At 64.9% G+C, this 56,741-nt stretch carries 60 protein-coding genes and 2 riboswitches (2 of these 62 only partly in view); of the genes, 21 read left to right on the top strand and 39 right to left on the bottom strand.

What is annotated here, in order from left to right:
- Positions 1-354, bottom strand: the 5' portion of a protein-coding gene (locus tag CH285_RS17640; RefSeq protein WP_255032285.1) for a LytR C-terminal domain-containing protein. The gene continues 183 nt to the left of window position 1, outside the view; only the first 354 of its 537 coding nucleotides appear in the window; it begins with the start codon at positions 352-354; its stop codon lies beyond the left edge, outside the window.
- A 103-nt stretch (positions 355-457) separates the two neighbouring features.
- Positions 458-793, bottom strand: a complete 336-nt coding sequence (locus CH285_RS17635; protein WP_032389011.1) for a DUF3263 domain-containing protein — start codon at positions 791-793, stop codon at positions 458-460.
- 295 nt (positions 794-1,088) lie between these two features.
- Here CH285_RS17635 and CH285_RS17630 point away from each other — a divergent pair, with 295 nt between their 5' ends.
- Genes CH285_RS17630 through CH285_RS17620 form a run of 3 tightly spaced genes read left to right on the top strand, consistent with a single transcriptional unit; the run spans position 1,089 to position 3,483 of the window.
- Complete coding sequence (locus CH285_RS17630) at positions 1,089-1,691, top strand: peptide deformylase (protein ID WP_027498476.1); 603 nt, start codon at positions 1,089-1,091, stop codon at positions 1,689-1,691.
- 8 nt (positions 1,692-1,699) lie between these two features.
- On the top strand, positions 1,700-2,671 hold the full coding sequence (locus CH285_RS17625; protein ID WP_441347013.1) for an N-acetylglutamate synthase, CG3035 family: 972 nt from the start codon (positions 1,700-1,702) through the stop codon (positions 2,669-2,671).
- 11 nt (positions 2,672-2,682) lie between these two features.
- Positions 2,683-3,483 (top strand): exodeoxyribonuclease III, encoded by an 801-nt coding sequence (locus tag CH285_RS17620; protein ID WP_052066474.1) that lies wholly within the window; start codon positions 2,683-2,685, stop codon positions 3,481-3,483.
- Here the strand turns inward: CH285_RS17620 and CH285_RS17615 are convergent.
- The 3 genes from CH285_RS17615 to CH285_RS17605 form a co-directional block, all read right to left on the bottom strand.
- The gene (locus CH285_RS17615; protein WP_032389009.1) at positions 3,453-4,049 is read right to left on the bottom strand and encodes a hypothetical protein; all 597 of its coding nucleotides are present in this window, start codon (positions 4,047-4,049) and stop codon (positions 3,453-3,455) included. The genes CH285_RS17620 and CH285_RS17615 overlap by 31 nt on opposite strands.
- Before the next feature lie 85 nt (positions 4,050-4,134).
- A complete protein-coding gene (locus CH285_RS17610; RefSeq protein ID WP_052066471.1) occupies positions 4,135-4,491 on the bottom strand; it encodes a GNAT family N-acetyltransferase in 357 nt (118 codons plus the stop codon).
- Positions 4,492-4,605: 114 nt separating this feature from the next.
- Positions 4,606-4,932 (bottom strand): GNAT family N-acetyltransferase, encoded by a 327-nt coding sequence (locus CH285_RS17605; protein ID WP_027498479.1) that lies wholly within the window; start codon positions 4,930-4,932, stop codon positions 4,606-4,608.
- A 301-nt stretch (positions 4,933-5,233) separates the two neighbouring features.
- Between CH285_RS17605 and thiD the strand changes: the two genes are divergently transcribed.
- Complete coding sequence (thiD, locus tag CH285_RS17600) at positions 5,234-6,088, top strand: bifunctional hydroxymethylpyrimidine kinase/phosphomethylpyrimidine kinase (protein ID WP_032389008.1); 855 nt, start codon at positions 5,234-5,236, stop codon at positions 6,086-6,088.
- Here thiD and CH285_RS17595 read toward each other — a convergent pair.
- The 7 genes from CH285_RS17595 to thiO all read right to left on the bottom strand — a co-directional run bounded on the left by CH285_RS17595 (position 6,050) and on the right by thiO (position 12,408).
- Entirely contained in the window at positions 6,050-6,871 is an 822-nt protein-coding gene (locus CH285_RS17595; protein WP_027498481.1) for an adenylate/guanylate cyclase domain-containing protein, read from the bottom strand. The genes thiD and CH285_RS17595 overlap by 39 nt on opposite strands.
- A gap of 36 nt (positions 6,872-6,907) precedes the next feature.
- Positions 6,908-8,374, bottom strand: coding sequence for a M28 family peptidase (locus tag CH285_RS17590; RefSeq protein ID WP_032389007.1), 1,467 nt, complete (start codon positions 8,372-8,374; stop codon positions 6,908-6,910).
- Positions 8,375-8,399: 25 nt separating this feature from the next.
- Positions 8,400-9,170, bottom strand: coding sequence for an ABC transporter permease (locus tag CH285_RS17585; protein WP_032386137.1), 771 nt, complete (start codon positions 9,168-9,170; stop codon positions 8,400-8,402).
- The gene (locus CH285_RS17580; protein ID WP_027498484.1) at positions 9,170-10,132 is read right to left on the bottom strand and encodes an ABC transporter ATP-binding protein; all 963 of its coding nucleotides are present in this window, start codon (positions 10,130-10,132) and stop codon (positions 9,170-9,172) included. Before CH285_RS17580 ends, CH285_RS17585 begins: the two co-directional genes overlap by 1 nt.
- 266 nt (positions 10,133-10,398) lie before the next feature.
- Entirely contained in the window at positions 10,399-11,151 is a 753-nt protein-coding gene (locus tag CH285_RS17575) for a thiazole synthase (RefSeq protein WP_094643883.1), read from the bottom strand.
- A complete protein-coding gene (gene thiS / locus CH285_RS17570; RefSeq protein WP_027498486.1) occupies positions 11,144-11,359 on the bottom strand; it encodes a sulfur carrier protein ThiS in 216 nt (71 codons plus the stop codon). Before thiS ends, CH285_RS17575 begins: the two co-directional genes overlap by 8 nt.
- On the bottom strand, positions 11,356-12,408 hold the full coding sequence (gene thiO / locus CH285_RS17565) for a glycine oxidase ThiO (RefSeq protein ID WP_094644041.1): 1,053 nt from the start codon (positions 12,406-12,408) through the stop codon (positions 11,356-11,358). The genes thiS and thiO overlap by 4 nt, the downstream gene beginning before the upstream one ends.
- A gap of 158 nt (positions 12,409-12,566) precedes the next feature.
- Between thiO and thiE the strand changes: the two genes are divergently transcribed.
- Positions 12,567-13,259, top strand: coding sequence for a thiamine phosphate synthase (gene thiE / locus CH285_RS17560; protein ID WP_027498488.1), 693 nt, complete (start codon positions 12,567-12,569; stop codon positions 13,257-13,259).
- 2 nt (positions 13,260-13,261) lie between these two features.
- On the opposite strand, the gene CH285_RS17555 is transcribed toward thiE, so the two are convergent.
- Positions 13,262-14,098, bottom strand: coding sequence for an NUDIX hydrolase (locus tag CH285_RS17555; protein WP_027498489.1), 837 nt, complete (start codon positions 14,096-14,098; stop codon positions 13,262-13,264).
- A gap of 85 nt (positions 14,099-14,183) precedes the next feature.
- On the opposite strand from CH285_RS17555, the gene CH285_RS17550 reads away from it, so the two are divergent.
- Genes CH285_RS17550 through CH285_RS17540 form a run of 3 tightly spaced genes read left to right on the top strand, consistent with a single transcriptional unit; the run spans position 14,184 to position 18,951 of the window.
- Entirely contained in the window at positions 14,184-15,488 is a 1,305-nt protein-coding gene (locus CH285_RS17550; protein WP_032389004.1) for a hypothetical protein, read from the top strand.
- Complete coding sequence (locus tag CH285_RS17545; RefSeq protein WP_032382242.1) at positions 15,485-16,456, top strand: glutamate ABC transporter substrate-binding protein; 972 nt, start codon at positions 15,485-15,487, stop codon at positions 16,454-16,456. Before CH285_RS17550 ends, CH285_RS17545 begins: the two co-directional genes overlap by 4 nt.
- An 11-nt stretch (positions 16,457-16,467) precedes the next feature.
- Positions 16,468-18,951, top strand: a complete 2,484-nt coding sequence (locus tag CH285_RS17540) for a serine/threonine-protein kinase (RefSeq protein WP_094643882.1) — start codon at positions 16,468-16,470, stop codon at positions 18,949-18,951.
- A gap of 7 nt (positions 18,952-18,958) precedes the next feature.
- Here the strand turns inward: CH285_RS17540 and CH285_RS17535 are convergent, their stop codons facing one another.
- Together CH285_RS17535 and pta are read right to left on the bottom strand one after the other, a co-directional pair.
- Complete coding sequence (locus tag CH285_RS17535) at positions 18,959-20,143, bottom strand: acetate kinase (protein ID WP_094643881.1); 1,185 nt, start codon at positions 20,141-20,143, stop codon at positions 18,959-18,961.
- Positions 20,140-22,257, bottom strand: coding sequence for a phosphate acetyltransferase (gene pta / locus CH285_RS17530; RefSeq protein ID WP_176457994.1), 2,118 nt, complete (start codon positions 22,255-22,257; stop codon positions 20,140-20,142). Before pta ends, CH285_RS17535 begins: the two co-directional genes overlap by 4 nt.
- Positions 22,258-22,317: 60 nt before the next feature.
- Here pta and CH285_RS17525 point away from each other — a divergent pair, with 60 nt between their 5' ends.
- Entirely contained in the window at positions 22,318-22,842 is a 525-nt protein-coding gene (locus CH285_RS17525) for a nitroreductase/quinone reductase family protein (protein ID WP_094643880.1), read from the top strand.
- Here the strand turns inward: CH285_RS17525 and fgd are convergent, their stop codons facing one another.
- From fgd to CH285_RS17510, 3 genes are all read right to left on the bottom strand, one after another.
- Complete coding sequence (gene fgd, locus CH285_RS17520; protein WP_027498496.1) at positions 22,843-23,856, bottom strand: glucose-6-phosphate dehydrogenase (coenzyme-F420); 1,014 nt, start codon at positions 23,854-23,856, stop codon at positions 22,843-22,845.
- Between the two features lie 63 nt (positions 23,857-23,919).
- Positions 23,920-24,252 (bottom strand): YidH family protein, encoded by a 333-nt coding sequence (locus CH285_RS17515; protein ID WP_027498497.1) that lies wholly within the window; start codon positions 24,250-24,252, stop codon positions 23,920-23,922.
- Positions 24,249-24,587, bottom strand: coding sequence for a hypothetical protein (locus CH285_RS17510; RefSeq protein WP_032389001.1), 339 nt, complete (start codon positions 24,585-24,587; stop codon positions 24,249-24,251). Before CH285_RS17510 ends, CH285_RS17515 begins: the two co-directional genes overlap by 4 nt.
- A gap of 116 nt (positions 24,588-24,703) precedes the next feature.
- Here CH285_RS17510 and CH285_RS17505 point away from each other — a divergent pair, with 116 nt between their 5' ends.
- Complete coding sequence (locus CH285_RS17505; RefSeq protein WP_094698409.1) at positions 24,704-25,357, top strand: HNH endonuclease signature motif containing protein; 654 nt, start codon at positions 24,704-24,706, stop codon at positions 25,355-25,357.
- Between the two features lie 2 nt (positions 25,358-25,359).
- On the opposite strand, the gene CH285_RS17500 is transcribed toward CH285_RS17505, so the two are convergent.
- Positions 25,360-26,055, bottom strand: coding sequence for a GNAT family N-acetyltransferase (locus CH285_RS17500; protein WP_094643879.1), 696 nt, complete (start codon positions 26,053-26,055; stop codon positions 25,360-25,362).
- Between the two features lie 103 nt (positions 26,056-26,158).
- Between CH285_RS17500 and map the strand changes: the two genes are divergently transcribed.
- Positions 26,159-26,929: a type I methionyl aminopeptidase gene (gene map / locus CH285_RS17495; RefSeq protein ID WP_032369846.1), complete on the top strand. Its 771-nt coding sequence runs from the start codon at positions 26,159-26,161 to the stop codon at positions 26,927-26,929.
- An 18-nt stretch (positions 26,930-26,947) separates the two neighbouring features.
- Here the strand turns inward: map and CH285_RS17490 are convergent, their stop codons facing one another.
- On the bottom strand, positions 26,948-27,361 hold the full coding sequence (locus CH285_RS17490; protein ID WP_080731075.1) for a GNAT family N-acetyltransferase: 414 nt from the start codon (positions 27,359-27,361) through the stop codon (positions 26,948-26,950).
- 279 nt (positions 27,362-27,640) lie between these two features.
- On the opposite strand from CH285_RS17490, the gene CH285_RS17485 reads away from it, so the two are divergent.
- Complete coding sequence (locus CH285_RS17485) at positions 27,641-28,120, top strand: winged helix-turn-helix domain-containing protein (RefSeq protein ID WP_032366689.1); 480 nt, start codon at positions 27,641-27,643, stop codon at positions 28,118-28,120.
- A gap of 14 nt (positions 28,121-28,134) precedes the next feature.
- On the opposite strand, the gene CH285_RS17480 is transcribed toward CH285_RS17485, so the two are convergent.
- The 4 genes from CH285_RS17480 to CH285_RS17465 all read right to left on the bottom strand — a co-directional run bounded on the left by CH285_RS17480 (position 28,135) and on the right by CH285_RS17465 (position 31,704).
- Complete coding sequence (locus CH285_RS17480) at positions 28,135-28,659, bottom strand: hypothetical protein (protein WP_027494251.1); 525 nt, start codon at positions 28,657-28,659, stop codon at positions 28,135-28,137.
- 78 nt (positions 28,660-28,737) lie between these two features.
- Entirely contained in the window at positions 28,738-30,084 is a 1,347-nt protein-coding gene (locus CH285_RS17475; protein WP_094643878.1) for an LLM class flavin-dependent oxidoreductase, read from the bottom strand.
- Between the two features lie 12 nt (positions 30,085-30,096).
- Entirely contained in the window at positions 30,097-30,969 is an 873-nt protein-coding gene (locus CH285_RS17470; protein ID WP_032366691.1) for an LLM class flavin-dependent oxidoreductase, read from the bottom strand.
- Between the two features lie 324 nt (positions 30,970-31,293).
- Complete coding sequence (locus CH285_RS17465) at positions 31,294-31,704, bottom strand: nuclear transport factor 2 family protein (protein ID WP_094643877.1); 411 nt, start codon at positions 31,702-31,704, stop codon at positions 31,294-31,296.
- Between the two features lie 126 nt (positions 31,705-31,830).
- Here CH285_RS17465 and CH285_RS17460 point away from each other — a divergent pair, with 126 nt between their 5' ends.
- Entirely contained in the window at positions 31,831-33,645 is a 1,815-nt protein-coding gene (locus CH285_RS17460) for an FAD/NAD(P)-binding protein (RefSeq protein ID WP_094643876.1), read from the top strand.
- A gap of 29 nt (positions 33,646-33,674) precedes the next feature.
- On the opposite strand, the gene CH285_RS17455 is transcribed toward CH285_RS17460, so the two are convergent.
- Positions 33,675-34,265 carry a TetR/AcrR family transcriptional regulator gene (locus CH285_RS17455; RefSeq protein ID WP_032386123.1) on the bottom strand — a complete coding sequence of 197 codons (591 nt, stop codon included), beginning with the start codon at positions 34,263-34,265 and terminating at the stop codon, positions 33,675-33,677.
- A gap of 93 nt (positions 34,266-34,358) precedes the next feature.
- On the opposite strand from CH285_RS17455, the gene CH285_RS17450 reads away from it, so the two are divergent.
- Positions 34,359-35,378 (top strand): aldo/keto reductase, encoded by a 1,020-nt coding sequence (locus CH285_RS17450; RefSeq protein WP_094643875.1) that lies wholly within the window; start codon positions 34,359-34,361, stop codon positions 35,376-35,378.
- A 1-nt stretch (position 35,379) separates the two neighbouring features.
- A complete protein-coding gene (locus CH285_RS17445; protein WP_094643874.1) occupies positions 35,380-36,246 on the top strand; it encodes an LLM class flavin-dependent oxidoreductase in 867 nt (288 codons plus the stop codon).
- A 24-nt stretch (positions 36,247-36,270) separates the two neighbouring features.
- Here the strand turns inward: CH285_RS17445 and CH285_RS17440 are convergent, their stop codons facing one another.
- From CH285_RS17440 to CH285_RS17395, 10 genes are all read right to left on the bottom strand, one after another.
- Positions 36,271-37,206 (bottom strand): NADP-dependent oxidoreductase, encoded by a 936-nt coding sequence (locus CH285_RS17440; protein WP_094643873.1) that lies wholly within the window; start codon positions 37,204-37,206, stop codon positions 36,271-36,273.
- A gap of 37 nt (positions 37,207-37,243) precedes the next feature.
- Positions 37,244-38,365 (bottom strand): LLM class flavin-dependent oxidoreductase, encoded by a 1,122-nt coding sequence (locus CH285_RS17435; protein WP_094643872.1) that lies wholly within the window; start codon positions 38,363-38,365, stop codon positions 37,244-37,246.
- Positions 38,362-39,102, bottom strand: a complete 741-nt coding sequence (locus CH285_RS17430; protein ID WP_255032284.1) for a DUF1684 domain-containing protein — start codon at positions 39,100-39,102, stop codon at positions 38,362-38,364. The genes CH285_RS17435 and CH285_RS17430 overlap by 4 nt, the downstream gene beginning before the upstream one ends.
- The gene (locus CH285_RS17425; RefSeq protein ID WP_094644038.1) at positions 39,099-40,463 is read right to left on the bottom strand and encodes an NtaA/DmoA family FMN-dependent monooxygenase; all 1,365 of its coding nucleotides are present in this window, start codon (positions 40,461-40,463) and stop codon (positions 39,099-39,101) included. Before CH285_RS17425 ends, CH285_RS17430 begins: the two co-directional genes overlap by 4 nt.
- Before the next feature lie 2 nt (positions 40,464-40,465).
- On the bottom strand, positions 40,466-41,545 hold the full coding sequence (locus CH285_RS17420; RefSeq protein ID WP_094643871.1) for an LLM class flavin-dependent oxidoreductase: 1,080 nt from the start codon (positions 41,543-41,545) through the stop codon (positions 40,466-40,468).
- On the bottom strand, positions 41,538-43,136 hold the full coding sequence (locus CH285_RS17415) for a dipeptide ABC transporter ATP-binding protein (RefSeq protein WP_094643870.1): 1,599 nt from the start codon (positions 43,134-43,136) through the stop codon (positions 41,538-41,540). The genes CH285_RS17420 and CH285_RS17415 overlap by 8 nt, the downstream gene beginning before the upstream one ends.
- Positions 43,133-44,029, bottom strand: coding sequence for an ABC transporter permease (locus CH285_RS17410; protein ID WP_094643869.1), 897 nt, complete (start codon positions 44,027-44,029; stop codon positions 43,133-43,135). The genes CH285_RS17415 and CH285_RS17410 overlap by 4 nt, the downstream gene beginning before the upstream one ends.
- A complete protein-coding gene (locus CH285_RS17405; protein ID WP_032366702.1) occupies positions 44,022-45,002 on the bottom strand; it encodes an ABC transporter permease in 981 nt (326 codons plus the stop codon). Before CH285_RS17405 ends, CH285_RS17410 begins: the two co-directional genes overlap by 8 nt.
- Positions 44,999-46,609, bottom strand: coding sequence for an ABC transporter substrate-binding protein (locus CH285_RS17400; protein WP_373454741.1), 1,611 nt, complete (start codon positions 46,607-46,609; stop codon positions 44,999-45,001). The genes CH285_RS17405 and CH285_RS17400 overlap by 4 nt, the downstream gene beginning before the upstream one ends.
- Positions 46,610-46,829: 220 nt before the next feature.
- A riboswitch (SAM riboswitch) is annotated at positions 46,830-46,923 on the bottom strand.
- Positions 46,924-47,026: 103 nt separating this feature from the next.
- Positions 47,027-47,533: a hypothetical protein gene (locus CH285_RS17395; protein WP_141214515.1), complete on the bottom strand. Its 507-nt coding sequence runs from the start codon at positions 47,531-47,533 to the stop codon at positions 47,027-47,029.
- A gap of 371 nt (positions 47,534-47,904) precedes the next feature.
- Between CH285_RS17395 and CH285_RS17390 the strand changes: the two genes are divergently transcribed.
- Positions 47,905-49,773 (top strand): HNH endonuclease signature motif containing protein, encoded by a 1,869-nt coding sequence (locus CH285_RS17390; protein WP_094643867.1) that lies wholly within the window; start codon positions 47,905-47,907, stop codon positions 49,771-49,773.
- 181 nt (positions 49,774-49,954) lie between these two features.
- Positions 49,955-50,293, top strand: coding sequence for a TfoX/Sxy family protein (locus CH285_RS17385; protein ID WP_032364963.1), 339 nt, complete (start codon positions 49,955-49,957; stop codon positions 50,291-50,293).
- Positions 50,294-50,355: 62 nt separating this feature from the next.
- Here CH285_RS17385 and CH285_RS17380 read toward each other — a convergent pair whose 3' ends face one another.
- The 4 genes from CH285_RS17380 to CH285_RS17365 form a co-directional block, all read right to left on the bottom strand.
- Positions 50,356-50,880, bottom strand: a complete 525-nt coding sequence (locus CH285_RS17380; RefSeq protein ID WP_048316460.1) for a GNAT family N-acetyltransferase — start codon at positions 50,878-50,880, stop codon at positions 50,356-50,358.
- A gap of 68 nt (positions 50,881-50,948) precedes the next feature.
- Positions 50,949-51,923 (bottom strand): ABC transporter substrate-binding protein, encoded by a 975-nt coding sequence (locus CH285_RS17375; protein ID WP_027494270.1) that lies wholly within the window; start codon positions 51,921-51,923, stop codon positions 50,949-50,951.
- 42 nt (positions 51,924-51,965) lie between these two features.
- Positions 51,966-52,763, bottom strand: coding sequence for an amino acid ABC transporter ATP-binding protein (locus CH285_RS17370; protein ID WP_027494271.1), 798 nt, complete (start codon positions 52,761-52,763; stop codon positions 51,966-51,968).
- Positions 52,760-53,620: an amino acid ABC transporter permease gene (locus CH285_RS17365; RefSeq protein ID WP_371827907.1), complete on the bottom strand. Its 861-nt coding sequence runs from the start codon at positions 53,618-53,620 to the stop codon at positions 52,760-52,762. Before CH285_RS17365 ends, CH285_RS17370 begins: the two co-directional genes overlap by 4 nt.
- Positions 53,621-53,833: 213 nt before the next feature.
- Positions 53,834-53,927: riboswitch (SAM riboswitch) on the bottom strand.
- Between the two features lie 235 nt (positions 53,928-54,162).
- Between CH285_RS17365 and CH285_RS17360 the strand changes: the two genes are divergently transcribed.
- The 4 genes from CH285_RS17360 to CH285_RS17345 all read left to right on the top strand — a co-directional run.
- On the top strand, positions 54,163-55,362 hold the full coding sequence (locus tag CH285_RS17360) for a hypothetical protein (RefSeq protein ID WP_141214977.1): 1,200 nt from the start codon (positions 54,163-54,165) through the stop codon (positions 55,360-55,362).
- 42 nt (positions 55,363-55,404) lie between these two features.
- Positions 55,405-55,806 carry a hypothetical protein gene (locus CH285_RS17355; protein WP_032371473.1) on the top strand — a complete coding sequence of 134 codons (402 nt, stop codon included), beginning with the start codon at positions 55,405-55,407 and terminating at the stop codon, positions 55,804-55,806.
- A 100-nt stretch (positions 55,807-55,906) separates the two neighbouring features.
- Positions 55,907-56,248 (top strand): WhiB family transcriptional regulator, encoded by a 342-nt coding sequence (locus tag CH285_RS17350; RefSeq protein WP_371828853.1) that lies wholly within the window; start codon positions 55,907-55,909, stop codon positions 56,246-56,248.
- A 90-nt stretch (positions 56,249-56,338) separates the two neighbouring features.
- On the top strand, positions 56,339-56,741 hold the 5' portion of the coding sequence (locus CH285_RS17345; RefSeq protein WP_068053998.1) for an HAD-IIA family hydrolase. It continues 356 nt past the right edge of the window; 403 of the gene's 759 nt are visible here — the first part of the coding sequence; the start codon lies at positions 56,339-56,341; its stop codon lies off the right edge, out of view.

Below are 56,741 nucleotides of genomic sequence, written 5' to 3'. Positions count from 1 at the left end.
CCAGCCCTCGGCGGTGAGTGTGCTCGCAGTGCCGGCGGCGAGCCCGGAGACGTTGGAGTTGTTGAGCACGCGCACCTCGACATCGGCGGCGGCGCGGGAAGCGGTTGCTGCGGAGGACGTGGTCGACGACGCGGCAGGAGCCTGCGCGGCGGGAGCTTGGGTACCGGGAGCTTGCGCCACCGGAGCGGCAGCCGTCGTCGTCGCGGCAGCGGGCGCCTCTGCGGCGGCATCCTCGGAATCGGAGCCGGTCAGAGACAGGGCACCGATCGCTGCGAACAGGATCGCGAGCGAGATCAGCACCATGGCCAGGGCACGGAGGGGTGGCCCGGTCTGTTCCGGGTTGGGGCTGCTCACGTACTCGACCCTAGCCGACCGTCGATCGAGACCTTTTCAACGGAGCTTGCACCTTCCCCGCGGAGCAACATCCCTCGGCAGAGTCGAAACCCGACGCGGCGGATCAGACGTCGAAACCCAGCCGACGTGCGGCGCGGGCCTTCTGCCTGCTCGCACGCAAGCGGCGCAGTCGCTTGACCAGCATCGGGTCTGCAGCAAGAGCTTCGGGACGATCCACCAACGCGTTGAGGATCTGGTAGTAGCGGGTTGCCGACATGGAGAAGAGTTCCTTGATCGCCTCTTCCTTGGCCCCGGCGTACTTCCACCACTGGCGCTCGAAGGACAGGATGTCGTGCTCTCGTCGGCTCAAGCCGTCCGCACCGACTTCGTTCGGATCCTGAGAGCCGTCCGATCCCGGTTGCTGAGACTGGTTCGAGTCACGCGCTGCTGCGCCGTCCATCCCACTCCTCGACTTCTCGACTCCCCCGGGCCCGTGCGACAACCGACCCCGGGGAAATCTGCTTCCCCCAGTGCTGCCGGCACCCGTACGAGTACCGACCGAACTTCGAGCGAATTACACAGTTGTACTTCGGGGATCATTCAACCACGTTCGACCCCCCGGACCCGGCTCCCGCGAGGTACTCGCGCGTGGCGTGTTCGTCGACGACCGAACCGTCGGTGCGACACTCGTCCACCGGCTCCGCTCCCGACGGGCCGGTGGGTGGGCCGGGCGTCACCCACTATCCTTGTCGACCATGGCAATTCTTCCCATCCGGATCGTCGGCGATCCGGTGCTCCACACTGCGACCGATCCCGTCACCGAGTCGCCGGCCGAGCTCGCCGAGCTGATCGCCGACATGTACGAGACGTTGGCGGCTGCCAACGGCGTCGGACTGGCGGCGAACCAGGTGGGCGTCGGTAAGCGTCTGTTCATCTACGACTGCCCCGACCAGGGCGCGGACGGCAAGGTGTTCCGCCGCCGCGGAGAGGTCGTCAACCCGGTGCTCGAGACGTCCGAAATTCCCGAGACGATGCCCGACCCCGACGATGACGACGAGGGGTGCCTCTCGGTCCCCGGTGAGCAGTACCCCACCGGTCGGGCCGACTGGGCGCGAGTGACCGGTACCGACGCCAACGGCGATCCGGTGGACATCGAGGGCCGCGGGTTCTTCGCCCGGATGTTGCAGCACGAGGTGGGTCACCTCGACGGCTTCCTCTACACCGATGTGCTCATCGGTCGCCACGCGCGAGCGGCGAAGAAGGCGATCAAGCGCTCCGGGTGGGGCGTCCCCGGCCTCAGCTGGGTGCCGGGCACCGTCGACGACCCCTTCGGCCACGACGACGAGGACGAGGACTGATCGCTGCCGTGACCGTTCCGCCGGGGACGCGGGTGATGCTGCGGTACCGACTGCCACCCGGCCACACCCATCCGATGACGGACGTCATCGGGGAATTGGTGTCGGCCGACGCGGTCGCGGTGTCGGTCCGCGCCAAGGACGGCGCTCTGGTGCAGGTGGCCGCCGATCGCATAGTGGCCTTGAAGCCGTTGGGCCCCAGACCTGTTCGTACCTCGGAGATTCGGGCTCTGGAGGCGGCCGCGGCCGACGGGTGGCCGGGTGCCGAACAGGAGTGGATCACCGGCTGGCAGGTGCGTTTCGGGCACGGCTTCACCGGGCGCGCCAATTCGGCGGTGCCTCTCGAGCCCGGCGCAGCAGCAGATTCCGAGACGGTGGCCGCGATCTCCGCCCGATACGACGCACGAGGACTGACGCCGATCCTCGCCCTCCCCGACCGTCTCGCGACCGCACCGGCCGGTTGGTCGACGTTCAACGAGACCGTCGTCATGGCGGCGGATATCTCGAATCTTGTTCTACGCGAGGGCGACTCGCCTGTCACCGTCACTCCCGAACCGACCGCCGACTGGTTGAGTTCTCTGCGCTACCAAGGCCGAGAGGCGACGACGGGTGCTGCCGAGGTGGTCTCGGCGGTGCGCAACGGAACCCTCGGTTTCGGCGCGATCGGGAACGCAGGAGTCGGATCGATCGCAGTGGGCCGAGCGGCCGTCACCGCGGCCCCGGACGGTCGGTCGTGGGTGGGCTTGACCTCGCTCTGGGTGTCCCCCGAGCATCGCCGCAACGGTCTCGGCACGCTGATGTGCGGTGAGTTGGTGCGGTGGGGACGCGAGAACGGCGCCACGCACGCATACCTTCAGGTGGCCGTCGACAACACCGATGCCCAGTCGCTCTACCGCGATCTGGGATTCGGCGAGCATCACCGCTATCGCTACGCGCGCCCGGACGACGCGATCGGCCGCGAGCCTGTCGGACGCGTTCTATAGGGTTCCTTCCCGTGCGCTTTGCTACCTGGAATGTGAACTCCGTCCGCTCTCGGCAGGATCGAATCGTCGATTGGTTGCAGCGATCCGACGTCGACGTGCTGGCGATGCAGGAAACCAAGTGCAAGGACGCACAGTTTCCGTACGAGCGGTTCACCGAGATCGGCTACGAGGTTGCCCACGTCGGGCTCAGTCAGTGGAACGGCGTGGCGATCGCGTCGCGCGTCGGCTTGGACGACGTGCAGGTCGGCTTCGAGGACCAGCCCGGGTTCAGCAAGGATCCCGAGGTCGAGGCCGCAGACGAGGCCCGCGCCATCGGAGCGACCTGCAACGGGGTGCGTATCTGGAGCCTGTACGTGCCGAACGGCCGCGAGCTTGCCGACCCGCACTACACCTACAAGCTCGAGTGGCTCGCGGCACTGAAGGCCGACGCGCAGGCGTGGGTGGCGGCGGACCCACAGGCGCAGATCGCGCTCGTCGGCGACTGGAACATCGCTCCCACCGACGACGACGTGTGGGATCCCGCCCTGTTCGAGGGCAAGACTCACACCTCGCAGCCGGAGCGTGATGCCTTCGCGGCATTCTCCGATGCCGGTTTCACCGAGGTGACGCGGCAGTTCACTCCCGAGCCCAGGACGTTCACGTACTGGGACTACACCCAGCTGAGATTTCCGAAGAAACAAGGTCTGCGCATCGACATGGCGTTGACCTCACCTGCTCTGACGGCTCGCGTGACCGGCGCATCGATCGATCGCGAGGAGCGTAAGGGCAAGGGTGCCAGCGATCATGCTCCGGTGATCGTGGAGATCGGCTGAGTAGGGCGGACCGAACTGCCGGCCACCGCTCGCGCAGCGATGATCGCTCCCACGACAATCAAGATTCCGTGGGCGATCCGCACGGCCGGTGGGGTGTAGAACTGCGGGAGATACAACACGAATCCGGCGGCCAGCACCATCGCATAGCGGTTCCGTAGAGCGAACATCACCAGCCCGACGGCGATCGACACCAGCCCGAGGCCGAACATGACCGTTTGCACGATCGAGTAGCGAATCGGATCGACAAGGTCGAGCAGCCCGGGGTTCGAGTTCGCGGCGGCGTCGACGCCCAGCGCGTGCAGCGCGAACGTCTCCGCACCGTAGTACGGCAGAAGCAGTCCGACGCCGATCCAGGTAGTGACCACTGCCGGATCGGACCGTCGACCGCCGTAAAGCACAACCAGTCCGAGTGCGATGAAGCCGAGCATCGCGAAGGTATGGGCCGTCACCCAACTCGAGGATGCGAAGGCGTCCGCTCCCGCACTGCCCATCTCGTCCGAGTAGGGGCGCAATACAGGGTATAGACCGAACATGAGGCCGACGAAGACATACAGAGCTGCACGCATCGGGAGTACCCAACCTTTCGAGAGCGGCGCTCTCTACAGGGAGCAGTATTCACCCTCGACACACTGCAGGCAAGAGCAGTGCTCTCTATTCGACGACCAGGTCCAAGAACTCCGGGTGCTGCGCCAGGTAGCGACGGACGTAGGTGCAGATCGGCACGATGCGCCAGTCACGGTCGCGCGCGGTGTTCAGCGATGCGCGCACCAGCACTCCTGCCCAGCCGCGGTCGCCGTATTCCTCTTTGACGACCGTGTGCATCAGCGCGACGACTGATTCGTTGCCGGCTGCGTCGTCGCCATCGCCGAACCGATAGCCGAGGATGCCGACGAGATCGTCGTCGACGAACAGATCGAATCTGTTGTGATCGGCGTTGTCCTCGATGCGGACCGAGGGGCGCTCGACCGGAATCGCCGCGTCGGATCGGCGGTGACTGATGTGACTCATGTCACTTATGAGACCAGAGTTGCTCGAGTGTCGCGGGGAAAGTGCACCGATCGACGCCGAGTCGAGTCCTTTACGTAACCAGCCGTGGCGTGACCGGCCGGGCATTGCAAGTACTCAGAGAGCGACGAGCATGTCGTTGTACTCGGGGTTGGCTGCCGCGAAGCGCTGGACGTAGGTGCAGACCGGCTTGACCTTCCAGCCATAGGACCGCGCGCTGTCGAGGGCGCGGCGAACCAGAATGCCGGCCAAGCCTTGATGACCGAAGTCCTCGGTGACGACGGTGTGCATGAAGGAGACGACATGCGTCCGTGTCGCACGGGCTCCGTTTCCTTCGACTTCGAAGAATCCGACGATGCCGACGAGGTCGCCGTTCAGTCGAAGCTCGAAGCGATTCTGGTCTTTGTTGATCGAGACATCAGCACTGGGAGAACTCGCAAGCATGGACGCCTCCTTTGCTGGGTGTGGAGTGGTGGAGGAACTTCGGAACCGAGACGGTATGTGACGTGCACCACTATTAAACATGCGCGAGGTGGGTCTGTCACCTTTTCTACCAACAAACCTTCGGATGCGTAGGTTTGTCCATCGATCCCGAACCGGATGCTGGTACAGCTCATGAGCGTCCCCGTGCGGCGTTGTGATACAACAACATTCAAAGTGTCACCATGTTTTCACCAACATTCACCTCCGGCGTCTCGCCTGCCGAGACCCTGCCGATCGCGGCCCGCCGGTACTGTCGTCTCTCGTGAAGTTCCTACCGCTCACGCCCAACGGCGAGACTCCCGTCCGCGCGCTGACGATCGCCGGAACCGACTCCGGCGGCGGTGCCGGAATCCAGGCGGACAGTCGCACGATGGCCATGTTGGGCGTGCACGCATGTGTTGCCGTCGCGGCGGTGACGGTCCAGAACACCGTCGGCGTGACGGGCTTCCACGAGATCCCGCCGGAGATCGTCGCGGCTCAGGTTCGCTCGGTGGTATCGGACATCGGCGTCGGCGCAGCGAAGACCGGGATGCTGGCGTCCACCGCGATCATCGAGGCGGTCACGGCCGTGTGCACCGAGGTCGGTATCGGCCGCGACCACCCGGTTCCGCTCGTCGTCGACCCGGTGTGCGCGTCCATGCACGGTGACCCCCTACTGCACGCCGAGGCGCTCGACGCCATTCGGCACACGCTGTTTCCCATCGCCTCGCTGGTGACTCCCAACCTCGACGAGGTTCGGTTGATCACCGGCATCGATGTCGTCGACGACGCCGGCGCGCATCGCGCTGCCGAGGCGCTGCACGGACTGGGCGCGCAATGGGCCCTGGTCAAGGGCGGTCACCTCCGCACCTCGACCCACAGCACCGATCTACTGTTCGACGGCGACACCTTCCTCGAATTCACCAGCCAACGCATCGACACCGGCAACGATCACGGCGGCGGCGACACCCTCGCGGCATCGATCGCGTCGGCGCTGGCCCACGGATACTCGATGCCCGACGCGGTGGCGTTCGGCAAGGAATGGGTCACCCGTTGCCTGGCCGCGTCCTACGACCTCGGTGCGGGCCACGGCCCGGTGTCACCGCTGTGGCGACTGCACGAGTCGGAGAATGCGTAGGTCGTCGGGAGCGCCCTTGATCTTCGGAGCGAAGAAACTGCGCCGATAGGGCTTGGCGACCACGTGCAACGCGTCGAGCACCTCTGGTGACACGGCGTCGAGTGCGGCGGCCGAGATCATGATGTTGCCGTTTCCGCCGGTCTGCATGACCCGCGCTGCGACGGTGACGTCGACACCGAGCCAGTCGGAACCGACCTGACGCGGGCTTCCGGTGTGGATTCCGACGCGCATCGTCGGGGTGTAGCCGTCGACGTTCACGCTGGTGAGGGCCTCGCGCGCCGCGAACACGGCGTCGACGGCTTTGCCCGCATCGGCGAACACGGCCATGATGCCGTCGCCCAGCCTTTTCACGACGTGCCCGCCGCGGAACACGACCTCGGGTTCGACGGCTTTGGAGACTTTACGGAGCAACGTCAATGTGGCGGTATCGCCGGCGCGCAGTGACCACGACGAGAATCCGACGAGATCGGTGAAGACGATCGTGACGTCCTCGTCGCCGCGGCCCCGGCCGGCTCGCTCGAGGATGGCCTGCCACACCTGCAGGGCACCGAGGCCGAGTTCGCGGGAGGCACCCGGTTCGTCGTCGAGTCCGTTCGCTGCCAGGAACCGATCCGCCACGCGCGCGACGGCCAGTGCGCGTCCCGGACCGTCGATCGACAGCGGATCACCGAACGTGGGGTCACCGGGTAATGCGCGACGCACACGCCGAACCGCCCCGACGACGGTGGGCGCTCGGTTGGTGGTGCGGACCCACTCCACCACCGAGGAGACGACTGCGTTCACAGGATCGAGCGTAACTCACGGTTACACATACTTCCCTTACCCTTCGGCGCGTGCGGCCTCGCGCGCAGCCCCGACCGGTACTCCATTGGGGCCTTCCACCGACTGCGCGTAGACACCGATGCCGTACGCCACGGCGGCACCGTTCTTCGCCAGCGCCGCGCGGTCGACGTTCGCCAGGGTGTCCTGATCGGTGTGGTAATTCTCGTCGAACGTCTGATCGGCCGTGCCACCCCACTTCGCGGCCTGCTCGGCGGTCTTGTTCTCGTCCGCGCCGCTGAAGACACCGCCTGCGGGGATGCCGACCTCGATGAACGGCCCGTAGTCGGATCGACCGTCGAAATCCGTACCGTCGACGGCGATACCGTCGGCCGCCAAGTGCTCGACGAACGTGCGCTCGATGGCGTCGGATCCGGCCGGTCCCGCGGGCTCACCGACCTGGTCGGAGTCGTCGCCGTCGTAGGCGAGGTAGCCGGGGTTGTGCGAGCCGATCATGTCGAAGTTCAAGTACAGCGCGATGTTTCGCTTGCCCTCGTCGGACAGGCCCTCGACGTACTTGGTCGAACCGACGAGCCCGTTCTCCTCGGCACCCCAGAATGCGAACCGGACCGCGTTGGTCACCTCGGGCGCACTGCCCATCTGCAGAGCAGTCTCGAGCACGGCGGAGGTGCCGGTGCCGTTGTCGTTGATGCCCGGGCCCTCGGGGACGCTGTCGAGGTGGGCACCCGCGACCACCACGTTCTCGGTCGAGCCGGTCGTGGTCTGCGCGATGATGTTGCGGCTCGTGGTCGACTCGGTCGTCGTGACGAGAGTCAACGTGACCTCGGGGGCCGCGAGGACCGCTGCCCCGTCCTCCTGGCTGACACCGCCGGTCGGAATCTTCGCGGTCTCGGAATCACCGAGCGTTCCCGAATCCAGTGGTCCGGGTTCGTTGTTGACGATGATCACTGCTGCCGCACCCAATTCGGCGGCGACGGTCTGCTTCGCACCGAACGGGCACACCCCTCGCGGCACGACTGCCACCGCTCCCGTCAGGTCGAGACCGGCGTAATCGGTTGCCTCGCACCCGTCTGCCCCGTCGGGAGCGCCGACGACGCGTGCGGTGATTCCCTCGGCGGATGTGGTGGGCGAGTAGCTGAGCGCGAACACCGGAATGTCGGTGCCCGCAAGCGACAGGGTTTGCGTCTGCGCCTCGAAGGTGTCGAAATCGAATTCGGGAGTGGTGACGTCGAATCCGGCCGATTCGAGTTGGGAGACAACGTAATCGACACTCGCGTCGTACCCGGCAGTCCCGGCCGCGCGGTTACCGTCGTGCGCGGCGGCGATGTTCTCCAGTTCCTGCAGGTGCCCGACGAGGGCATCCTCGGTGACCGCTTCCGACAGGCCGGCCCCGTCGGGTGTCGCGAAAACTCTGGCCGGTTCCTCGTCCCCCGTACCGGAGGAGGACGAGCAACCGGCCAGAATCAGGACAGTGACGGCGCTACCTGCAAGCAAGGAAATCCGCATAGCGGACACCCTACCCAGGCAGGTGTCAGGCGTCCCGGCGATTGACGACGAACACTGCCACTCCGAAGATCACCGCGGTGAAGACGACGAAGTAGATCAGGCTGCCGATCGGTCCCCAGTGGAAGTCCGTTCCCGCACTTCCGCCGAGGAAATGGTCGGCGTTCTTGAACGGCAGGAAGGGCTGGATCTTCTCACCGACCTTCGGGATGATCCCGACGAGGCTCTCGATGAGCAACGGCCACAACAACAACACGGCGATGGCTCCGGCGGACTGACGAATCAGCGCACCCACGGCGACGGCCAGAACGATCTGCACGAACGCCAGAACTGCGGTGCCGTAGACGACGCGCCAGGTGCCGTCGACGTCGAAGCTCAGCAAAGCGCCGGCTTCCTCACCGGCGATGGATTTGGCCAGGAACAACGCGCCGAAGGCGAGAACCAACGACAGCACGGCCCCGTACACGCCGACGATCAGTGCCTTCGCACCGAGTACCGAGGCCCGGTTGGTGATCGCCTGGAACGTGGTCCGGATCAGGCCGAAGCGGTATTCGCTGGTGACGGTGAGTGCACCGAGGATCATCAGCACCATGATGCCGAGTCCGCCGACGCCGCTGCCGACGACGTCGTATGCGGTGGTCGGTGGCAGACCTTCCGGCGCATCCGGGCCGACGGCGGTCTTTGCGGCCCAACCCAGGATGGCTCCGAACCCGAGGCCGAAGACCACCACGATCGCGCTGCACCACCACGGCGACTTGGTCGAGGTGAACTTGATTCTCTCTGCTGCCAAGACGCCCATCAGAGTGCACCGCCCATTGCTTGCTGAGTGTTCTGGTCTTCGGCTCCCGAGCCGTGATATTGCACTGTGTCTCCGGTGAGTTTCATGAATGCTTCCTCGAGCGAGCCGCGCTGAGAGGCCAACTCGTGCAATGTGATTCCGGCCCGGCCGGCGAGGTCGCCGATCGCGTCGGTGGTGGAGTTCAGCACCACCAGCGAGGGCTGCAATTCGTCGGACTTGTCCGGCTCACGCACCGTGAGGCCGGCGGTGGTCAGCACCTGACGCAGGCCGTCGAGCTGTGGGCTGCGCACGCGTACCGAGGCCTCGGAGGCATGGTCGATGAATTCCTGCACCGAGGAATCCGAGATCAGCTTGCCGCGTCCGATGACGATGAGGTGTTCGGCCGTCTGCGCCATCTCCGAGAGCAGGTGGCTCGACACCAGGACCGTGCGGCCCTCGGCTGCCAAGCGCTGCATGAACTTTCGGATCCAGACGATGCCCTCGGGATCGAGTCCGTTGACCGGCTCGTCGAACAACAACACCTTGGGATCGCCCAGTAGAGCGCCGGCGAGACCGAGCCGCTGCGACATGCCGAGCGAGAACCCGCCCGCATTCTTCTTCGCGACCTCGGACAGGCCCACCAGCCGCAGCACCTCGTCGACGCGGGACTTGGGGATGCCGTTGGACGCGGCCATCCATTCCAGGTGCGCACGCGCAGATCGGTTGGGGTGCACCCACTTGGCGTCGAGCAGGGCGCCGACGGTACGCAGTGGCTGCTTCAGGTGGCTGTAGCTCTTGCCCTCGATGGTCGCCGTCCCCGAGGTGGGGCGGTCGAGCCCGAGAATCATTCGCATCGTGGTGGACTTACCCGCACCGTTCGGTCCGAGAAAGCCGGTCACGATGCCGGGTTTGATGGTGAAGGTGAGGTTGTCGACCGCCGTCACCGCTCCGTATTGCTTGGTCAGTCCTGTCACTTCGATCATGGGACAACTGTCCCCGATCGACGGCGTGTCCACATCGCCCCACAGTCGCGACTTGCATCATCCTTTTGGATGACACAGACCCTGAGACAGCCGAGGCCTGGCTGGGGCACGCGGTCGCCTGAGCGCGGCCGCAAATGCGCGCGCGTTTGCCAGATGCGCGGGGATTCGCCCTCATTTTCGCCACTATTCCGCGCGCGTTTCGCAAACGCGCGCGCGTTTGCGAAATACGCAGCACCGAACAAAGGGCTGCGCCGCCGACGCAGCCGCTACATCGGTGAGCTTGCCTGCGCCCAGAATCGTTTCGGGATGCGGCCTGCATGTCGGGCCTGGTAACCCGCGGCCACCGCATGTCTCATCGCCGACGCCATCAGCGCCGGGTCCTTCGCGCGGGTCACCGCGGTGGCGAGCAGCACTGCGTCGCAGCCGAGTTCCATCGCGAGGGTGGCGTCGCTGGCGGTGCCGATGCCCGCGTCGAGGATCACCGGTACCCCTGCGGCCTCGACGATCATCTCGATGTTGTGCGGGTTGGCGATGCCGAGGCCGGTGCCGATGGGTGAGCCGAGCGGCATGACGGCAACGCAGCCGATGTCTTCGAGACGCTTGGCCAGCACCGGGTCGTCGGTGGTGTACGGCAGCACCCGGAAGCCGTCGTCGACGAGTTGCTCTGCAGCCTTGACCAATTCGATGGCGTCGGGCAGCAGGGTTCGCTCGTCGGCGATCACTTCGAGTTTCACCCAGTCGGTCTCGAGCGCCTCGCGGCCCAGCTGCGCGGTGAGCACGGCCTCGGCCGATCCTCGACAACCCGCGGTGTTCGGCAGCGGGGCGATGTTCAACCGCCGCAGCAGATCGAGCACTCCCGTTCCACCCGCGGCGTCGACGCGGCGCATCGCGACGGTGGTCAGTTCGGTTCCCGATGCGACGAGGGCTTCCTCGAGGACGGCGAGGTTGGCCGCTCCCCCGGTGCCGGTGATGAGCCGGGACGTGAAGGTGCGATCGGCGATGGTGAGTGCGCTAGCCACCCTGAACCGCCGTGAGAACGTCGATGGTCCAACCCTTTTGGACGTCGGTGGTGTCCCATCGACTCTTGGGCAGCACGGCACCGTCGACGGCGACGGCAATACCCTTCTCGGGCAGGCCCAGGAATTCGAGCAGCCGACGCATGGTCATGTCCTCGGTGAGCAGGTGATCCTCGCCGTTGACGGTGATCCCGATGGCAACCTGGGTCATGGTGTCCTTTCGATCTGTGAGAAGCGTTCGGGTGTGGCTGCTTTCGCCTCGGGCAGCGTCTCGCCCGATATCAGCGCGGCGACGGCGTCGGCGGTGATCGGCGCGAGCAGAATGCCGTTGCGGCCGTGCCCGGTAGCGACGATCACGTTGTCGGCGAGTCTGCCGATCAACGGCAGTCCGTCGGGGCTCATCGGCCGTAGTCCTGCAGCGGTTTCGTACAGCTCGTACTCGCCGATACTCGGCATGAGTCGTTCGGCGTCGGCAATCAGGTCTCGTACCCCCGCCACGGTGACCTGGGTGTCCTCACCGGATTCGTATTGTGTTGCGCCGACGACCAATCCGTCGCCGCGTGGCACCAGGTACACGGGTCGGCCGTGCACGGTTCCGCGGATCGTGTGGTGCGGTGGCGGTGCGGCGCTGGGTCGGCGACGCAGCCGCAGGATCTCGCCTTTCACCGGCCTGACCGGCAGTGTCGGCCACAGTGCGGCGCAGCGAGAACCGGCGGCCAGGACCACCTGATCGACGTCGGGAATTGCGTCGACCGAGGTTGCCACGAACTCCACTCCGGCGTCGAGACATCCCTGTTGGAGCGCGGTAACCAGGGCCCGATTGTCGACGGACAGCTCGGTCGGTGCCAACAACCCGAGCCGAATGTTCTGCGCCAATGCAGGTTCGAGTTCACGCACCTGCGCGCGGCCGAGAATTTCGAGCTCGTGTCCCTGCTCGCCCACCCATTCGGCGATCGTGCGCAGGTCGGTGGCGTCGGCGGAGTCGAGGGCAACCGTCATCGATCCGGTGGCCGAGAACACCGACGGGCCGGGAAGGCGTCCGGCGAAGTCCGGCCACCGTGCGAGCGACGCGGCACCGAGCCGTAGAAGTTCGTGTTCACCGGGCCACCCCTCGGACAGCGGGGCCAGCATGCCGCCGGCGACCCACGACGCGCCTCGACCCAGCGCAGGATCGTGCACCACCACCCGGTGGCCGTCCTCCGCCAGTCGTAGCGCCGTCGACAGCCCGATGACGCCTCCGCCGATAACGACGATATGCACGCGATTCACGTCCTCACTCCCTGCGCCCGCATGATCGGGTTCAGGTATTGACGGTAAGGGCGGCGAACCCACTCTCAGCCCCACGATCCTCGGGACTCCCGCGATATGTCGGCCACTCCGTCGTCGGTCGCGGCTGCCATGAGAATACAGTTCGTTTCGTGCACCCAACTCAGACCGTCCGCAACCAGACTCCTCGCGAGCGTCTTGCGTCCGCTCGCCTCTACCTGTGTACCGATGCCCGACGCGACAAGGGCGATCTCGCGCAGTTCGCCGAGGCCGCGTTGTCCGGTGGCGTCGACATCATCCAGCTGCGCGACAAGAACTCCGCCGGCGAGCGCCAGTTCGGGCCGCTCGAGGCCAAGGACGAGCTCGCTGCGCTGGCGATTCTGCTCGCGGCCACCAAACGCCACGGTGCCTTGCTGGCCGTCAACGACCGCGCGGATCTGGCGCTGGCATCCGGTGCCGACGTCCTGCATCTGGGCCAGGGCGACCTGCCCGTGCACTACGCGCGCCAGATCCTCGGCCCGGATGTGGTGATCGGACGCTCGACGCAGAACCGCGCTCAGTCCTCGCTCGCCGCGATCGAGGACGGCGTCGACTACTTCGCCGTCGGGCCGGTGTGGCCGACGCCCACCAAGCCCAACCGCTCGGCCGCCGGCCTGGAAACTCTGCGGGCCACCGCGGATGCGTTGCCAGAGCGGCCGTGGTTCGCCATCGGCGGCGTCGACGCGACCAATGTGGATCAGGTTCGAGCGGCGGGAGCCGAGCGCATCGTGGTCGTTCGGGCGATCACGGAGGCACGTGATCCGCAGGCAGCTGCGCGCGCGCTGGTACAGGCGCTACAGAACTGACGTCACAGCCAGGCGAGCACGGCAGACGGCGAGAGCACGTGCACCGCACCGGGCAGTCGATTCTGGAGTCCGCGGTCGGCGGTGACCAACGCGGTCAGGTCTGTCGATCGGTGGGCCTGATCGGTGAGGGTGTCGTCGCCGGTGCCGTCCGCGAGGATCACCGGGATGCGCGGATCGTCGACAACGGCGTCGCGCGCTTGCCCCTCGAGCACGGCCTCGATGCGGGTGAGCCAGCCGTACTGGCCGCTGGGTAGTTCCACCGTGCGCGGCAGTGTCGCGGCCAGCGACGTCAACAGTGCGCCGGTCGAGCCGGCGCGGTCCTTCCACCAGCCGTCGGGCCGGGAGCCGAGGACGTTGGCGGTGTCGAGCAGCACGCGCAGCGGCTCGGTACGTAGCGACGGCCAGCTCGACGCGAAACCCGGGTGCAGTGGCAGCTCGCCGACGATGGACTCCGGCACCCACCGCAGTTCCGTGCTCTCGCCGTTCGGGACGGTGGCCAGCGGGTGATCGGTGTCGGCGATGACCGTGGTGTACGACCAACCGCTCGGGACTGCGGCGGTGACACGCTCGCTGCGCACGCTCAACTGTTCGGCCGAGATACCGGCTTCCTCGTGCGCCTCGCGGACCGCCGCATGCTCGGTGCTCTCGTGCGAATCGCGAGCACCGCCCGGCAGGGCCCACGTTCCGCCCTGATGACTCCACAACGCGCGGTGCTGCAGCAACACCATCGGTTCGCCCGCATCGGAGGGCGCACGGAGCAGCAGACCGGCGGCACCGTGCTTGCCCCAGTGCCGAGAACCGTTCTCACCGATCACCCAACCGTCCCCGTCACCGCGCATGCTCCCCACCCTAGGTGAACCGCCTCGCCGCAGTGACTGTCCTGTAGTGGCTGCAGTGCGGTCCGCCTGCTTATATGCTCGATGCGTGATCGCGGCCGGCATTACTCCCTCTGCTGCCGTCCCCCCGACAACGGCACCCCACGTCGGTGCCGCTGCAGGCAAGCCACCGGTTCGATACACGATGCGTTCGACGCCTGCGCGGTTGGTCGCGATGGGTACCGCGCTGGTCGTGTTGGCGCTGACGGTCGGAAATCTCGCGTCCACGGCGGTGACCGATCGAGTCGACACTCTCGGGACACTGCTGGTGCGCACCGAGCCGTTCGCCAACTCGGCTCAGAATCTCTACGGTGCCCTGTCGGTGGCCGACGCGGCGGCCGCGTCGGCATTCATCGCCGGTGGGCTCGAGCAACCCGAAGTACGTGACCGGTACTCGCAGGCTTTGGGTGAGGCGTCGTCGGAATTGATCGCCGCGTCCGCCGGGGTCACCGACAAGGACGAGGCCACCAGCGCAGTGCTGACGCAGATCGCTACCGGGTTGCCGGTGTACAGCGGGCTGGTCGAGACGGCGCGAGCGAACAATCGCAGCGGGAACCCGGTGGGTGCGGCATATCTCGGCGAGGCGTCGACGATGATGCAGTCCAGCCTGTTGCCGCTGGCCGAGAAGTTGTACACCGAGCAGGCCTCCCGCGTCTCGGCGGATCAGGAGAGGTTCACCAGTCCCCCGTACTTCGCGATCGGGTCGGTGGTGTTCCTGTTGCTGATGACCGGTCTCGCCCAGTGGTATCTGTCCCGGACGACGCGTCGCACACTGAATGTCGGTTTTCTCGGTGCCACGGCCGCGCTGGCCGGCTTGCTCGGGTGGATGTTGGTGGTGGGGTTGATCTCGTCGATCGCCACCGACCGCGCTATCGACCGCGGGGTGGCGCCGCTGAAGTCCTACACGACGGGTTTCATTCTGGCCCAGCAGGCCAGGGCGGACGAGACACTCGACCTGGCCCGCCGCGGTGGCAGTCAGGATTACGGACAGTCGTTCGCCGGCAACGTCTCTCGGCTCGCGGACATGTTCGAGGGCGACCCCGAGGTGACCGAGGCCCTGAACAACTGGTCGGCCTCGCATGCGCGCATCGATTCGGCGCTCGAGGTCGGCGACTTCAACGGTGCGGTGTCGATAGCGACCGGATCGGGTGATTCGGATTCGGCGGCCGCGTTCAATGCTCTCGACAGTGTGCTGGTCGACGGGATCGACAGTGCCCGAAGCGAACTGCGCTCCAACATCGACCGATCGGTCTGGGTCCTGTCGGGTTTGTCGAACGGCGCGTACGTGCTGACGGTCCTGGCGTCGGTGGCGTTCGGTGTCGGCCTGTTCCCGAGGTTGCGTGAGTACCTGTGAAGCGCCTGCTGGCCGCCGGCCTCGTTGCGACCGCCCTGCTCGTCGGGTGCTCGCCGCCGGAAAGAATTGCGGCACAGACCGATACGACGTTCACCGAACCCCCTCTCCCCGACGGTGCCACCGTCGCAGCTCGGCCCACCGAAACACCGGCGGACGACGAGTGCGCCCGCCCCACGGCCAGTCTGCGGCCGCTACCGACCGGCACCGACGTGCCACTGCCTCCGCAGCCGACCATCGATGCACTCCGCGCCAAGGGTCGCCTCGTCGTCGGCCTCGACACGGGCAGCAACCTTTTCAGCTTTCGCGACCCCATGACCGGGCAGCTGGTCGGGTTCGACGTCGACATCGCTCGGGAGATCTCACGCGACCTGTTCGGAGACCCGAACCGGTTGGACTTCCGAATTCTCACGTCCGCACAGCGCCTCGAAGCTTTGCAGGACTCGACGGTGGACATCGTGGTGAAAACCATGACGATCACGTGCGCCCGGCGTAAGGACGTCCAGTTCTCCACCGTGTACTTCCAAGCGCAGCACCGAGTTCTGGTGGTACAGGGCTCGGGTATCCGTGGGGTCGGGGATCTGGCGGGCAAGCGGGTGTGCGCGGTGGAGGGCACCACGTCGCTGCGTCGCCTGCAGCGGGTGCAACCGGCGGCAACCGTGGTGACGGTGCCCATGTGGTCGGATTGCCTGGTGGTACTGCAACAACGACAGGTCGACGCCATCAGCACCGACGACGCCATCCTGGCCGGACTTGCCGCACAGGACCCGTACCTCGAGATCGTCGGCGACAGTCTGAGCCCGGAACCGTACGGCGTGGGCATCAACAAGAAGAACGAGGATCTCGTGCGCTTCGTCAACGGAACGTTGGCACGCATCAGGTCCGACGGCACCTGGAACCGCATCTACAACAAATGGCTGACGGTGCTCGGCCCCTCCCCCGGTCCACCCACCGCGTCGTACAGCGATTAGAGGCGCACGTCATGGACGAGGACGAACAGCAACCCACCGCTCCCGCGCAACGCACGCAGGCGGTGTCACGGGATCAGCTCACATCGACGGACGGCGTCGAACGCACACAGGCGGTAGCGCGACCGGAAGCAACGTCGACCGACGGCTTCGAACGCACGCAGGCGGTCTCGCGATCGCCGATCGACGACCGGACCGCACCGACTCCGGGGCCGAATTCGCCGGTAGGTGAAGACAACTCGAAAGCTGCGGTTGCCAAATCCTCAGCGTCCAAATCCGGCATGTCGCAAAGCGCGTCCACTCGGGCCAGAACCGGTCGATCTCGGTCCGGTCGCTCCCGCAGCACCGGTATTCGGCGCCGTCTCGGCGGCGGCCTGGTGGAGGTTCCGCGGGTGGAGCCGATCGATCCGGCGACCGCGGTGATGTCGGATCCTACGGTGCCGCAGCACAAACGGTTCTGTTGGAAGTGCAACGCCAAGGTCGGGCGCAGCGAACCGGGAGAGCCCGACATCTCGGTGGGCGTGTGCCCGCACTGCGGCACCACCTTCGATTTCACCCCGCTGCTCGAGCCGGGTGATCGAGTGGTGGGCCAGTACGACGTGCAGGGGTGCATCGCGCACGGCGGTCTGGGGTGGATCTACCTCGCCATCGACCGTAACGTCAGCGACCGCTGGGTAGTACTCAAAGGCCTACTGCATTTCGGCGACGAGGAAGCACATGCGGTCGCGGTCGCGGAGCGTCAATTCCTGGCCGAGGTAGCGCATCCCGGCGTCGTCAAGATTTACAACTTCGTCGAACAACCCCGCGGCGACGGCACTTCCGTCGGCTTCATCGTCATGGAGTACGTGGGTGGTCGTTCGCTGCGCGACATCCTGACCGCGTGCGGTGACGACGCCCGCATGCCGGTCGAGCAGGCGCTGGCCTACGTACTCGAAGTGCTTCCGGCACTGGGTTATCTGCATTCGATCGGGCTGGTCTACAACGATCTCAAGCCCGAGAACATCATGGTCTCCGAGGACCAGATCAAGTTGATCGACCTCGGCGCGGTCGCGGGCATCGAGGATTACGGCTACCTGTACGGCACGGTGGGGTACCAGGCACCGGAGATCGTGAAGACCGGGCCGACGGTGGCGTCGGACATCTACACCGTCGGCCGCACCCTCGCGGTGCTGACGCTGGACATGCCGTCGAAGAACGGCAAGTACCTCGACGGCCTGCCCTCCGTCGCAGAATCGGACGTGCTGCAGCAGTTCCCGTCGCTGCATCGCCTGCTGCTACGAGCCACCAATGCAGACCCGACGCGGCGGTTCCGGTCCGCGGACGAGTTCGCGGGGCAGGCAACCGGCGTGCTGCGCGAGATCCTGGCTATCCGGACGGGCGTCGAGCGACCCGGCCTGTCCGCGGTGTTCAGCCCGCCGCGTACGACGTTCGGTACGGAGCAGTCGGTGGGTCGTACCGATACCTACGTCGACGGCAAAGTACGCCACGAGCGCATGACGGCAGCCGAAGTGGTTGCCGCACTGCCGGTTCCCCTGGTCGATCCCAACGATCCGAGTGCTCCCCTGCTGGCCGCCGCCGTGCACGTCGAAGCTCAGCAGACTCTGGACTCGCTCCAGCACGCCAAGCGGAACGGCATCGAGCGGGTGTCGGCCGGCACGACAGGTGCCACCGGTTCCGCGCCCGCGGGAGCGAGCCTGGAGATCACCCTCGCGGAGGTCAAGGCGCACCTCGATCTGGGCCACGTCGTGGAGGCCACCGACATCCTGTCGAAGGTGCAATCCGAGGATCACGCCGCCGATCCGTGGCGGGTGCAGTGGTACGCCGGATTGATCGCCTTGCTGCACCACGAATACGATTCTGCGTTCACGAGTTTCGACAACGTGCTCGGAGCGATGCCCGGCGAGCTCGCGCCCAAACTGGCGCTCGGTGCCACGTCCGAATTGTTGGGGCATGTCGCGCTCGGCAACGACGAGGACGCCGAGAAGTGGCGAGCCAGGGCCGAGGGCCTGTATCGGGCGGTGTGGCGCACCAACAGGGGCATCGTCAGCTCGGCGTTCGGTCTGGCCCGGCAGCTGCAGCGCCGCGGTGATCAGACCGGTGCCATCGCGGCACTGGACCAGGTTCCGATCAGCTCGCGGCACTACTCGATGGCACGGATGACCAGTGTGCTGACCTTGCTGATGGATCGCTCGCGCGCCGAGCTGTCGGAAGCCGATTTCCGCTCTGCCGCACGGCGAGTGGCGCTGCTCCCCAAGGCGGAGAGCCGAGCGCTGCAGATGCGCACGTTGGTCCTGGCGATGGCCCTGGACTGGATCGTCTCCGGTCACGCGTCCACTGCAGAACGCGAACCGATACTCAGCGTACCGTTCACCGAGGACGGTTTGCGGCGCGGCACCGAGAAGGGTCTGCGGGCCCTGGCCCGCAGCGCAACCGATCGCGCGCACCGGTTTTCGTTGGTGGACCTGGCGAATGCGATCCGTCCGCGTTCGCTGTTCTAGCGGTACGTCAGGAGCGAACCAGATCGTCCGTCGATCGGGCGATCGCCAGCTCCTCGTTCGTCGGCACCACCAACACCGTGACGGCCGAGGAGTCGGCCGAGATCACGCGAGCCTGCTTGCTACGCACGGCATTACGTTCGGGGTCGATCCGAATTCCGAAGTGTTCCAGGTTCGCCAGCGCGTCGGCGCGCACGGCAGCAGCGTTCTCGCCGACGCCTGCGGTGAACGTGATGACGTCGAGCCGCCCGAGCCCGATCATGTACGCGCCGATGTACTTACGCAGCCGATGGATGTACACGTCGTAGGCCAACCGGGCCGATGCGTCGCCGTCGTCGATGCTTTGTTGCAGTTCCCGGAAGTCGTTGACCCCGGACAGTCCGATCAGACCCGACCGGCGGTTGAGGAGAGTGTCGATATCGTCGACACTCATCGCAGCACTACGACGCAGATGCATGATCACACCGGGGTCGATATCCCCACTGCGGGTGCCCATCACCAGTCCCTCGAGTGGGGTCAGACCCATCGACGTATCGACCGCGCGGCCCCCGTCGACCGCCGATGCCGACGCACCGTTGCCCAGATGCAGCACGATCTGCTTGAGGTCCCCGAGATCGCGTTCCAAGAACTGCGCAACCTGCTCGGACACGTAGCGGTGCGAGGTGCCGTGAAAGCCGTAGCGCCTGATGTCGTGTTCGGCTGCGACGGCGGCGTCGATCGCGTACGTCGCAGCAGCGTCGGGCAGAGAATGGAAGAACGCCGTGTCGAACACGGCTACATGCGGCACGTTCGGCAGTTGCTTGCGCGCCACCTCGATACCGAGGACGTTGGGCGGATTGTGCAGCGGCGCAAGACTGCTCAGGTCCGAGATCTGCTGAACGACAGCGTCGTCGATGATCGTGGGGCGATAGAACACCGTGCCACCGTGCACGACGCGATGCCCGACGGCGGTGACGTCGGACCCCAGTTCGATGCCGGCGTCGGCAAGCATCTCGAATGCCAGAGCCAACCCGTCCCCGTGGTCCTCGATGTGCTGTGTTCGCTCGGCGCTCTCGCCGCGGTAGTCCAGTTCGACGCGACCGTCGGATTCGCCGATACGCTCGACGAGACCACTGGCGAGCGATTCGCCCGAATCGGGATCGACCAGTTGGAATTTGACCGAGGACGAGCCCGAGTTGACGACGAGGATGCTCACGCCTGTGCCTCCTGCTGGGAGATACCCTGCGCCTGAATGGCGGTGATGGCGACGGTGTTGACGATGTCCTCGACCAGTGCCCCGCGCGAGAGGTCGTTGACGGGCTTGCGCAGGCCCTGCAGTACCGGCCCGACAGCGACGGCACCGGCGCTGCGCTGAACGGCCTTGTAGGTGTTGTTGCCGGTGTTGAGGTCGGGGAAGATGAACACCGTTGCGCGGCCTGCCACGTCGGAATCCGGCAGCTTCGATTTCGCGACCGACGGTTCGATGGCCGCGTCGTACTGAATGGGGCCCTCCACCAACAGTTCCGGGTTACGTTCGCGCACGATGGCCGTCGCTTGCCGCACCTTGTCGACGTCGGCTCCCGAGCCGGATTCGCCGGTGGAGTACGACAGCATCGCCACTCGCGGTTCGATACCGAACTGGGCCGAGGTCTGCGCCGAGGAGATGGCGATGTCGGCCAATTGCTCGGCCGTCGGGTCCGGCACGACGGCGCAGTCGCCGTAGGCCAGTACACGGTCGGACAGACACATCAGGAAGATCGACGACACCGTCGACACGCCCTCGGTGGTCTTGATGATCTCGAACGACGGCTTGATGGTGTGCGCAGTCGTGTGCGCCGCTCCCGACACCATGCCGTCGGCAATGCCCTTGTGCACCATCATGGTTCCGAAGTAGGAGATGTCGGCCATGATCTCGCGGGCACGCTCGATCGTCATCCCCTTGTGCTTGCGCAGTTCGGTGTACTCCTGCGCGAATTCCTCGGCGTAGTCGCAGTTCTTGGGGTCGAGGATAGTTGCCGAGTCCAGATCGACTCCCAGTTCCGATGCACGACGTCGAATCGGGCCTTCTTCGCCGAGGATCGTGAGGTCCGCGACCTGGCGTTGCAGCAGCCTTCCGGCGGCCCGCAGAATTCGGTCGTCGCCGCCCTCGGGGAGCACGATGTGCTTGCGATCGGCACGCGCTCGATGAATGAGCTGGTATTCGAACATCTGCGGCGTCGTGATGGTCGGGATGGCGATATCGAGCCGTCCCAGAAGGGTTTTGGCGTCCACCCGCTGCTCCATCAGGCCCAGCGCGGTGTCCACCTTGCGCTGAGATCCGACGGCAACACGGCCGCGGGTCTGCGCCGCAGCCGATGCGGTGTCGAAGGTTCCGAGCTCGGTGGTCAGAATCGGCAGTCTCGGACCGAGACCGGCGACCAGTCGTGCGATTGCCGGGTGCGGTTCGATGCCGCCGTTCATGATGATGCCGGCGAGGGACGGAAAACCCTCCGCCTCATGAGCATTGACGAGTGCGAGCAGTACGTCGGACCGGTCTGCCGGCGCGATGACGACGACACCTTCGGTGAGCCGCTCCAGAATGTGCTCGGCCGTCATACCGCCGACCATCACCCGCATCGCTTCTCGCTGCAGCAACGACGAGTCGCCGCTGTAGAGCGTTCCGTCCACCGCGTCGAGCAACTCCGCCATGGTCGGCGCGACGAGCAACGGGATCTCGGGAAGGCTCCACGCAGGAACGTCGACCGACGCCAATGCGTCGGTGACGGCGTCCAACTGATCCGGATCGCACCGGTTCGCCACGATCGCGGCGAGATGGGCGTGGTGCTGCCGCAGTTCGGCCTGGCACAGCGCCGCCAACTGAGCGATCTCGTCGGGGGTTCGATCGGAGCCACGCAGCGCGAGGAGCACGGGGGCACCGAGATTGACCGCGATGCGCGCGTTGAACCCCAGTTCACTGGGGCTGCCGACGTCGGTGTAATCGCTACCCACGATCACCACGGCGTCGCACTGCGCAGCCACCTCGTGATAGCGACTGACGATCTCGCTCAGCGCCGCATCCTGATCGGAATGCACCTGCTCGTAAGTGACCCCGAGAGACTGCTCGTAACTCAGATCGGCGGTCGTGTGCTCGACGAGCAATTCGAGAATGTAATCCGGCTCGTCCGTCGAACGAGCGATAGGCCGAAACACACCGACCCGGGCCGTCGTCGCGGCGAGCATCTGCAGCACACCCAACGCAATCGTGGACTTGCCGGAGTCGCCTTCCGGTGACGCGACATAAATACTCGAGGGATACATGTCAGCCGTCTCGGCACCGGTGGACTCAGCCATGCCCGCCAGCTTAATGGTTGGGGTGTTGACACCGAGCACAGTCGGGTTGTCCCATGAGCCGTGGCCGAATCACCGTTTCCGGATGTTCGTTGGGGCAGCGAGACATCGTTCATCCGCAAGCCCGCCGTCAAGTTCGCGTCGACCAAGCCCGGTTCGTGGGTGATCAGGAACCTCGCAGGCGTCGACCGCTGGTTGTTGACCAAGTCGAACGGCCGATTCACCGTCCTCGGACCGATCGCCGCTCCGGTGGTGCTGTTGACCACCACCGGACGCAAATCCGGTAAGCCGAGGACGAGTCCGCTGTTGTACTACCGGGAGGGTGATCGCATTTTCGTCGTCGGATCCAATTTCGGCCAACAACACCATCCGGCATGGACGTCGAATCTTCTGGCCGATCCGAAGGCCGTCGTCACGATCGGGGGCAGGAAGATACCGGTCACCGCCACCCGAATCACCGGCGACGAGAAGGCGCGCATCTACCGACAGTTCGACACGATGGTCGAGGTCTACGGCGAGTACGAAACAAGGACCGACCGAGACATGCGATTGTTCGCACTCTCGGCCGATCCCCGCACTTCGACGTAACTAGCCGAGCTTGCGCAGTCGCGGTGCCAGGTCCTTCTCGAACAGCTCGAGGAAGCGCTTCTGGTCGTGTCCGGGCGCGTGGAACACCAGGTGGTTCAGGCCGGCGTCGGTGTACTGCTTGACCTTCTCGACGGCCTCGTCCGGGTCCGAAGCCACGATCCAACGCTTGGCGACCTGCTCGATCGGCAGCTCGTCGGCGGCTTTCTCCATCTCCATCGGGTCGTCGATGGAGTGCTTCTGCTCCGGCGTCAGAGACAGCGGAGCCCAGAAACGGCAATTCTCCAGTGCCAGTTCGGGATCGGTGTCGTAGCTGATCTTGATCTCGATCATCTTGTCGATCTCGCCGGCGTCACGTTCTGCCTTGCCTGCACCCTCTTCGACAGCCGGGAGGAGCTTGTCGGTGTAGAGCTCCATGCCCTTGCCCGACGTGCAGATGAAGCCGTCGCCCGCGCGTCCTGCATATCGCGCGACGACGGGTCCGCCGGCCGCGATGTAGACGGGGATGCCGCCCTCGGGGACGTCGTAGATCGACGCGCCCTTGGTCGTGTAGTACTCGCCCTCGAAGTCGACGCGATCTCCCAGCCACAGCTCGCGCATCAAGCGCACCGACTCCCGCAGTCGTGCGAAACGCTCCTTGAACTCCGGCCATTCGCCGGTGAACCCGGTGGCGATCTCGTTGAGCGCCTCACCGGTTCCCACTCCGAGCATGATGCGCCCGGGGTAGAGGCAGCCCATCGTGGCGAACGCCTGCGCGATGACCGACGGGTTGTAGCGGAACGTCGGCGTCAGAACGGATGTCCCGAGCTGGATCGTCTTCGTGCGCTCGCCGACGGCCGTCATCCAGGCCAGCGAGAACGGGGCATGACCGCCCTCGTGACGCCACGGTTGAAAGTGGTCACTGACAGTCGCGGAGTCCATACCGTGTTGCTCGGCGAGAACACCGAGTTCGACGAGCTCCCGCGGCCCGAACTGCTCCGCCGATGCTTTGTACCCGAGCTTGAGACCCTGCGCCACGCCGAACTCCTGTCGTTGGTCGTCTAGTACTTCGATTGTGCACCTGCGGCGATCAGCGGTGTGCTACTGGATCCCCAGAACAGTGACCACCGCAGCCAATACTGCTACTGCGCCGATGCCGACCGCGAAGATCCACAGGTCCCGGGACTCGGGCATGGGCGCTCCGCTCTCGAGGGCGGCGCGTACTCGCATCCACCTTCGCAGTCCGATGACGGGTGCGGCGGCCGCGAGGCCGATGAGAATCAGGCCGAGTGCAGTGCGAACCCAGCCGGTGCTGAATCCGGGAACCAGGTGAACGATTGCGATCCCGCCGGCGAGCAACCCGAGCGAGGTTCTCAGCCAGGCAAGAAAGGTGCGTTCACTGGCGAGGGTGAACCGCTCGTCGGGGCGCGTCACGCTGGAGCGGTGATGCGTTCGCGGATGAGTCGGGCAACGAGTTCAGGATCGTCGGGGGTGAAGACCGGCGAGATGCGGCGGATAGTCAGCACCACTGCAGTGTCCTTCTTCGGACGCATGACGTCCAGCGGGAGCCACTGGTCGGTTGTCGACGCGCCCCACAGTCGCCAACGTCCGTTCCAGTTGCCCAGCACGGCGGTGTCGACGGCACGAATGTCGCCGTAGGGGACGAACTTCTCGATCGCGAACGGAAAGTAGTAGTGCCGCAACGTGACCCCGCTGTCGTCCACGCGCACGAGACCGTCGTCGTAGTGGACCGTGGATGTTGTTCGCATAGTTAACGGTAGGCCTGCTCGGGACGCTCTCGCAACCGTGATCTCGAAACCTGTCGGTGGGTCGAGATACTCTTTCTTCGGTTCGAACGCACGTTCTGAACTGGGGGTCACCGGGGGTGAAAAATGGCTGCACCAGTGCCGCGCGGGAAGAGAATCGGCATGCGGCCCGAAAGATCGCTGCCTGCTACGACTTCCACCTCACCTGCATCGCGGAGGATGCAGGTCCGAGCCCGCAGCTGCGTTCGGATACGGGTTCGGTTGCACTACAACCTCATTCGACCACCACAGACGTCCCACCCGACCCGACTGTCGATCCCGACACCCGGCAACGGCGTCGGAATTCCCTTGCCTCCGCAGCGGCCCGACTACGCGATCGCCACTGCCGCTTCCCCGGCTGCCACCGACCCGCCGCACGCTGCCAACTCGACCACGTCAACCCGTTCGACCACGCCAATCCCCTCGGCGGCGGCTGGACCACCGTCAACAACCTCCAATGCCTCTGCGAATACCACCACAGCGTCAAAACCGCAGGCTACTGGACCGCCGTCATGCTCCCAGGCGGTGCCATCCTGTGGACCTCCACCTCGAAGACCACCCGAATCACCCTGCCCGCCAACGAAACAGCCGTACCCATCATCGGCAACGACCTCCGGCCACACATCCCCACCCAACCCAGACGATCCGGCATCATCGCCTACCCCGACCCACCGGACAACCCGACCTCCGAACCAGAATCGACCAACGAAGAAGACGAGGAGCCGCCCTTCTGACCTCAGACGTCGGCCGCTCGTTCCGGTGTTCTCACCAGCGTCAGCTGCGAGGTTTGGCGCAGCGAGAATCCGATGGAGAGGTACAGCTCGATAGCGCGGATGTTCGTCGCGGCGGCATGCAGGAACGGCTCGTCGCCTCGGGCCCTGATGCCGTGACCGACCGCGCGGACCAGCTCGGTGGCCAAGCCCTGTCCGCGGTGAGCCGGGTCGGTACACACTGCGCTGATCTCGGTCCACCCCGGCGGACGCATGCGCTCCCCTGCCATCGCGATCAGTGCGCCGCCCCGTCGGATACCGAGATACGTGCCGAGTTCGCGGGTGCGAGGAAGGAACGGGCCCGGCTCGGTGCGTCGCACGAGATCGAGCATCTCGGGCACGTCGTCGGCTGTCAGTTCTACCGCCTCGGCCAACGGCCGAGTCTCGAGTTCGGTGCCCACGAGTTGAACGATTCCGAAGCTGTCGACCACGGACCACCCCTCGGGCACATCAAGCACCGGCCCCCGCAATCCCACGATGCTTCGCGGCCCGAACAGCACTGCGATGTCGTCCCAGTCCCGTGGCTGCAGAACGTCGGGATGCGCCAGAAAGGGCGAGACCTGGGGATCAGCGCGAATCACTCGGCCGCGCGTGATCGCAAACCGCGACAGCGGACCCCCGAGGGAGGTACGAATGGGATCGTCGAGAGGGTGAACAGACACGTCGGTCAGCGTCCCATGTCGGGCTCGGTCAGTTGCTCACGACCCACTCCGTCACCAATACTTATACCGGTATAGTTATTCGCATCGAACCGAAAGGCATTCCGTGATCGAAATCCTGCCCACGAGCAAGATTCCCCTTGCCCGTGAAACCGGTGCACTCGTCGCCGAAATTCTCGAGACCGTCCGCGAACGCGCGACCGTCGGCACCAATCTGCTTGAGATCGACGAATGGTCCAAGGACATCATCCTCGGGGCGGGGGCAACGTCGTGCTACGTCGATTACGCGCCGTCCTTCGGGCGCGGACCCTTCGGCCACTACATCTGCACGTCGGTCAACGACGCTGTGCTGCACGGTTTGCCGCACGACTACAACCTGGCCGACGGCGATCTGCTGACCCTCGATCTTGCCGTGATCCTCGGCGGCGTGGCATCGGACTCGGCCATCAGTTTCGTCGTCGGCGAGAACAAGCCGGCAGAGAGCCTGGCGATGATCGATGCCACCGAACGAGCGTTGGCCGCGGGTATCGCCGCGGCACGTCCGGGCAACAAGATCGGCGATATCTCCCACGCCATCGGGACGGTTCTTCGTGAAGCCGGCTATCCCATCAACGTTCAGTTCGGTGGTCACGGAATCGGATCGACGATGCATCAGGATCCGCACGTATCCAATACCGGCAGGCCCGGTCGCGGCTACGGCCTTCGCCCCGGCCTGATGTTGGCACTCGAGCCCTGGGTGATGGCGGATACCGATGAGCTGGTCACCGACCCCGACGGGTGGACGTTGCGTAGCACCACCGGTTGCCGCACCGCGCACAGCGAGCACACCGTCGTCATCACCGACAGCGGGGCCGAAATCATGACCCTACGTTCGTGATTCTGCGTCGGTAGGGAGTCACAAACGCTTCTCGAAGGTGTTGGAGAACGGCAGCAGTTCGTACGGCGGAAACACCGGGATGCGGGTGTAGCCGCTCTTCTCGTACAGCCGCACCGCGTCGGGCTGACGATCACCGGTCTGCAGAATCAAGCGTCGCAATCCCTGGTCGCGGGCCGCATTCTCGGACGCCTGCAGCAGCGCGGTCGAGACTCCGGACCCACGGTGATCAGGATGAACGAACATTCGCTTCAGTTCGAGGTCGGGGCCGTTCCACCGGAGAGCGGCATGTCCGACGGCCTGCTCGACGTTCTGCGCATCGCACCGATAGACGACGAACGTGCGATGCACGTCGCCTTCGTCCACGGCATTGGCCTTCGTCTTCGCCATCAAGGCCGCTCGGTCCGCGTATCGGGGACCCACCTCCGATGCCATTGCGGCCCGGAGCGATTCGGCGTCGGGATGGTTCCAGTCGACGGCGCGGGTGACGAGGTCTGTTCGGGACTGCGCTACATCGGTCACGCTCGATCGGACCACGCGTTACGGGCCGCCGTCAACCGCTGCAATCACGGTGAGTTTATCGCTGGTGCGGCCAGTCGTCGTCGTGCACTGTGACAGCGTGAACACGAACTGTCGCTGCCCACGCTGACCATCCGACCTCCCCACCGTCGACAGCACTTGTCACAGTCGACACTTGTCACAGGAGCCACAGCCATGAGCACCGAAGCGACCGTCGTTCTTCGCATCTCCGATTCCGGGACGTCATCCTTGCAGGGATTGACCCGACCGCAATTGCACGCCCTCGCCGATGCTCTCCGCGTCGCCGCCAAAAGCTATGCACCACATGCCAAGATCCTGACGCGTTTCGACGTCCGGGTGAACGAACTCAACGCTCCCCTCGTCATCGACCTACCCGCGCGCGATGTGGTTCTCGCCGGCAAGAGCGTTCGGTTCAGCCACACCGAGTTCGAGATCTTCGCCTATCTCGCCCAGCATCCTCGTGTCGTGGTGAACAGATCCGAGCTGAGTGACTCGAACGGCGGCCGCAGTGTCGACGTCCATCTCTCCAGGGTGCGAACCAAACTCGGGCAGTACGGCCGACTGATCACGACGGTCCGCGGCACCGGCTACCGATTCGACCCCGAGCCCGGGATTCGCGTCATCACCGAGCCGTCGGTGCTGCGCAGCGCCTGAGATCAGTTACACGACTACCGCGTCAGTGCTGCTGTTCGACGTCGACGGTTCCGACGTACCACCACGAACACGAGCAACGCGACCAGAACCACCGCGATGATCGCGCCCAGTGCCGTCGCGCCGCGGAAGCCGGGTGCGCTGGTATCGAGGGTGCGTTCGCCGGCGTGGGCGGCATTGCTGGTACCCAGAACGATGGTCAGAGTCAGCAGGTTCGGGATGGCGGTGACGACTGCGAGAATCACCGATCCGATCGCCAACTGCTTTCCCGCCCTACCCTTTCGGACCGACCACGCACTCCAGAAGAACATCAGTGGCGCGAACGTGCAGACGATTCCGAACAGCAGGCCCCACAGAATTCCCTTGGTGAACGTGCGATCAGCCAGGCTCTCGACGCGCAAGCTCCACCACCGGGGCAGGAACGCCGCCAGAACGAAGTAGGCGATCAACAGAAGAACGACGCCGGCACCGAGCAGGATGCCGCGCCGCTTCCAATTCGCCGAGCTGGTCGACGGTGCAGGCGTGGTCGGGTCAGCAGTCATAGGCCCATGGTAGAGCGTCGAACACCTCGTACGACCTCACCCGAGACCTGATCGTTAGATGGGGATGTGCCCAGCCCGCTACGACGCCCGTGCACGCTCCGAAGCATCGTCACCGTCGAGGCCCAGGTGTCCCCGCAACGTCGTCGAGGTGTATTCGGTACGGAACACCCCTCGCTCCTGCAATGCCGGGACCAATTTGTCGACCAGATCGCCGATGGCGTCGCGCAAGTGGTACGGGTTGATGTTGAAGCCGTCGACCACACGGTGACGCACGAGGGCTGCCCAGTGGTCTGCCACTGCCGCAGGGGTTCCCGAGTGGAAGCGCGACGCCGGCGACACTTCGAGCACCAACTCTCGGATGGACAGCCCTTTCTCTTCCGAGAGGGCTCGCCATTGCGCGATCTGAGTCAGTTTGCCGGTCCGAGCGTCGATGGACAGCGTGCCGCGTGACGGATCCAGCTCGGCGTCCACCGGATCGATGTCGGGTAGTGGGCCCTCCGGGTCGTACGCCGAGAGGTCCTTGCCCCAGTAGTGCTCGAGAAAGGCGATGGCTCGAACACCGTTGTGCGCGTTGGATCGAAGCCACCGAACCTTTTCTTCGGCCTCGGCTTCGGTATCACCGAGTACGACGGTCACCCCGGGCAAGATCTTCACGGCATCGGCCGGTCGGCCGTATGCAACCGTCCGGGCACGTAGATCTTTGGCGTAGGCCACCGCTGCGTCGTAGGCGTTGTTGGCCGAGAAGACGACGTCGGCGTGCCGGGCTGCGAGGTCCCGTCCTCCCGGCGAATCGCCGGCCTGGAACAGCACCGGCCTACCCTGCACACTGGACCGAACGTTGGGTGCCGCAACCGCTTCGAGCAGATCGGTGTGGAACTCCACAGGAGAACCTGCCCAATACTGCTTCGCCAGTTCGACCACCTGGGTGGCGCGCTCGTAACGGCGTTCGTGCTCCAACCACCCACCGCGCCTGAAGTTTTCACCCGTCCAGGCGTTGTCGGTGGTGACGATGTTCCATCCGGCGCGCCCGTCCGACAGCGCGTCCAGGCTGGCCAAACGACGAGCCAACTCCACCGGGATGCTGTACGTGGTGTTCTGGGTCGCGACAAGTCCGATGCGCTCGGTCACCGACGCCAGAGCCGCCAGTTGCGTGATGGCGTCAGGCCTGCCGGCGATGTCGGTGGAGAGAATGTCGCCACGGTTTTCTCGGATACGTTGACCGTCCCCGAGGAAGAACGCGTCGAACAAACCGCGTTCGAGTGTGCCGGCGACTTCGACGAACGTGTCGGTGGCCACTTGATCGGGGGCGTTCGGATCCTCCCAGACCGTCTGCGCGCCTATCCCTGGATAGAACACGCCCAGATGAATCTGCGCGTTCTGGTCGAACGGTGCGCCGGTGTCCGGATGATGGTCGATGATGCCCATGACAGCTCTTCTCTACTCGTGCGCAGCCGCGGCGTAGCGGCTGACCGGACGCGGCAACCCCAGGTTCTCCCGCAGCGACAGTCCCGGCGTCGGTCGACGAATCAGATGTGCCGGAACGGCAAGCTCTTTCAACGCCGCACCACCGAGGTGCAGCCGGACGCCGTCGACGACACCGGCGAGGGCCTCGGCCTTCGACAGGTGGTCGATATCGGCGAACACCAGCGCGGCTCCGTCGCGGCGAGCGGCGTCGGCCTGCTCGCCGATGCCGTCCCCGCGTACGAGTGCGACATCGAGCAGATCGGTGACTCCCAGGTCGGCGTCGCCGATGACGACGACCTGCCCCTGCGGCGGACGAGGAGTGATCAGTGGCCCTACGACGTCGAAGAATTCGCCCTCGAAGCGCACGTGATGCACGCGAGCGGGATCGAGATACCGGCCGGACTCCGCGTCTCGAACGACGGCGTCGTCTTCCCACGAATCCCACAGCCGCCGCGCCACGTCGATGACGTCCCGCACTTCGGCGGTGGTCTCGGAGCGGACCTCGGATCCGACAGCCGCGTGAGTGTCCGCGCTGTTGTCGACACCGACCACCCAGGCCCCGCGGCCGTGCGAGGCGTGGTCCACACTCGCGAGTTGTGTTGCGAGAAAGAACGGTTCGGTCGTCAGAGTGTGGACCGTGGGAGCCAGGCCGAGGGTGGACGTGGTGGAGGCCACGAATGCCGCACGAGTACCTGCATCGAGGCGCTCGCGTGAGGAGACCAGCGAATCACCGAAGGTGACGAGGGTGAAGCCGGCGCGTTCGGCGTCGGCGACGTTCTGCTTCAGGAGCGCGGGTGTCTCGTCGAACCCGTCGAGTTCGACGGCGAAGTACAACGTCTCGGTCATCCTCGGTTCAGCCCTTCGCGCTCATCGTGTTACTGCTTCCTGTACCGACGATCTTCACCGGACGGCTCAACCACGAGTTCCGAAGTCCAGCGCCGCGGCGGTGCAGGCAGGGTGAGCTCCGAGTCGATCGATCAACGCCGCTGCCAGTGCTTTCAGCCAGGTCATACGTGGACCCTAGGTTCATCAGCTGTAGAGCACACCCGTTGCGATCACGCTGATTCGAAGGACGTAGATGCCGGTACGTAGACGCGCAGTGTCAGCACGAGGTCACCGCTCTCGCGGGCCCGGACCACCTCTCTACTGTCACCGATCAGGTCGTGCGACCTACGTCGACCTCCACGAGGACCCGGTTTCACGCTCGAAGACCGGCCGCACATCCACGGTGTCATAGACGATGGACAGTGCAGAAATGCGTCCGTCCTCGTCGAGTTCGGCGACGTCGACCACGTCGAACGGGGCCGCCACACCCGAGGGCAGTCTCCAGTCGAAATGAAACCAGAACGTGACGAGTCGAGCGCCTTCGGACGTACGACCTTCGGCGACGCCCTTCGAGGTCAGCGTCGCACCCGAGGTGTCCGCGAAAAGCGCGCGATAGAAGTCGGATGCGGGCGTCGGTCCGTACAGCGGCGAGTGCACAACCGCACCGGGTGCGAACAGAGTCAGGACCGCATCGACGTCGGCCCGTCGAAGTGCATCGAGGTACTGCTCGACCAACTGGTCCGCGGACGAGTTCATGAAGCAAGAGTAGCCGACCGCCAGGACGCAAGACATTCGCTCACCGTGATTTTTTGCCCCTGCAGCAACGACTTTCGGCGTGTGCATACTTCTCGTAGTGGGACAGTGTCAGATGGAGGGCCGCCGGTGAAATCGTTCACTATCGCCATTGTGGGTGCGGGTCCGCGCGGCACCGGCGTACTCGAACGACTGCTGGCGCGCCGGTCCGATGCGGAGCTGCACATCCACGTCGTCGATCCGTTCCCTCCGGGGGCCGGTCGCATCTGGCGTAGCAGTCAACCACCGCTACTGTGGATGAATTCGGTGACCGCCGACGTCACCATGTTCACCGACGACACCACCGTCGTCGACGGTCCGATCCGCCCCGGTCCGACGCTGGCGCAGTGGGTTCTGGAACATGCCCACACCCTGCGCCAGGACCCCGAATTGCGGGACGAACTGCGCGATTTCGGTCCGCATTCCTTCGCGTCGCGGACTCTACAGAGTCGCTACCTCAGCTGGGTGTTCGAGCACGCCGTTGCCGACACCGACACGCACGTTCACGTTCATCGAGCACGGGTGACGGACCTGACCGCCGACCAGGTACTGCTACTCGACGACGGATCGACCATCCGCACCGATGCCGTGCTCTTGGCCCAGGGACATCCGGATGCGCTTGCATCGCACCGTGAATCACAGCTCGATGAGTTCTCCCGAACCCATGGGCTGACGTACATCGGCCCCGGATACACCGCAGATCTGGATCCCAGCCGAGTGCCTGCGGGAGAACCGGTGCTGATTGCCGGGCTCGGATTGGCATTCATCGACTGGATGGTGTTGCTCGCGGAAACTCGCGGTGGATCGTTCGCCCGCAACGCGGACGGCGTGCTCGAGTACACCGCCTCCGGCCGCGAACCGATTCTCTATGCGGGTTCGCGGCGCGGAGTTCCGTACCACGCGAAGATCTCCTACGACATCGCCGCGGCGCGCCCGCCCCTCCCGAGGTTTTTCACCGCCGACGCCTTCCCCGGCCACGGCCCTCTGCACTTCCGCGACGAAATCTGGCCGCTCGCATCCAAAGAACTGGCCTGGGCTCATTACTACGAGTTGTTCACGGCCCACCCCGAGCGAACAGTCGGCTCCTGGCCGGAGTTCGAGGTCGGATTCAGTGAAATCATCTGGAAATCCCCAGAACTCACCGTCTTCGTGGAGCAATTCGTTCCGAAGGACGAGGACCGCATCGATCTGGCACGGCTCGACAAACCCTTTGCCGGACGGCGTTTCGAGGGACTCGACGAGGTAGGTACCGAGCTGCAGACCTACATCGAGACGGACCTTCGTCGTCGAGCAGATCCCTACTACAGCTCGGATGCCGCCGTCTTCTCGGCGCTGCTCTCGGTGTACATGACCATCGGAGAGTTGTTGCGACGCGGGCGTATTCCGGCGCAGTCGGTCGCAGGCGATGTGGAAGGGTGGCTGCACTCGTTCTTCAGTTTCGTCGCGAGCGGTCCGCCACCGGAACGGCTCGAACAACTCCTGGCCCTCAGCCGGGCGAACATCGTTCACTTCCTCGGCCCCGATGTCACCTTCTCCCCGGAGAACGGGTCGTTCGTCGCCCGTAGCTCTGCACACGATGTGGTGGTGCACGCCGACACTCTGATCGACGCGCGCTTACCCGTCGCATCGATCGCCGCCGCCGGTGACGAATTGCTCCGCACCCTCCATGCGCGCGGCGAGATCACCGACATCCGCGCCACCGAGCACAGCGCAGCGAAAGTAGCAGTCGACGGGCGCTCTCGATTGATAACCGCGTCGGGAGAGGTTGCCGAGAACCGCTACGCGGTGGGTCCGTGGGTCGCCGGACACACGTGGTCGAGTGCCTTTCCGCGGCCGAGGACCAACGCCGGGTTCTTCCGACACAACGACCAGCTCGCGGCAGAACTACTGCGGCACAGCCGCTGAACCGTCGGTCGGCCGAACAACGGACCGGATCACGGCGCGATGCGCAGTCCGGCGATCAGCACCCGCGCCATCTTGCGCGGGTCGTAGCGGCTGTCCGTGGCACCGATGCACAGGTTGCCGACCGCCCGCATCAACTCCAATGCGGTCTGCCCCGGGGCGATCTCCCCCGAGTCCGCAGCGGCGTCGAGCAACGACTCGCACACCGGAACCAGCCGGTTCAGGAAGTAGCTGTGCAAGGTCTCGAATCCGGCGCTGTCCGACTGCATGGCCTCGGCCAGACCGTGTTTGGTGACCAGGAAGTCGACGAACCGATCGATCCAGAGCACCAACGCCGCGTGCGGTGATTCGCGGCCGGCGAGAAGCTCCTGACCGGCGACGGCGCAGGCCTCCACCTGATGTCGGAAGACGGCGACGACGAGGTCGCCCCGCGTCGGGAAGTGCCGGTAGATGGTTCCCACGCCGACGCCGGCCCGCCTGGCGATATCGCGCACCGGCACTTCTACTCCCGACTCGACGAACGCAGCCGCCGCCGCGTCGAGCAGGGTCGCTTCGTTGCGCCTCGCATCCGCCCGCTTTCTGGGCTGCTCGGCTTCGGCCTCGGTCACTGTTCCTCCAGCCATCGACAAACGGAACAACGTTCCGTATGTTTGTTTACGGAACGTTGTTCCGCTTACTCGCAGAGTAACCCCTCCAGAGGCCACAAGGAGATCCCCATGCAGTACCGCACACTGGGACGCACCGGCGTCCAGGTCAGCACTCTCTCGCTCGGCGCGATGAACTTCGGTGCCATCGGACGCACCACGCAAGACGAGGCAACCGCGATCGTCGACGCCGCACTCGAGGGCGGTATCAACCTCATCGACACCGCGGACATGTACAGCCAGGGACAATCCGAGGAAATGGTCGGCAAGGCGATCGAAGGTCGGCGCGAGAACATCGTGCTGGCCACCAAAGTGTTCAACCCCATGGGCGACGAACGCAATCATCAGGGCAGCTCCCGCCGCTGGATCGTCACCGAACTGGAGAACAGCCTGCGCCGACTCGGTACCGATCACGTCGACCTCTACCATATACACCGCTGGGACCCCACCACGAGCGACGAGGAAACCCTCTCGGCGCTGACAGATCTGCAGCGTGCCGGGAAGATTCGATACTTCGGCTCCTCCACCTATCCGGCTTACCGAATCGTGCAGGCGCAGTGGACCGCACGGGAGCACCGTCTAGGGCGGTTCGTCACCGAGCAGCCGCCGTACTCGATCCTGCAGCGCGGCATCGAATCCCACGTCCTTCCGGTCGCGCAGGAGTACGGAATGGGCGTTCTCGCGTGGAGTCCCCTGGCGGGCGGCTTCCTCTCCGGAGCCATCCGGGCCGGGCGAGAGACAACCACCAACCGCGCGGCGATGATGCCCGAGCGATTCGGCACGGACACTCCCACGGGACGGGCCAAACTCGACGCCGTCGAGAAACTGGTCGGTGTTGCCGACGAAGCCGGACTGACACTGATCCAACTCGCACTCGGTTTCGTGACGGCTCATCCGGGAGTCACCAGCGCGATCGTCGGGCCGCGTACCGTCGAGCACCTACACTCGCAGCTCGCTGCCGCCGACACCGTCCTCCCGGCCGATGTCCTCGACAGGATCGACGAGATCGTAGCTCCGGGAGTCGATCTCGCGCCGGACGACAAGTTCGACACCCCGCCGGCACTGCTCGACGCCTCCCTGCGGAGACGCTGACATGGTCAGCTACGGGATCATGACCCCTCCCCAGAACGTCTCCTACGCCGACCTGCTCCGGGTGTGGCGCGAGGCAGACGGCATTCCGGAAATCGAGCACGCGTGGCTGTTCGATCACCTCATGCCCATCGGCGGTGACCTCGACGGCCCGATCTTCGAAGGCTGGACCATGCTGTCCGCATTGGCCGCTCGTACCGAGCGGTTGCGATTGGGAATCATGGTCACCAGCAACCGCATTCGTCCACCCGCGATCCTCGCGAAGATCGCCACTACGGTCGACGCTGTCTCGCACGGGCGGCTGGACTTCGGCATCGGTGCCGGATCACGGCCGAGCGTGCCGATGGCGAGACGGGAGTACGACGGGAGCGGGCTGCCCTACAGCGACGCTGCGAACGCTGTTGCGCGACTGGGTGAATCGCTCACGGTGATTCGTAGGCTCTGGACCGAGAGCGAACCCTTCGACTTTCACGGCAGCCACGTCGACCTCGTCGGGGCGTTCCAGAATCCGAAACCGATTCAGCGACCGGGCCCGCCGATCGTGATCGGCGGCCGGGCGGCAGGAGTGCTGCGCCTCGTCGCCGAACACGCCGACGTATGGAACATTCCCGGTGGGGACCTGGCCGGCGCACTGGACAGAGGCAGACTACTGGACCGGTACTGCGCCGAGATCGGGCGCGATCCAGGGGCGATCACACGATCGATCGCGCTCGGGGTGTCGTTCGAAGAACCCGAGAGAACGAGAAACGACATCGGCGACGCGGTGGCCGCCGGATTCGATCATGTCGTTCTCATCCTCCCCGGCCCCTATCCCGACGGCATCGCGCAGAGAGTGACCGAGGAGTTCATCGGTCCGAGTACGAGCTCGTGAAGCGTTCTGCGCCCCGGGTTCTCGTCAAGGAATCAGGACGAACTTCCCGCGCGGGTGCGTCGACTGCAGCTCGGCGTGTGCTCTCGCCGCATCGGCGAGGGGAAACGTCTTGGCAACCGTGACCTCGAATACGCCTGCACCCGCCTGCTCCAGCAGCACCGGGGATGCCAGGCGTCGACGCTCCATACTCACCGGCCCACCGACGGTGAGGAACCCGTCTGCCGAAGCTCGCCCGAAGGCGGCCGTGCTGACCAATCTCGCTCTGTCCGTCAGTAATTCGAGAGAAACGTCGACGGCCTCGTCGGTGCCCACCGTGTCGATTGCCGCATCCAGCCCATTCGGTGCGGCTGCTCGTACCCGGTCGATCAGTCCGTCGCCGTACTCGACGGGCTCGACACCGTAGGACCGGAGCGCGTCGTGGTTCTGGCGCCGCGCAGTCCCGATGACGGTGGCCCCGCGCTCCAGAGCGAGCTGAGCCACCACGGACCCGACGCCGCCCGCCGCCCCGTGCACGAGAACGGTGTCTCCGCTCTCGACACCGACGGATACCAGTGCGTCGTAGGCAGTTCCAGCCACGGCGAGTACACCCGCAGCAACGTTCCAGTCCAAGGCTTCCGGCTTCGGAAACACGACCCGCGCGGGAACCAGAATTCGCTCGGCGTACGTACCGTTCTGGCCGGAGACAACCACCGCGTCGCCGACGGCGACAGGACCGACCGGGCCCTCGACGGTTCCTCCGACCGCCACCACGATGCCCGACGCCTCGCTGCCCAACGCAATCGGAAGCTTCGACCCGTCGGTACCGAAGGCACCGCTGTAGCTCTTGTAGTCGAAGGGGTTGACGCCGATCGCCTTGACCTCGACCAGAACCTGGCCCTCGGACGGTTCAGGCAGCTCTCGTTCGACGATCTCGATGACGTCCGGTCCACCGTAGGACGCTGCAACTGCAACTCGTGTCATGCGCGGTACAACGGTCACCACGACGCAAATGTTCCGCTCAGATCCGCAGGCGCGGCAGTCCCCATTCCCTACCGAGCAATTCGTACGAGCGCAGCCGGTCCGCATGGTCGTATGTGACCGAGGTGAGCACAAGTTCGTCCGCATCGGTCGCTTCCTGCAGGGCGTCGAGCTTCACCGCGACCGTCGCCGCAGATCCGACGATCTGGGTGTCCACCCGATCCGCGACGCGCTGGTACTCCTCGTCGGTCAGAGGTGCCACATTGTTCGGATCCGGATACTCGATCGCACCTCGACCGCTGCGAATGCTGTGCACCCATTGCGGAAAAAACTCTGCCAGCTCTCGGGCCTGCGAATCTGATTCTGCAACAACTACATCGGCCGACACCGCCACGTACGGTGAGGACAACCGGGCCGACGGCACGAAAGCACGGCGATACTCGTCGATCGCCTCGAGAGTCGTCCCGGGGCTGAAGTGATAACTCGCCGCGAACGGCAGACCGCGGGCACCGGCCTCACGGGCAGTCGGCCCAGCGCTGCCGAACAGCCACAGCGCCACATCGGCCCCGGCACCCGGGCGTGCCGTCAACGGCACCCCGTCGCGCTCGTAGCTACCGGCAAGCAGCGCAACAAGGTCGTCGAGTTGATCGACGAATTCCGGGACCTCAGCGTGTGGCTGCTGCAGCGCAGCCAGAGACGCAGCCAGCAGCGGGGTCGTTCGCGGGGTCGCCGCAGCGGGCGCCACTGGAAACAGTCCACCGGGTTCCGATGACACCGCGTGCTCGGGCGCAGCCTGCTGTGCACCGGCCAGGGCTGCTGCTCTGCGCTGCCCGGATCGACCCACACCAAGATCGATACGACCCGGATACAGCGCGTCCACCGTTCCGAAGGACTCCACAACGGCAGCAGCTGTCGTGAAACCGAGCTGGACCGCAGCCGATCCGACACGAATGCGGTTGGTGGCAGCCGCAATCAAACCCACCAGTACGGCAGGCGCAGAACTGGCCGCAGCGACGAAGTGATGCTCGGCAACCCAGTAGCGCTCGTAGCCCCACTCTTCGGCCTGTCGTGCCAGATCGAGCGAATTTCGGAGCGCCTGAGCAGTGCTCGACCCAGCGCTGATCGGTGCCAGGTCGAGAACGGACAGCGGCACGCGCGTCATCCGGGCGTCTTCTCCCCTGCTTCGACAGCCACCGTCAGCCGGTTCTCCGCCGGCGCGACCGGGCACGTCGCGTAGTCGGTGAACGCGCACGGCAGGTTCGCCGCTCGGTTGAAATCGAGTGCCACGGAGCCACCCTCGGGTTCCGCCACAGCAAGGATCCGCGCTGCCGGGTACGTGGTGACCCCGCTCGTGGCATCGGTGAACAGAACCTTCAGACCAGTGTCGTTGCCGCCGAACGCAACCAACTGCTGGGCTGTACCGGCCAGCTCGAAATCGAGGGTGCCCACCGCAGTGTGGTGGTGTTCGAGACCCTCGATCACGGCACCTGTCGTCACGGTGACCGGGGCGTCGTAGGGCGTGAACGTGGCGCGGGCCACGAACTCCTCGCTGGGTTCGTAGGCCGGTATTCCGTTGTAGGACTGCAGGGTCGAGGCTTTCGGATCGTGGACCCGCAACGCCACCGCGCCGCTGCGGCGGATGACCTCGATACGGCGTTCACCGTCGTGGACGAGGATCCCGGGCGCACCCTCCACCGGATTCAGAGTCGTCACCCCGTCCACTCCCTCGACGGTCACCGAGTCCGCATCGGCCCGCCATCGGCCGGGTAGATCGGCAACGATCTCGAAATCGTCGGTGAGCCAATACAATCCGGTCAGCGACAACCATCCCAATGGATCGCCGTAGGACGCTTCCCGGTCCGCGTGCCACTGCTTCCAGTCCTGCTCGAATTCACTCACGATGCTCGCACTCCTTCACGCTGTTGGTACGGGTGACGCAGACCGAGGTGATCACGCAGCGTGTTCCCGGTGTACTCGGTACGGAAACTACCGCGATCCTGCAGTTCTGGGACGACTTTGTCGACGAACTCGTCGAGCCCGGCCGGCGTGATGTGCGGAACGAGGATGAACCCGTCGCACGCATCGTTCTGGACGTAGCTGTCGATGTCCTCTGCTACCTGTGCCGGCGTTCCGACGAACTGTTGCCGGGTCGTCACCGCGATGATGAGCTCCCGAATGCTCAGATTCTCGGCCTCGGCACGCTCACGGTACTGCTGCGCAAGGGTTCTCGGGTCACCGTGGCGAGCGCGGCCACGGGTGATGCTCACGTCACCGCTCGGCTCGACGTCGGGCAACGGTCCGTCCGGGTCGTACTCGGACAGGTCTCGTCCCCACACCTGCTCCAGAAACGAGATGGCAGTCTTGCCGCTGACCTGCTGGTGCCGAATATGGTCGGCCTTCTCGGCTGCATCCTGGGCCGAGTCCCCGAGGACGAACGTCGCGGCGGGCAGCACCTTCAGGTCGGCGTGCTCGCGGCCGTATTTGGCCAACCTTCCCTTGACGTCGGTGTAGAACTTCTGCCCGTCCTCCAGCGTCCCGTGGATGGTGAAGATCGCATCCGCCTTGGCCGCACCGAACTCACGACCTTCGTCGGAATCGCCGGCCTGCAACAACACCGGGTGTCCCTGCGGACTGCGCGGCAACGTGAAGCGGCCCGTCACATCGAACTGAGGACCCGAATGCGAGACCGTGCGGATCTCGGATTCTCGGCCGAAGACACCTCGATCCCGATCGACGACGAACGCATCGGACTGCCACGAATCCCAGAACTCTCGGGCGACGTCGATGATCTCGTTCGCTCGCACGTAGCGGTCGGCCCGGTCGAGGTAGCCACCGCGTCGGAAGTTCTCTCCGGTGAACGCGTCGGACGAGGTCACCATGTTCCACGCCGCGCGCCCGTCGGACAGGTGGTCCAGCGAAGAGAACTGCTTGGCGAGCTCGAAGGGCTCGTTGAACGTGGTGTTAATCGTCCCGGCGAGTCCGAGCTTCGTCGTCACCGATGCCAACGCGTTCAACACCGTGAGCGTGTCCGGGCGGCCGACGACGTCGAGATCGTGAATCTTGTTGCGATGCTCGCGTAATCGCAGACCTTCGGCGAGGAAGAAGAAGTCGAACAGCCCACGCTCTGCGGACTCGGCCAGGTGGACGAACGAATCGAATTCGATCTGGCTCTTCGACGCCGGGTCGGTCCAGACGGTGGTGTTGTTGACGCCAGGGAAATGCGCGCCGAGGTGGATCTGCTTCTTGGTCCGCTTCGAGATCGTCACCGACTGTTCCTTTCGGGTGCTGCAAAACGATTTGTCGGACGAGCCAGGCCGAGGCGCTCACGCACCGTCGCTCCGGTTCTGCTGTCCGTGGCCGGGAGTGTCTTCACTCCCGACGGAAGCGCGAGCGGCACGAGGGTGACCCCGTCCAGTCCCGCGGATTCGGCCGCTCCGAGAAGCAAGTTGAGCCCGGCGACGTCACCCACGTACTGCAGCGATTGCGGCGTACGTACCCGACCTGCCCAGTTCTCGAGCTGCGCCAATTCTTCGGCCGCGGTCTCCGACACCAAGGTCTCGACGTCGAGTAGCACGAACACGTCCACCGGGTCGCGGCCCTCGGCCACGACGGCCCGTCGAACACGCGCCGCGAGGGCAGCTGCGCCCTCGATCGAGTCTGCAGCAATCCGCACGATGTCCGCTCTGGCGGCCGCTACCGCGGTGGATTCGGCGGAGTGGGCGCGCACTGTCACCAGCGGTTGGCCTCGAGGTGACCTCGGCGTGATGGACGGCCCTTTGACGGAAAAGTGCTCACCCTGAAAATCGATGTAGTGCAACTTGTCTCGGTCGACGAACCGGCCCGTCGCAGCGTCTCGAATCTCGGCGTCGTCCTCCCAGCTGTCCCACAGCCGAGCGACGACCTCGATGGCCTCGTCGGCCTCCTGCCACAGGCTCTCTTCGTTCTGCTCGCCCTTACGCCCGAACAGTGCTGCCTGCTCCGCGCCGCCGGACACCTCGACCTGCCAACCTGCGCGACCGTGTGAGGCGAAGTCCAGACTCGCGATCTGCTTGGAGATATGGAACGGCTCGGTGTGGGTGACGGTGACCGTCGGGATCAAACCGATGCGTTCGGTGAGCGCAGCAGCCCGGGCTGCCACGGCAACCGCCTCGAGGGTCCGGGAAGCGAAGGAGTCTGCGAGGAAGACCAGATCGATCCCGGCCTGGTCTGCCGCGCGGAGTTGTTCGATCCAGAACGCCGCGGTGAACACTTCCTCGGCGCGAGAATCCTGTCGCCGCCACGCCTGTGGATGTGCGCCGGTTCCCCTCGGTTCGATTGCCGTGACGAAAAGCTTGTCAGACACCGGTACCCACTCTCTGTGTCGCTGTTCCTGGGATGGCCGCGAGCAACTCGCGGGTGTATTCCTGCTGGGGGTTGTCGAATATCGAAGCGGTGCTGCCATATTCGACGATCACACCCGACTGCATCACAGCCACGGTGTCGCTGATCTGGCGAACCACGGCCAGGTCGTGCGAGATGAACAGATAGCTCAGACCGAACTCGGATTGCAGATCGCCGAGCAGCGAAAGAATTTGTGCCTGCACCGACACGTCCAAGGCCGACACGGGCTCGTCGAGCACCACCACCTCCGGTGCCAACGCCAGTGCCCGAGCGATTGCGACGCGTTGACGCTGACCACCCGACAACTCGGCCGGGCGACGCGCCAGGTGGTCACTGCTCAGAGCCACTTGGTCGAGCAGTTCCGCGGCACGCGCCGAGCGGTCTCGCGACGTCCCGATCTTGAACGCGTCCAGCGGTTCTCGCACGATCTCGCCGACGCGCAACTTCGGGTTCAGTGATGCGTACGGGTTCTGATAGACGATCTGGACTCGACGCCGCAGCTCCCGCCTCGCCGTGCCACGAAGGCCGGTCAGCTCGATTCCGTCGAACGTGACCGTGCCCGCGGAGGGTGTTTCCAGGCCGATCGCGATACGCGCCAGGGTGGACTTCCCCGAACCGGATTCGCCGACGACAGAGACGGTTCGACCCCGCTCGACCGTGATCGTGGCGTCTCGCACCGCATCCAGGTGAACGCCTCGTCCGATGGCGAAACGCTTCGACACCGACGAGACGGACAGAATTGGATCGCCCGCACCCGTCCTGGCCGCACGGAGCGTCGAGTTCAGAGACGGCGCGGCCGCGAGCAGCTTCTGTGTGTAGGGATGGGTGGGGTTCGCCAACACCTCTGCAGTCGGACCGGTTTCGACGATCTCACCACCACTCATGACGACCAGCCGGTCGGCGCGATCGGCCGCAACGCCCAGATCGTGCGTGATCAACAGAACTGCGGCACCCGTCTCGGCAATTCGGGCGTCCAGATGGTCGAGGATGCGTCGTTGCACGGTGACGTCCAGGGCGCTGGTCGGTTCGTCGGCGATCACCAGTTCGGGGCGGCACGCGAGAGCGATCCCGATCAGTACCCGCTGCCGCTGCCCACCGGACAGGTCCTGCGGGTACTGGCGTGCCCGCACCTCGGGGTTGTCGAGGCCCGCGTCGGTGAGAATGCGGATTGCCTCGAGCTTCGCGGTACGCCGATCTGCCGACCCGTGCACACGCAGCACCTCGGCCACCTGGTCTCCGACGCGTACGACGGGGTTCAGTGAGGTGGTCGGATCCTGCGGGACGAGCCCGATATGCCGACCGCGCAGGCGATTCAGTGTCTTGTCCGATGCGGTGTCCAGGCGCCGGCCGTCGAAGGTCACCGAGCCACTTCGGATCCGACCGTTGCCGGCCAGCAAGCCGATGACCGCGTGGGCCGTGGTGGATTTTCCCGAACCGGATTCGCCTACGACGGCCAGTACCTCGCCGCGTTCGACGGTGAAGGAAATTCCGCGCACGGCCGTCGTCGTGCCGTAGCCGACCGAGAGGTTGTCGACTTCGAGGATGGGGCTCATTCGGATCGCCTCTCGAGTGCGTGCCCGAGACGGTGCGCGGACAGCACGACTGCCACGATCACCAGGCCCGGCAAGGTGGTCATCCACCAGGCGGTGGCGAGGAAGTTCCGACCCTCGGAGATCAGCGATCCCCACTCCGGTGTAGGCGGAACAGCGCCGAATCCCAGGAAGCTCAACGCCGAAACCGCGAGCACCGCCATACCGAATTCGACTGCTGCGAGGGCAATCACGGGACCGTACGAGTTTCGGAGGATGTGTCGGCGAAAGACGTCGAACCATCGCACACCCGAGGCGTACGCCGCCTCGACATACAGCGATCGACGCACACGCAACACCTCCGACCGCATGACCCGGGCGAAGTTGGCGATGAGGGTGACCCCCACGGCGATGGCAACGTTGACGGTTCCGAAGCCGAGCGCTGTGACCAGAGCCAGCGACAGCAGCAGTGTCGGAATCGACAGCAGCACATCGACGATACGCATCAGCACGGCGTCGACGAGTCCCCCGACGGCCCCGGAGATCAGGCCGATGAGCGATCCGACGACCAGTGCGATCCCGACGGCGAGCAGTGTCGCGGTCAACGACAGGCCGGAGCCGTGCACCACGCGGGTGAAGACGTCACGGCCGATGTTGTCGGTGCCGAACCAATGTGCCGTACTGGGGGCCTGGAGCTTGTCGGCGGGCACGCCCACCAACGGGTCTCCGCTCGCGAACACGGAGGGGAAGAGTGCGAATCCCAGCGCGAGCAGCAGCACGAGCGCGGACAAGGCAAGCCACACGTGCTTCCGGGCGTCCGTCAGAACCCGGCGACGCCGAGCTGTCGACGGCACCGGCTCTGCCTCGAGCAACGCCTCCGCCCGAACCTCGCGGTCACGAATCAGAATGTCAGACATGAGCTTTCTCCGGTTCCGCGACTGCGCGCGCAGGCTTGTACTCGCGCACGATGCGCGGGTCTATCAGCGGATACAGCAGGTCCACGGCCAGGTTCACCACGACGAACACCAGCGAGGTCAACACCACGATGCCCTGCACCACCGGAATATCCTGGGCCAACACCGAGGTCTGGGTCAGCCGTCCCACTCCGGCCCGCGAGAAGACCGTCTCGACGACGACCGATCCGGCGAGCAGCGTCCCCACCAACACACCCGCGATCGTGAAAGCCGGGATGGACGACAGCCGCGCTATATGCCGCGTTTGCACCCGTAGCCGCGAGACGCCCTTGGCGCGAGCAACATCGACGAACGGCTGCTTCCAGGTAGTCGACATGCTGGTGGCCAACACCTGAGCGATGACCGCACCGGTCGGCAATGCCAATGTGACCCCAGGCAACACCAGTGCAGCCGCTCCGGCGTCACCGAAGGCCGGGAACCACCTCAACTGGAACGAGAACAGTTGCAGTAACAACAGTCCCACCCAGAAGGTCGGTACAGCCACCCCGAGCGGCGGGAGTGCGAACAACAGATTTTTCAGCCACGGCGTTCGGGTGTACGTCGCGGCGTACGCCAGTGCCGACCCGAACACGACCGCCAATACCAGTGCGGTGCCTGCGAGGCCGAGCGTGCTCGGCACGGCATCGAGGATCGCCGTCGTCACCGGCTGTCCGGTGGCGATGGACAATCCGAAATCGCCGTGCACAGCCCCGGTCAGCGAATGCCAGTACTGCACCCACACCGGCTGGTCCAAACCGTAGCGGGCCTGCAATTCTGCGACGGCCGCCGCGTCGACCGGTGTGCCCGAACCGGCAGAGTCGACAGCGAGACTGACTGGGTCCGAGGGCAGCAGGAACAGCACGCCGAACGAGATGGTGAACGCGGCCCACAGCACTGCCACTGCCTGCAGTACGCGCTGTCCGAGGTACCGGATCATGCGCTCAGCCAGGTATCGAAGAACTGCAGTCGAGCGGAGGCCTCGAACTTCAGATCCTGCACTTTCGACGCCGCGCCGACGGCCTGCGACAGCTCGATGGTGGGGATCCACAGTCCGTTGTCGAGCACCTGCTGCTGAGCGGTGGCGAGGATGTCGTTGCGCGCCGTCAGATCGGTGGTCGAGAGCTGATCGGTCAGCGATGCATCCAGATCGGGAATCGGGCCGCGCGCGTTCAGGTTACGTCCGTCCACGGCGAACGTGGTGCGCAGAATGTCGCCGTCGGCGCGGGTGCTGTTGTAGTACGTGGAGTCGTAGTCCTTGGTGCCCTGACGTGCTGTCGCCTCGGACGTCGAGACCAACTCGAGCTGCAGGTCGACGCCCACCGCACGTAGCTGCTGCTGCGTCAACTCCAGGATCGCCTGGTTGCCAGCGAACACTGCGGAGTACATGACCTCGAAACTCAGCCTCTGCCCGTCCTTTTCACGGATTCCGTCGGCACCGGGAACCCAGTCTGCGTCGTCGAGCAGCGATTTGGACTTCTCGGGATCGTAGGTGACATCGACGAGCTCGACGTAACCTGGGGTGGCGCTGGCCAACGTGCTTGTCGCCGTGCGGAAGTCGGGCCCGAGGACGGTATCGACGAGTTCCTGACGGTTGATCGCCGGTACCAGGGCCGTCCGGACGGCGGGGTCTTGTAGCGCACCGCGAGTTACGTTGGGCTGAATGCCGAACGGGACTCCCGGGTTCGAGGTGGTCAGAATTCGGCCGCCGGTCGCTTCGATCTGCGGAGCGTCCTGCGGCAACGCGTCGCTGACGGCGTCGAGCTGATCGGAGGACAAGCTTCCTGTGCGAACGCCCGACTCGGGCACGATGGTGAATTCGATGCGATCGAGATAGGCCTCGCCGGTGTGACCGAATACCGCTGAACCCCAGTTGTATCCGCTTCGCTTGGCCAGAATGACTGACCGGTCCTGCTGGTAATCCGCGTAGGTGAACGGTCCCGATCCGATATTGGTACCCAAGCACCGCGACTCGGCCGACTGCGCGGAGGTCGCGATGGATTGAATTCCGAGCTGAGGTGTCGAACTCGCCTGCAGGAACTGCGCATTCGGTGCTGCGAAGTCGATGCGCACCGTCGAGGGGTCGACCACCGTGGCGCTCTGATAGCCGGTCAGATAGCTCGCCGCCAACGGTGCCTTCGCTGCGCCGAGGCCGATGATTGCGTCGAAATTCGCCTTCACCGCCGCCGCGTCGAGCACCGTGCCGTCACTGAAGGTGACGCCGTCTTTCAGCGTGAATGTGAAGGATTTCGCATCGGGACCCACGTCCCACCGCTCGGCCAGCCACGGTTCGATCTCACCGGTTTCGGGGTTCTGATCGGTGAGTGAATCGACGACCTGACGGGTGACGTAGATGGTCTGGTTGGTGCCGGACTGGGCGGGATCCGAGCAGGTCGGGGCCCCGGACAAGCCGTAACGCAGAGTTCCGCCGGGCTGGGCCGGACCGGCGTCGGCGGCCGTGGTGGCGGCACCACCGGCGCATCCGGCGAGGACTGTGGCTGCAGTGGCGATCAGGCCGGCCACCAGGAATGCAGGACGAGTGGACACGTAGGTGTCTCCGATATCTGGTCGATCGCGCGCACGATCCCGCATCCGAGCTGGGTGTGCCCAGGAAGGAGTGCGCGCAGATGATGAGGTGAGGTGTGAAGTACGAGTTGTGACGAAATGTCAGCTGCGACAGGTCGAACCGTTGAGGCGGCACAGATCGACATGGAGACGGCGGCAACCGTTGACGAAGCCTGCGGCAACTCGGGTGTTCACGTGCAATCCTCCATCGGTCCCGGCGGTAGCACCCTCACCCGACGAGCGGGGGGTTGCTGCGACGTCATAGAGCCAGGTCTCTCGGTCGCTCTGGATGGTCCTACAGTTTCCGATACTACGAGAGCATCGCCCCGGTTGCCAACCGGGGTAGGAAAACCCGCCGATAATGGACGCGAGAAGCGCGGTCGGACCGACGCCTACCGTTCAGACGGCCAGCGCCAGTCCAGCGCTCCCACTCGCGCAAGATCTCGAATCATCATGCGACGCAACTTTGTTCAACTCTGGCGCATTCACGCGGTGCACCCAGTAGTCGATCGCTTCGCCGGCATGAGCGAATCGGACGAGGACGTCCATGCAGAGCCAGGTCGCGACCGAGAAATCCTGTTCCGCACCGTCGAGACCGATCAGTGTCAATTCTTCTCCCACAGCAAGCAACGCGCGATCGATATCGGAACCGCCGGGGCCGAGCCACGCCAGTGCTCGTCCGAGTAGCGCCCAGTCTCCGGCGGTCACAGGCTCATCGGCCGATTGTCTGCACAGTTCCGCAGCCGCAGCGAGAGCATCCGCCACCTGCGTCGACACCGAACCGTGGAGCTCAGCGAGAATACCGCGATCGGAGTCGACCAGATCGGCCATGTAGCGCCAGCGGGCAGGAAGCGCCGCGTCCTCTGGCCACAGGTCGGCGGTGCCGAACTGGAGACGGGTGATCATGTCCTTGGGCGAACTGCACGAAAGCGCGGAGCCACACGAGTCGTTCATGTCGATCATCCCCACTGGGTCAACACACAACATTGGACACCGGCTCGACAGTCGCGTTCGGAGATACCGTCGAGCAGGGGCTTTCGTCACCGATGCAAGCAACGCTGCTGTGGTCGTTACGTCCGCCTTGGGAGATATTGAACGCCGCCACCAGCATCTTCGCGACTCGTGGTTGTACAAAACCGACAACGTCACACTTTTGGTCCATATGTAAATTGGCCGCATAGTGCCGCGCTCCGACTCCAGCTGGGCCGCAGCGACAGCCAAATGATGCGGGAACGTACGTTCGAATACTTGTCGGTGGGTCGCGGTAGATTCTGTTCATGCTTTCGGGGGACGGCGGATCAGGGGTGGACGGCATCGAGACGGTGCCGCCTGCCCCTGCTGTGTTCGACCCTGTCTTGGCTGGGTTGGTCGAGGCGGTGGAGTCGGCGGTCGCCGAGTTGGCGGGGCAGGCGTCGGTGGCATGGTCGAATGCCGACCGGCGTGCGGTGATCCAACGCATGGAAGCGCTCACCAGATCGGTGACCGCCTACTCGCACACCTGGCTCAACGAACTGATCGCACAGCACGGCCTCGACGTGTATCCGGGGTCGGTGCCGTGCTCGGTGGCGTGGATGCTGCGGATCACCCCACGAACAGCCGGTGCGCGAGTACGTCTGGCCGCCGAACTGGGTGACCGCACCGCACTGTCCGGCGAACCGCTACCGCCTTTGTTGCCGCACACCGCTGCAGCGGTGCGGGCAGGGTTGCTCGATGCCCAGCATGTGCAGATGATCCGTGAATTCTTCCGGCACCTACCGTCGAGTGTGGATTCGCAAACCCGCGATCGCGCCGAACAGCAGTTGGTCGGTCTCGCCTCGACCCGACGGCCCGACGACTTCGCGCCACTGGTGGCGCACCTGGACTCGATCCTCGACCCCGACGGCGACTTCGACGAGAACGAAGACGAAGACAAGAACGCGAAGCCGAAGCCACGGAAACGGGATGCATTCTTCTACCTCGGTGAACAGGGTTCCGACGGCATGTCCGAAGGAAACTTCTGCGTCGATTCCGAACTACGCGCTTACCTCGAGGCCTTGTTCTCCAAAGCCGCGAAACCAGGAGTCAACAATCCTGCCGACCCGACGTCGGTCGTCCACGACGATGAAGCTGACAGCAAGTCCACTGCACAGCAGCCCGAGCCGACGTCCGAGCCGTCGTCCGGTGATGCCGGGTCGAGCGATGCAGGCCTGTGGGATGGGACGACCCGCAACGGGGACAGTGACTGCAGTGACGACGACTGCGGTGACGAGGACTGCTGCGAAGGCGACTGCGGCGAGTGCGACGGTGACGACTGTGGTTGCGGCACAGGGTCCAACGGCACAGCTGCAGCCAAGGACGCAGCGGCACCCAAGGACACCAACGACACCAACGACACCAACGACACCAACGACGATGCCGGCTCCGACAGCACTGCCGAACCCGGCGGCCAACCCGACGCCGACGCATCGGACACCGCTGCTCGCGACGCTGCCGCCGCACGGGATCTACGCACCCAGAACGAACGCCGCCACGACGCCCTGAAGATGGCGCTCCGTCACACCCTCGCCTCCGGCACCCTCGGCACCCACCGCGGGCTGCCCGTCACCGCCATCGTCACCATGAGCCTCAAAGACCTCGACGCAGGCTGCGGCTACGCCATGACCGCCACCGGATCCCGCGTCTCGATCCGCGACGCCATCCGCATGGCATCGCACGCCCACCACTACCTCACCATCTTCGACGACAACGGCAGAGCCCTCTACCTCGGCCGATCCAAACGCATCGCCTCCGCCGACCAACGCATCGTCCTCATCGCCCGCGACCGCGGCTGCAGCTTCCCCTCCTGCACCCGCCCCGCGACCTGGTGCCAGTCCCACCACCTCGACGACTGGGTCGAGGGCGGACCCACCGACATCGACTCCCTCACCTTCGGATGCGACATGCACCACGCACACGTCGGCACCGGACCCGGAAAGTGGGCCACCACCAAAACCACAGCAGGACATCGCTATCCGGGCAGAACCCTGTGGCACCCACCGACCGGAATGGACCCCACACGCCGCGGGCTGATCAACCACGCACACCACCCCGAAGAAGTCCTCTACCCACCCGACCACCACAGCGACACAGGCGACACAGGCGACGGAGAACCACGACAACCCGCATGACGACCCACACAAGCGTCAGGGCACAGCTCTGACTGTCGCACCACCCGGCCATCGACACAGCCCCGCCTCCGGCAGGATTGCAACGCTGACACACGAATCCCCCATTGCGTCGACCCACAGTTGCGCTCGACACGACCAGGGGGTTCCATCGATACAACCATCACAGGAGGAGTACGAGCGCATGGCGTACGACGAGCTTCTTGCGGACCGCATCCGCGACGCTCTCTGGGACCAGGAGAGTCTGCGTGAGCAGAAGATGTTCGGCGGTCTGGCGTTCATGGTGCGAGACAGAATGGTGGTGTGTGTCGGCACCGAAAACCGTGCCTTGCTTGTTCGTGTGGACGGGGTACGCGAACCCGAATACCTCCAGCTCGATGGGGCCCACCATGCCGTCATGGGCAAGGGGCGGTCGATGGGTGAAGGCTGGATCACCGTCGATGCAGAAGCGCTGACGAGCGAACAGGCACTGCAGTTCTGGGTCGGTGCAGCTCTGGAACACCACGCCGACACGTCGGGCTGACAAACATTGCTCGGCGACACCGCAGCCCACTCGGGCCGTAGTCGGGCATCACTGAACCGGGCTCATTCGAGACTCTTCTCGAAGGGGTGCGATCCGACTGTTCTGGACGGCAGACTTCGGTCGTAGAGCGGGGTGTATCCAGCTGCCAGGTACAGCGCAACGGCCTCGGGCTGATTCCAGCCGGTCGTCAGGTAGACCCTGCGATACCCGCGATCACGTGCGCTGCGTTCCAGCTCGGCCACGACGAGTCTGCCGAATCCCCTGCCGCGGTGCTCTTTCGATGTCCAAATACGTTTCAGCTCTGCGGTTTCCGAGTCGTATTTCCGGTACGCACCTCCGGCGACAGGAACGCCATCGGCCAAGGCAATTACCAACACACCACCCGGCGGTGCGAACTCCCGGGCGGGATAGGACTTCAGTTCCTCGTATTGGACACCGGGGCTCCGGCCGTACCGGGACGAATATTCGATCGCCAGTTCTTGCAGCAGGGGCGTCGCCAGCCGATCGTGCTGATCGACCTCGACGAAGTCCACGCGTCCTGGACCCGTGTCACCAGTGCGAATGTTGACATCGAACGTCGCGCTCATGTGCTTCCTGTCTCGATTAACTGTCGACCAGATCAGCTTCCCGGCCGACGTCAACTCTGCTCAGTTGTCTAACCTTCCTTGCGGGGTAGCCCGGGCGGGTTGATGACGGACTCGGTCACTGCCTCGGACTGCAGGCCCCAACGATCGATCACCTTCTGATAGCTGCCGTCCTCGATGGCGTGGTTCACTGCGTCCTGCACGGCGTCGATGAGCCCATTGTCCTTCTTGGTCAGTACTGCTATTTCACCCTGCAGCGCATCTCCGGCACCCGAGAACGTGCCGATGATCTTGGTTTCACCACCGGTTGCCGCGTGATAAACCGCGGACGGATTGGGTCCCAGGTACCCGTCGATACGGCCTGACCCGAGCGCCAGGTAGTAATCAGAGGTGTTCTGGTAATAAGCGATCTCGGCTGGAGCCAGACCCTCGGCTACGTTCTGCTCGTTCCAGTCGACCAGCAACTGCTCTTGGTTGGTACCGGAGCCGACACCGATCTTCTTGCCTGCGATGTCCTGACGCTTCTCGACTGTCCAATCGGTGTCCTTCTGCGCCTCGAAAGCGAGGTTGTCCAGTCGATAGGTCGCGAAGTCGTACTTTTCCTTGCGCTCCTCGGTGACGGTGACATTGGAGATGAACACGTCGTTCTCGCCGGAGTCGATCTTCACGAAGTTCTGCGACCAATCTGCGACCTGAAGATCGACGTCGAGACCGAGAATGTCGGCGATCAGGTACGAGAAGTCCACCTCGGACCCCACGATGGTGGTGTCGTCGGTCGCGTAGAAACGCAGCGGTGGCGCGGTACCGCCCGCCCCGGTGACGATCAGGGTGCCGCGATCGCGAATCGCTTGCGGCACTTCCGCTGCGATGTCGTCGACCTTCTGGGCGCGAACGCGGTCGGCCTGCTCGGGTGAAAGATCGAACGATCCGCCGTCCTCGGTGACGACCTGAGATTCGGCAGTGGGCTCGCTGCATGCTGTCGCAGTGAGTGCCAGGACAGCGAATGCCGACGCTACTACCGCGAGCCTACGAGATGATCCGGACATGACTTTCCCCGTTCGTGGGTGCAGGTGAAGCATGAGTGAGAGCTAGAGAACGTGAGCGAGGAACGACTTGGTGCGTTCCTCCTGGGGTGAATCGAGAAGCTCTGCAGGAGAGCCTTGTTCGACGATGACGCCGCCATCCATGAAGACGACGGTGTCGGCGATCTCGCGGGCGAACCCGACCTCGTGCGTGACGATCACCAGGGTGGCACCATCGCGTGCCAGGCCGCGGATGACCTCGAGAACCTCTCCCACCAATTCGGGGTCGAGCGCTGACGTCGGCTCGTCGAACAGAATGACAGTGGGACGCAGGGCAAGTGCACGCGCGATGGCGACCCGCTGCTGTTGTCCGCCGGAGAGTCGTCGCGGATAATCATGGGCTTTCGCGTGCACCCCGACTCGTTCGAGGAGAGCCAGCGCCTCGGGTTCGACGTCGGAACGCGTGCGCTTCTGCGCAGAGATCGGGGCTTCGATGACATTCTCGAGGACCGTCAGGTGAGGAAACAGATTGAAGTTCTGAAACACGAAACCGATCTGGGAACGCTGCCGCAGAATCTCCTTGTTGCTGAGTTCGTGCAGTTTGTTGCCTTTGCGCCGATATCCCACCAGATCACCGTCGATCCGGACGGTGCCCTGATCCACCTTCTCCAGATGGTTCAGAGCGCGCAGCAGGGTCGACTTGCCCGAACCCGAGGGGCCGAGAATCGCGGTCACCTCACCGGGACGTACGAGGAGGTCGACGCCTTTGAGCACCTCGAGCCCGCCGTAGGACTTGTGGACGCCGCGCACCTCGACCGCGTATCTCGTTGCGGCAGTGGATGTGGAGGCATCGAGAGTGGTCATCGGGTTGCCCCTCTCGGCGCGAAGGTGACGTTGGAGAGCTTGTGGCGAATCTGCTGGATCGGCGTCAGCGGAATGGTGCGTACCGCGCCCTTGGCGTAGTGCCGCTCGACGTAGAACTGCACGATCGACAGTACCGACGTCAGAATGATGTACCAGACGGTCGCGACCATGAGCAGCGGAACCACGCGCCCGTTGCGTCCGTATATGACCTGCACCTGATAGAACAATTCGGCGATAGCCATCACCGACACGATCGACGTGCCTTTGAACAGACTGATCACCTCGTTGGCCGCGTTGGGGAGAATCCCTCGCATCGCCTGCGGCAGAACGATCTTGAAGAACTCGCGCCTCTTCGGAATCCCCAGCGCTGCTGCAGCTTCGAGTTGCCCCTGGTCCACCGAGATGATGCCGGCCCGAACGATCTCGGCGGAGTAGGCCGCTTGGTGCAGGGCCAGCCCGATGATGGCCGCCGTCGATCCACTGATGACGTTGTTGACGTCGAACTGAAAGAAGCTGGGACCGAACGGAATTCCCAACGACAGAGTCTGGTACAGGTACGCAATATTGAACCAGAACAGAAGCTGCACGATCAACGGGATGGAACGGAAGGCCCAGATGTAGAACCAGGAAATAACCTGCAGCACAGGATTGTCGGACAGCCGGGCCACCGCCAGGCCGATACCGATGGCGAAACCGATCAGCGTTCCCCAGAAGGTGAGCTGGATGGTCAACCACAGCGCCGACATCACCGATGCTGCAGTGAAGTACTGCGCGAAGGTGCCCCAATCCCAGCCGGGGTTGGTGACGAAGCCGTGCAGGAACTGACCGACCACGATCAGCGTTGCGGCCGCGATCACCCAGCGCCACGGGTGCCACGTGCGTGCAACGACGAGTTGTTCGTCGGGAATGTCGTCCGTCGTGTCCACAACGGGACGAGAGTCGAGTTGAGTCACCGGAACCGCCGGGTCGGATGGGCAGCGATCATCGCTGGGTTGCCTTTCGAAGATTTCGTGCTGTGAGTACGCCGATCGGTCAAGCGTGCGTACAGATACAGATGTTCATCGGTCGTGCCTCCATCGGTCCTGGCGGTAGCACCCACACGCCGTAGGGCGGGGTTGCTGCGACGTCATCGAGCCAAGGTCTCTCGGTCGCTCTGGATGGTGACAGGAACGTACAGAACAATCTATCGAAAAGTCAAGTGCACGTGCGCATTCGGTTACAATCACTATGATTTCAACCCTTGCCACCGACGATGTTAGCCGAGTGTCAGCTGAATATGCCCCGGCACCGAGACGCCGGATGCGACGCGGGCCGCTAGATGTGAAGAACAGGTCTTCGGACCGGAACCGGGAGTTGCGCACTACTCGTGAGCCACTCGATCACCGATTAGGCTTGTCGTGTGCGACTCGACATACGGCGTAGTGGAGTGTGGATCGACGCCGTGGTCGTCGCTGCGATCGTCACCGCGGGCTGTGTGGCAGCCGGAATCACCCATGATTCGCAACCCGAGGTCGAGGACATACCGGGTTGTGACGTCGTTGTTCCCGACGGCGAGACGTTCTCCTTCTTGACCGGTTCCTACCCAGGCACGTACGACAACCCCGACTACCCGTGGCTGACGGCCGAGAAGGCGTCGGCGATGTCGGAGTCCTTGGTTCGCTCCTTGCCCGCAGACGTCGAAGTGCAGTTCGCGTCCCCCTCGAATTCACTGGTGTTCCAACCGATACAGATCTACTCGAAGAATGCCGAACTGTCGGGCGGCATGACCGTAGAGGACATCAGTGGGGACAGCACGGCATCCGGGGTTGTCGATCGTGCAGGAGTCGCTGCACCACTTCGGGTCTCGGCAGAGGCGTGGGACGATGCGATTCCGCCGTGCACCGAGGGATCGGTCGACGAACGGACCACGCTGCCCGACGGCACCGTCGTCGATGTGCTGGATGCGGTGTCCGAGTACGACGGGGTATCGACGCATCGACGCACAGCGACCGCATACTTCCCGGACACCACCGTCCACGCACGGACTTCGAACGAAGGAGCCGAGGCCGAACTCCCCCTCGAGGCCGACGAGCTCCGCGACATCGTCTCGAATCCCGAACTGCGGGTGAGCGCACGCGTCCCCGAAGGTACGAAACCAGCGCGAGCCGACTGTGGATCACCGCGCGAGTTCCCCGTTCCCCCACTCCCACGCGATGTGGTCGAGCGCATCGGATCGGCACTCCAGACGCAGTGGGAAACCACGTTTCCGAACACATCCACCGATGTTGCTGTGGGCGACCTGATGCCAGGTCGCTCGGGAAGCGGAAGCGCCTGCAATGCTGTCGTTCTCACCACCTCGCGCGGCACCGCACAGCTCAACGTCGAGATATCCCTCGAGGACAACAAGGATTGGCCCGAAAATCCGGACGCGGTGCGCAGTGTTATACCCGACGGCACCGTGGTGACCCGCAGGTCCGACCTGCGCACGATAGGGACGGAACCGACCGAGTGGCTCAGTGTGCTCAGACCGTCGAACACGGTGGTGCAGTTGCGTTTCGACGACACCATCGCAGTCGATTCGCTCGTCGAGCTCGCAACCGCCCCCGGGTTGGATCTGTAGAGGGTCGACGAACTCCACCACCCTCGTGCGAGAATTCGACCCATGCACGTGCGGAAAGCCAGGATCGGTGACGATGGCTTTCGAAAAACGCCGCGCTATCAGCAGCTGAACGCAGCGAGTGTCGTCTTTCTCGGTTCGCTGGTCGTGATCGGCACATTCCGAATGGCCGAGACGTCCGATTCGATACGTCTGGCCGCTCACAGCGCCATTCTCGTGGCGGTCGCGGCCGCGATTGTCCACGGGCTCAGGCGAACTGACCGGAAGCCGACGTGGCTGCTTCCCCGTATGACGCTTGTTCTGTTCGGTCTCGGCAGTCTCGTGTGTGTCGTCGCAGGCGACTATCTCCCTGCCGTGATCGCCGCGATCCAGGCTGTGATCCTTCCGCTGTTCATGCTGGACGACCGAGTGAACGCCCTGTATCAGTACACCCCCGACGTGTCCTGAACCGCGGTCTCGAATCACCCTGATTTCAACCATTGCCTCGCGCCTTCGACACGGCAAGGGTTCCTAGCGACAGCGTCGACGAAAGGACTGGGTCGCCACGATGCCGAACAACTCTGCCGCGTCGAAGAACACCGCAATCGCCATGATCGAACGCAGGATTTCCTCGTCTGCCGCCGAATCCTGGGACTGGCAGCTCGACGCACTGTGCCGGGGTCAGGACTCGGAGATCTTCTTCTCCCCCTCCGGTGAGGGGCGAACGGCGCGTCGCCAACGCGAGGATCGCGCCAAGCAGGTGTGCGCAGGCTGCGGGGTGCTCGACGCCTGCAAGCGGTTCGCGTTGGCAGCCAACGAACCGTTCGGAGTGTGGGGCGGCATGACGGCCCGCGAACGGCTGGTGCATCGGGCCAACTCGCGACGCGACCACGAGCGGCGAGCGAGTTAGGCCGCGTCGAGAAGATGGTCCGCAGGTCGCCGGATGGTCCACAATGGAGGGGTGACCGATATCCAGAAGCCCCTGCCGTGGACGTACCTGATGGACATGGACGGAGTTCTGGTCCACGAGGATCACCTGATCCCCGGTGCCGACACGTTCCTCGCCGAGCTGCAGGCCAACGAGATCCCGTTCATCGTGTTGACGAACAATTCGATCCGCACCCCACGTGACCTGCGCGCACGTCTCGCATTCACCGGCTTGGACATTCCCGAGAAGTCCATCTGGACCTCCGCTCTCGCCACCGCCACCTTCCTCGGCAATCAGCGGCCCGGCGGTAGCGCCTATGTCGTCGGCGAGTCGGGTCTGACCACCGCGCTGCACGACATCGGCTACACCCTCACCGACTCCAGCCCTGATTACGTGGTGCTCGGGGAGACCCGAACGTACTCGTTCGAGGCCATCACCACCGCCATTCGTCTCGTCGAGAAGGGTTCGCGCTTCA

Origin of the sequence: Rhodococcus sp. 05-2256-B1, from assembly GCF_002258465.1 — a bacterium.
In the GTDB taxonomy this organism is placed as follows: Bacteria; Actinomycetota; Actinomycetes; order Mycobacteriales; family Mycobacteriaceae; genus Rhodococcoides; species Rhodococcoides fascians.
Note: the sequence above shows the minus strand (reverse complement) of the source record. Positions and strands in the feature narration are given on the sequence as shown.

Bases quoted from the DNA above. Each gene is read 5' to 3' on its own strand.
- CH285_RS17635 (WP_032389011.1), bottom strand. From the start codon at position 793: ATGGACGGCGCAGCAGCGCGTGACTCGAACCAGTCTCAGCAACCGGGA.
- CH285_RS17630 (WP_027498476.1), top strand. From the start codon at position 1,089: ATGGCAATTCTTCCCATCCGGATCGTCGGCGATCCGGTGCTCCACACT.
- CH285_RS17615 (WP_032389009.1), bottom strand. From the start codon at position 4,049: ATGCGTGCAGCTCTGTATGTCTTCGTCGGCCTCATGTTCGGTCTATAC.
- CH285_RS17610 (WP_052066471.1), bottom strand. From the start codon at position 4,491: ATGAGTCACATCAGTCACCGCCGATCCGACGCGGCGATTCCGGTCGAG.
- CH285_RS17605 (WP_027498479.1), bottom strand. From the start codon at position 4,932: ATGCTTGCGAGTTCTCCCAGTGCTGATGTCTCGATCAACAAAGACCAG.
- CH285_RS17590 (WP_032389007.1), bottom strand. From the start codon at position 8,374: ATGCGGATTTCCTTGCTTGCAGGTAGCGCCGTCACTGTCCTGATTCTG.
- CH285_RS17585 (WP_032386137.1), bottom strand. From the start codon at position 9,170: ATGGGCGTCTTGGCAGCAGAGAGAATCAAGTTCACCTCGACCAAGTCG.
- CH285_RS17580 (WP_027498484.1), bottom strand. From the start codon at position 10,132: ATGATCGAAGTGACAGGACTGACCAAGCAATACGGAGCGGTGACGGCG.
- thiS (WP_027498486.1), bottom strand. From the start codon at position 11,359: ATGACCCAGGTTGCCATCGGGATCACCGTCAACGGCGAGGATCACCTG.
- CH285_RS17555 (WP_027498489.1), bottom strand. From the start codon at position 14,098: ATGCGCGGTGACGGGGACGGTTGGGTGATCGGTGAGAACGGTTCTCGG.
- CH285_RS17540 (WP_094643882.1), top strand. From the start codon at position 16,468: ATGGACGAGGACGAACAGCAACCCACCGCTCCCGCGCAACGCACGCAG.
- pta (WP_176457994.1), bottom strand. From the start codon at position 22,257: ATGGCTGAGTCCACCGGTGCCGAGACGGCTGACATGTATCCCTCGAGT.
- CH285_RS17510 (WP_032389001.1), bottom strand. From the start codon at position 24,587: ATGCGAACAACATCCACGGTCCACTACGACGACGGTCTCGTGCGCGTG.
- CH285_RS17490 (WP_080731075.1), bottom strand. From the start codon at position 27,361: ATGGCATCGGAGGTGGGTCCCCGATACGCGGACCGAGCGGCCTTGATG.
- CH285_RS17485 (WP_032366689.1), top strand. From the start codon at position 27,641: ATGAGCACCGAAGCGACCGTCGTTCTTCGCATCTCCGATTCCGGGACG.
- CH285_RS17480 (WP_027494251.1), bottom strand. From the start codon at position 28,659: ATGACTGCTGACCCGACCACGCCTGCACCGTCGACCAGCTCGGCGAAT.
- CH285_RS17475 (WP_094643878.1), bottom strand. From the start codon at position 30,084: ATGGGCATCATCGACCATCATCCGGACACCGGCGCACCGTTCGACCAG.
- CH285_RS17470 (WP_032366691.1), bottom strand. From the start codon at position 30,969: ATGACCGAGACGTTGTACTTCGCCGTCGAACTCGACGGGTTCGACGAG.
- CH285_RS17465 (WP_094643877.1), bottom strand. From the start codon at position 31,704: ATGAACTCGTCCGCGGACCAGTTGGTCGAGCAGTACCTCGATGCACTT.
- CH285_RS17455 (WP_032386123.1), bottom strand. From the start codon at position 34,265: ATGGCTGGAGGAACAGTGACCGAGGCCGAAGCCGAGCAGCCCAGAAAG.
- CH285_RS17450 (WP_094643875.1), top strand. From the start codon at position 34,359: ATGCAGTACCGCACACTGGGACGCACCGGCGTCCAGGTCAGCACTCTC.
- CH285_RS17445 (WP_094643874.1), top strand. From the start codon at position 35,380: ATGGTCAGCTACGGGATCATGACCCCTCCCCAGAACGTCTCCTACGCC.
- CH285_RS17440 (WP_094643873.1), bottom strand. From the start codon at position 37,206: ATGACACGAGTTGCAGTTGCAGCGTCCTACGGTGGACCGGACGTCATC.
- CH285_RS17435 (WP_094643872.1), bottom strand. From the start codon at position 38,365: ATGACGCGCGTGCCGCTGTCCGTTCTCGACCTGGCACCGATCAGCGCT.
- CH285_RS17415 (WP_094643870.1), bottom strand. From the start codon at position 43,136: ATGAGCCCCATCCTCGAAGTCGACAACCTCTCGGTCGGCTACGGCACG.
- CH285_RS17410 (WP_094643869.1), bottom strand. From the start codon at position 44,029: ATGTCTGACATTCTGATTCGTGACCGCGAGGTTCGGGCGGAGGCGTTG.
- CH285_RS17405 (WP_032366702.1), bottom strand. From the start codon at position 45,002: ATGATCCGGTACCTCGGACAGCGCGTACTGCAGGCAGTGGCAGTGCTG.
- CH285_RS17395 (WP_141214515.1), bottom strand. From the start codon at position 47,533: ATGATCACCCGTCTCCAGTTCGGCACCGCCGACCTGTGGCCAGAGGAC.
- CH285_RS17390 (WP_094643867.1), top strand. From the start codon at position 47,905: ATGCTTTCGGGGGACGGCGGATCAGGGGTGGACGGCATCGAGACGGTG.
- CH285_RS17385 (WP_032364963.1), top strand. From the start codon at position 49,955: ATGGCGTACGACGAGCTTCTTGCGGACCGCATCCGCGACGCTCTCTGG.
- CH285_RS17380 (WP_048316460.1), bottom strand. From the start codon at position 50,880: ATGAGCGCGACGTTCGATGTCAACATTCGCACTGGTGACACGGGTCCA.
- CH285_RS17375 (WP_027494270.1), bottom strand. From the start codon at position 51,923: ATGTCCGGATCATCTCGTAGGCTCGCGGTAGTAGCGTCGGCATTCGCT.
- CH285_RS17370 (WP_027494271.1), bottom strand. From the start codon at position 52,763: ATGACCACTCTCGATGCCTCCACATCCACTGCCGCAACGAGATACGCG.
- CH285_RS17355 (WP_032371473.1), top strand. From the start codon at position 55,405: ATGCACGTGCGGAAAGCCAGGATCGGTGACGATGGCTTTCGAAAAACG.
- CH285_RS17350 (WP_371828853.1), top strand. From the start codon at position 55,907: ATGCCGAACAACTCTGCCGCGTCGAAGAACACCGCAATCGCCATGATC.